Here is a 57,671-nt window from a genome sequence, read left to right as displayed (position 1 = left end):
GATCAGTGTTTCATCCCCTTCATAGTTCAGGAAGCCCTGAGCAGCTGAGCCAAGTGCTAACTCGCCGGTTTGTTCGTCGGGAGGGCAACTACAGGCAGTCCATAGTAAAGCAGCAAATAGCAAGAGTGTACCAAATATTCTATTCATTTAAAGCTAGTTTTTAATCGCTATGCTATTGTATAACGTTCCATGTCTTGAAAAAGGTACAAGTATCCCTCTTTAATTCCTTGAGTAAGAACGGATAATTTGCGTAATACCATTTATTTACTTACCTTTGTGGCGTTCTTACGGAAGAACATCCCAAGAGGGAACCATTACGGTTCCCTCTTTTTATTGTCTGAAGGTACTAAACGTTAATATTTACGTGGAAGAAAAGATCATTGATCTGTTAGAGGAAAAGTTTACGGAGCCCGAGTTTTCCAATTGTTTTTGGTTAGATGTAAAGTTACATGCTGACAAAAAACTAGAGATAATTATCGACTGTGATACGGGAGTTACGTTTACTACTTGCCGACAGATTAGCCGTCATCTTGAGAGTGTTATTGATGAAGAGCAGTGGCTGGGGCCTAAATATACCTTGGAGGTTTCATCACCGGGGACTGATCGTCCTTTGCAGCTCCCACGGCAGTATAAGAAACATCTGGGGCGTAAATTAGAGGTGAAGACAAAAGGGGGCGATGAGTACGAAGGCCGCCTGAGTGAAATAACCGAAGAAGCCATTACCTTGGACTATAAAGTTCGCCGTAAGGAAGGAAAACGCAAAGTGACCGAAGAGGTACAAACTACGATTGCGTTTGATGCAATAGAGAAAGCTAAAGTAAAAATTTCATTCAAGTAGTTATAGTGTATAAAAACACTTGGAGCTACCTAAAATAAACTGTGTGCAATGAATCTAGTAGACGTATTCTCGGAATTCAAAGCCGGGAAAAATATCGACAGACCAACGATGGTTCGCGTACTGGAGGATGTATTCCGCACGCTGATCCGTAAAAAGTATGGATCAGATGAGAACTTTGATGTCATTGTCAATACCCAGAAAGGTGACCTTGAACTATGGCGAGTAAGGGAGATCGTTCCTGATGGTGAGGTGACGGATGATCGTAGTCAGATCTCCATCTCTGAAGCACTTGCTATTGATGAAGATTATGAGATTGGCGAAGAATGTTACGAGCAATTGTTCCTCGAGCATTTTGGACGTCGGGCCATTATGGCTGCTCGTCAGACGTTGATTTCCCGGATTATGGAACTCGAGAAAGACGAAATTTACCGCAAATACACAGAGCGTGTTGGTGAATTGGTACTGGGTGAAGTACACCAGATCCTCAAGCGAGAAATTTTAATCATTGACGATGTTACCGGTACAGAATTGGTGCTGCCTCGACAAGAGACTATTCGTGGTGATTATTTCCGTAAAGGAGATATGGTTCGTGGTGTCATTAAGGAAGTAGAGATGCGGAACAATAACCCTGTTGTTATTGTTTCCAGAACTGCAAACCTATTCCTAGAGAAGTTACTAGAGCAGGAAGTTCCAGAAATTGAAGATGGCCTGATTGTTGTTCGTAACATTGTACGTATTCCTGGTGATCGCGCCAAGGTATCAGTGGAGTCTTATGATGATCGTATCGATCCGGTTGGAGCATGTGTTGGTATGAAAGGATCACGTATCCATGGTATCGTACGGGAGTTGCACAACGAGAATATCGATATTATCAACTTTACCAATAATGTTTCTCTTTATATCCAGCGTGCCCTTACTCCGGCAAGAGTATCGACGATTAATCTGGATATGGACAAACGGCAAGCTAATGTTTTCCTAGAACCAGACCAGGTCTCTTTGGCTATTGGTAAGGGAGGTACTAACATTAAATTAGCCAGCCGCCTGACCGAATTTGAAATCGATGTTTACCGGAACAATGATGAGATTGAAATCGATGATGTTGAACTCGAAGAGTTCACCGATGAAATCGAAGACTGGATCATCGAAGAGTTGAAAGGTATTGGTTGTGATACCGCACGGAGCGTTCTTAACCTTAGTTGGGAAGAGATTGCACGCCGTACAGAATTGGAAGAAGAAACAGCCAAGGAGTTACTCCGTATTCTGGCAGCGGAATTCGAAAAATAAAAGGCAGTTATTCCGATCGGATAATATCCGGTCGGAATGCTTTTTTACATATAAGGGAACAACTTGAATAGCAATTGGTGTTGCTAAACAGGAAGTCGATGAAAAATAAGTGTCAATTTATAGGGACTTATTATCTTTAGAGTTGTTCTCTACGGTTTTTTAAGTTTATCTTTGCATTGGTTTTGCCCAAGCTGGCTTTTGTTTTATCAGCGTGCAGCGTGCAGGGCGTACCTAAAATTTTAGAATGGAGCGACGTTTAGTCAAAATAGCGAAAGAATTAAATGTGGGTTTATCGACGATCGTAGACTTCTTGCAAGCCAAGGGGTTCGATATCGATCCTAAGCCCACTGCGAAGGTTTCGGAGAGCATGTACCAGGAACTACTCAAAGAGTTCCAGAAGTCGATTGCAATCAAGGAAAAGGCGGATCAAATGGTGATCGGTACTCGCCCGATTGCAAAGAAGGAAGAAGAGGTCAAGCAGGAGGAACGGCCAAGCACGACTGTTAAACCAACAGTAGCTGCGCCATCGATCCTAAGATCCAAATTAGCTCCTCCTCCAGCGCCGAAAAGTCAGCCTGCTCCGGTAAAGCCTCCGGTTGAGGAACCTGTTGCAAAGCAAGAACCTACTCCTGCGCCCGTTGTTGAAGCTACTCCTCCTACGCCGGTAGAGCCGCCGAAGGAAGAAAAGAAAGAAGAAAAAACCTCTTCCTCTCCCAAGCTGAAAGTACTCGGGAAAATAGATTTAGATGCTCCACGGAAGCCGGCTAAGTCTAGTGCCCCTAAAGCTCCACCTGCTCCACCTAAGGAAGAGGTTGTGAAGGAAACTCCTGCTCCTGTAGCCGAGAAACCTGTAGCTAAAAAGGACGACGCACCAAAGGTTGAGGAAAAACCGGCTGCTGCTAAAGAAAAACAGCCCGAAGTGAAAGCTTCGGAAAAGCAAAAAGAAAACACTCCTCCCAAAGAAAGCGCCGAACCAACTGGTGAAGCTGCTAACAAGGATAAGGAGGATAAAGGAGCAGCTCCCCAAGCATCAGAAGACGGAATAACCAGAGCGAAAACGCCTGAACTCCGCGGTCTGAAAATCATGGGCAAGATTGATGCCAGCAAATTAGGCTCCGGTCGTGGTCGTGGTAAGAAAGATAATAAGTCTAAAGACGCTGACAAAGCGAAGGACGCCAACAAGAAAAAAACAACTACATCATCTACCGATGATAAGCCAAAACGCCGCCGTACTCGTCGCCGGGTAGGGCCAGGTGAAGGCCGGCCTAGTGGTGGCGGTGGTGGTAACTCCGGCGGACGCGGTGGTAATAACCGTGGAGGTTCTTCTCGAAGAGGACGTGATGAAGTCAAAGAAGTCTCTAAAAAAGAGATTGAAGACAAAATCAAAGCAACCATGGCCCGGATGGCGGGTACTGGTAAAAAGAGACGCCAAAAATTACGCCGGGATAACCGTGAACGTCATCGTGAAAAAGCAGAAGCGCGCGAACAGGAAGCTCACAATGAAAAGCTCCAGGTAACGGAGTTTATCTCTGTACAGGAGCTTGCTAACCTGATGGATGTCGACGCGACAGATGTGATCATGACCTGTATGAATGTTGGAGTGATCGTATCGATCAACCAGCGCCTTGATGCAGAAATCATTGAAATTGTTGCCGAAGAATTCGACCACGAAGTTGAGTTTATCTCTGTTGAAGAGGTAAATGAAGACGAAGAGGAAGAAATCGATGATCCTGCTGACTTGGAGCCACGCGCTCCGGTTGTAACGATCATGGGCCACGTTGACCACGGTAAAACATCGTTACTCGATTATATTCGGGAAGCAAGTGTAGCTGACGGTGAGGCCGGGGGAATTACTCAGCACATTGGTGCATACGAAGTACGTGTTGGTGAAGAGAAGAAACGAATCACCTTCTTGGATACTCCTGGTCACGAAGCCTTTACGGCCATGCGTGCCCGTGGTGCCAAGGTGACAGATATTGCAGTAATCATTATCGCTGCGGATGACAACATCATGCCGCAGACGAAAGAGGCCATCAGCCACGCAGAAGCGGCGGGTGTACCGATGATTTTTGCGATCAACAAGATAGACAAGCCTGGTGCTAGCCCCGAGCGGATCAAGCAGGAGCTGGCTTCGATGAACTACTTGATCGAAGAATGGGGTGGAGCTTATGGTTCTGCTGATATTTCTGCGAAGCAAGGTACCAACATCGACCTATTACTTGAACGTATTCTCCTCGAAGCAGAAATCAAGGAACTAAAAGCCAATCCTAATAAGAGAGCTAGCGGTGCTGTACTGGAAGCTTCTTTGGATAAAGGCCGTGGTTACGTCACGAAAATGCTTGTTCAGGCAGGAACACTTAGAGTTGGAGACCCAATGGTTTCTGGTGAGCATTCTGGTCGCGTAAAAGCGATGTTCAACGAGCGCAACCAGCGTATAAAAGAAGCAGGTCCATCTGCACCGGTACTCGTTTTAGGCTTAGGGGGTGCCCCTCAGGCTGGCGAGCGTATTAAGGTCGTAGAGAATGAACAGGAAGCTCGTGATATAGCCAACCGCAGAGCACAGATATCTCGTGAACAGGCCAACCGAGCTACTAAGCGGATTAGCCTTGATGAAATCGGGCGTCGTCTTGCACTGGGTAACTTTAAGGAATTGAACCTTATTGTGAAAGGTGATGTAGATGGTTCCGTAGAAGCACTAGCTGACTCTCTTATCAAGCTGTCGCAAGAAACTGTTAAGGTGAATGTGATACACCAAGCGGTAGGCCAGATCATTGAATCAGATGTGCTTTTAGCAACCGCTTCGGATGCGATTATCATCGGTTTCCAGGTTCGTCCGTCTTCCGGTGCGCGTAAACTTTCAGAGAGAGAAGGTGTACAGATCAAGACTTACTCAGTCATCTACGAAGCGATCGAAGAGATCAAGCTCGCTATCGAAGGGATGTTGGATACGATCAAAGAAGAGAATATCCTCGGTCAATTGGAAGTTCGTGAAATCTTTAAAATCAGTAAGGTGGGTACCGTTGCCGGTAGTTATGTTACAGAAGGTAAGATTCTGCGCGACAACAATGTACGCCTGATTCGCGATGGTATCGTTGTTTACCCAACCAAAGAAGGTGTGGTAGCTGAGATCAAAGCCCTCAAGCGCTTCAAAGACGATGTGAAAGAAGTTCGCGCCGGTATGGAGTGTGGTGTTTCGATCAAAAATTTCAACGACCTCAAGGTGGGCGACGTTATCGAAGCTTACGAAATCGTAGAAATCAAACAGAAGTTGACCCTGTAATTATTACAGGAAAACATATTACAAAAAGCCGTTCCAAGATTACTCGGAGCGGCTTTTTTATTAATAATTTAGCCTGAAATGAGCATTCAAAAAGAATTAATAGCCCGCAGTGACAACAAGTGTGAGCTGTGTGGTAACTCCGAAAATTTGGATAGTTATACCGTAGCTCCACGGTCTGGTGACCTCGTTGCAGATTATATTTATGCTTGTATTACTTGCCGGACTCAGTTGGAAAACCCCGAGCAGGTAGCGCCTAATCATTGGCGCAGCCTCAATGACAGTATGTGGAGCGAAGTTTCAGCCGTACAGGTTGTTGCTTACCGTATGCTACACCAGCTACGCGCTGAAGGTTGGCCGGCTGAATTACTGGAGATGATGTACTTGGATGAAGAAACCCTGGCTTGGGCAAAAGAAGGAATCGAAGACGAAAATGCAATTAAGCATATCGATAGTAATGGGAATGTACTAGAAGCGGGTGATACTGTTGTGTTGATTCAAGACCTCAAAGTGAAAGGAGCTAATTTTACCGCCAAGCGAGGTACCGCAGTGCGTCGAATTTCTTTGGTACACGATAACCCCGAACACATCGAAGGTAAGGTAGATGGGCAGCATATCGTCATATTGACGAAGTATGTGAAGAAGTCGAAATAGGTTAAGCCTATGCAGAAAGAAATACTTCCCAAGCTTTACGCTGCTTAGTTGTAAGAAATGTCCAAGCAAGGATTCGACTCGTCTTGTTACCCTGAGCCATCGGGATGGTTTTTACTTCTGTGGGGCCTACTTTTTTGAGCGCCTCGTAAAGGAATTTGAGATGGGTTTCTTTTGAGACTAAGCTTGAGAACCAAAAACAAGAAGTAGCGAAAGCTTTGCTCTCTTGAATCAAGGTGTTCAAAAACGCTTTTTCTCCACCAGGATACCAGAGTTCGTTGTTTTGTCCTCCAAAATTCAGGTTGGCCTTTACTTTAGGCGTCCCTTTCAAATTGGTTAATTTACGTTGGTTGGCAGCTTGTGCCTCCTTGGCTGATGTGTGAAAAGGAGGATTGCAGATTACCAATTCAACCCGCTCGTTTTCGTGCAAAATTTCCTTTAATATTTGCTTCGTATCAGTTTGTAAGCGTAAGGTAATCTTGCTTTGCAAGCGTTCATTTTTACTCACAATACGTTGAGCATTGTCAATGGCTGTTTGATCAACGTCGCTGCCAATAAACGACCAACCATATTCACTGCTCCCAATGATGGGGTATACACAATTGGCACCTACGCCAACATCTAAGCATTTTACGTGCTCGTTGTAATAAGCTTTGGTATTGTTACTGGGTTTTTCTGGGGAAAGTAAATCCGCGAGGTAATGGATATAGTCGGCTCTACCAGGAACGGGTGGGCATAGGTACCCCTCAGGGATATCCCAATAATCAATCGCATAATACTGTTTCAGCAAAGCCTTATTCAGCGCTTTTACGGCCTCTGCGTCAAAGAAGTTAATACTGTCATTACCATATTTGTTTGGCTTGACAAATGCAGCCAATTCAGGGGAGGCCTCCCTTAATTTATCGAAATCGTAAGGTCGGAGGTGTTTATTACGAGGATGCAACTGTTGCTTGGAGGCAGAAATCGGACGTTTTTTATCAGACATGATTACTGCTTTTTAGCAATGATGATTAAATCTACAACAGGACTACCTCCTGGATTTGGGGAAGTAACTCGTTGGGTAAAATGGATACGGAAACCATTGTCGACCAAGGCCTTTACGAGATGGCCCTCTTGGTGGTAGTACATATAAAGTTTCTCATCGCCGCCAGAGCTAGGGCCTATCCAACCCGACTTTGAATCCTCTCCCTCCATCGTACTAAGGTAGAAAATACCACCAGTATTCAATAATTCAGCAGCGTCACTGATCAGTTGTACGCTTTCTTGCTTGGATAAGTAGGGCAAGCAAAAGCCACAGAGAATACCATCGTATTTTTCTGGTAGCTCCCCAATCTTCTTGCAATCCATTAACTGAAAAGTGGCTGTAGGATTGTTGGTTTGAGCTAAATCCAGCATTTTTGGAGCAAGATCAATACCTAACATTTTTGCATTGGGATGCTGGTTAAGTACATATTTGGTGATGTTTCCTGGTCCGCAAGCAAGGTCTAAAAGGCGAGGAGGCGTGGGCATTAAAGCGCAAAATAAATCGAGGGAGTCGTGGTATTTGGCCAGATCCATGTACTTAGACTGGTATTCTTCTGCATGACGGTTAAAAATAGAAATTGCAGCCTCGGTTTTATTCATGGTGCGGTCAGCCTTTGTTACTGTAAAGGTATGAAATGGACTATTTTTTTTCCTTCATCAAATTGGCGGCCCATATCATGAAGATATATATTGCTGCTGAAGCATAAAGGCCATAGATAAGTGCTCTTTGGAAGACTTCTATTTTGTTAGGGTTGACACCCAATCCAATAAGGAGAAAAATAAGAAACATTGCAATAAAGGTCCAAATGACAGGCTTTTTAAGAGACCGGTGGTAATTGAGAAACTCTTCCTTCTTAGAGATGGGCGATTTTCGGAGCCAAGCCTTGATGACGCCAATTAAGGCTCCAATTAGAAATAGGAATAGTGGCTTAGAAACTTCGGTCAAAAAATCAGTCATTGCTAGATGTTTTTTGCAAAGGCTAATAAGGAAGCTTCTCCCCAAGCCGGAGCCATCAATTGCATCCCTAATGGTAATTGAGTGCTTTCATGGGTTCCACTAGGAATACTAATAGCAGGTAAACCAGCCATGTTTGCAGCTACGGTGTAGATATCGGAAAGATACATGGCAACCGGATCTTCCAGGCTTTCGCCTAGTGGCCAGGCTGGAGTAGGTGTTGTAGGTAGACAGATGAAATCGTAAGTAGCAAAAATCTCATTGAGTCGATCCAGCAGCAAGCGTCTGACCTTTTGGGCACGGGCGTAGTAGGCATCGTAATAACCAGCACTAAGTACGAAGGTGCCTAACATGATCCGACGTTTTACTTCTTGGCCAAAACCTTCGGTCCGTGATTTTTGGTAGGTCTCCTGTAGATTTTCTGCTTCGGCGCTTCGGTGTCCGTAGCGAATACCATCGTAGCGAGATAGGTTACTGGAGGCTTCGGCGGTTGTGAGAACATAATAAGCGGGGATAATGTAATCCAGTAGATCAAACTCTACCGCTTCAATAGTGTGACCTTTCCCTCGGAGTTGATCGAGAAATGCTTCTGCATTCGCGCGTACTTCCCCATCCAGTCCGGGGTGTTCCAGTGCCGGACGGATATAAGCGATCCGGGATGGTTTGCTTTCATCGAGTACCTTACTGTATGCAGGAACGTCGGTGGTGCTGGCGGTACTGTCAAAATCATCAGCACCGGCCATGATTTCTAGCAGCAAAGCTGTATCTTCTATACTATGGGTAAGGGTGCCGATCTGATCGAAAGAAGAGCCATAAGCCAACAGGCCGTGGCGTGAAATTCGACCATAAGTAGGCTTAAAGCCAATGACGCCACAAAACGCAGCGGGCTGGCGTACTGATCCACCGGTGTCACTACCGAGGGCTGCCAGGCAGGTGTCTGCTTGTACGGCTACCGCAGCGGCGCCCGAAGAACCTCCGGGAATACGAGTGGGGTCGGCCGCATTACGGGTAGGGCCATAGATCGAAGTTTCGTTGGTAGACCCCATCGCGAACTCATCACAGTTGGTGCGGCCAATAATAATAACATCTTCTGCCAAAAGGCGTTCCGTAGCAGTCGCCGAAAATAGCGAAGAAAAGCCTTCTAGTATTTTAGAACCAGCAGTTACTTGGTGGTTCTCATAGCAGATAACGTCCTTGATAGAGATTACCATTCCGGCTAAGCGGCCAAGTTGTTCACCGTTTTTACGGCGTTCATCCTGCTGCTTGGCAATTGCGCGCGCTTCGTCTGCCCAAACTTCTACGTAGATGTTGAGGTCTTGGCTGGCGGCGATTTGCTCCAAATAGTAATCAACGATGTTAACGGTTGTCAGCTCTGCTTGCTCGATGGCTTGTTGAACTTCCGCGAAGGTGGTAAACTTTGGCATTGTGGAGTGGGGTATTCGCCGATGCAGGATTTAAATTAATGAACCATATAAGGAACAGCACGAAAATAAAAAGCGATTTAGCTACGCTGCTACTTCGTGGTCGCTCCGCGTCTACTACGTGGTTGTTTTTTATAATAGTTGAATAAGCGCTTCATTTAAAGCGTTTTAACTATTTGAAAAACTTAGAAAATCTCGCAGAAGCAGCGAAGCTAAATCGCAGCTTATTTTCTGCGCAATAATAAGGTCATCTTTTTTTTAAAAACGTTATTTCAGAGTATCAATGATTTTTTCTATCGACAGCTTTTCCTGTTCGCCGTTTTCCATGTTCTTTATGCTAAGTTCACCGCTCGCCATTTCATTGTCACCAATGAGGATGACGTAAGGCACGTTGCGATCATTAGCATACTTCATTTGCTTTTTCAGCTTGACCGGCTCAGGATAAAGATCTGCATTGATGTTGGCTGCACGCAATTGGTTGAGGCAGCGGAAAGCGTAGCGGTGGCTTTCTTCATCAAAGCCAACCAAAAGCACTTTTAGAGCGGAGGCATCTTCGGCAGGAAATAAATCGAGTTCTTCCAGGACATCATATACACGTTCCGCACCGAAAGAAACGCCAACACCAGGCATATTTTTCATGCCAAAAACGCTGGTCAGGTCTGCGTAGCGTCCACCGCCACCGATACTGCCCATCTTTATGTTAGGGTGTGCTTGGGTATCTACATTTACTTCAAAAATACACCCAGTGTAGTAGTTGAGACCACGAGCCAAGGTGATGTCGAATTGCAAAGTATTTTTGAATTCGTATCCTTCCAAGTAAGCAAAAACCTGTGTGATTTCTTCTACGCCTAAGAGGCCGGTTTCACTTGCTGCCAGCGCTGCTTTTAAGTCAGCTAACTCCTTGATTGCCAAAATTTCTTCAATCTTGGCGACGGCAGCTTCGCCAATGCCTCGCTCGCCCAGTTCTTTACGAACACCTTCGATACCGACCTTGTCCAGCTTGTCGATGGCGACGGTCATATCGATCATTTGATCTGGAATACCAGCTACTTCCGCAATACCGGCCAGTATTTTGCGATTGTTGATGCGGGTAACGGTTTTGATATTCAGTTTCCCAAAGACCTCATCGTAAATCTGAACAAGTTCAGCCTCGTAACTGAGTGAGTCTGATCCTACAACGTCAACATCACACTGGTAAAACTCTTGATAGCGCCCTTTTTGTGGGCGATCAGCCCGCCAAACAGGTTGGATTTGATAGCGCTTGAAAGGGAAAGACAAATCGTTTTGATACATCACCACATAACGGGCAAAAGGCACCGTAAGATCATAGCGTAATCCCCGCTTGGAAATAGAAGGGATAAGTCCTGTAGAGTTGCGTTCTTGAAGCGCTTCTTCGTTAGCTTTTTTCAGGAAATCACCGTTGTTGAGTACCTTGAATAATAGACGGTCACCTTCTTCGCCATATTTTCCTGTTAGGGTACTAAGATTCTCCATGACGGGCGTCTCGATGGCTTGATAGCCATACTTGACGAATACGCTACGAATGGTTTCGAAAATATAATTACGACGGTTTACCTGTTGTGGCAAAAAATCGCGCGTGCCTTTAGGGATACTTGGCTTCATGGAAAATTAGAATAAAAATCAAAAAATAATAAAGGAACAGCACGAAAACAAAATCGCGTTTTATTTTCTGCGCAATACAAAGCGGTCAAGCTGCGTCGCAGTTCAACAAAAAAAGGTATGGCCAAAGATTACTAACTTACAATACGCTAGTAAACTGCTTTAAGAAGCGGACATCGTTTTCAAACATCAGGCGAATATCCGTGATATTGTACAACATCATGGCTTGGCGTTCGATACCCATACCAAATGCGAAGCCGGTGTACTTTTCGGAATCAATGCCACATTCTTCCAAAACATTAGGATCAACCATTCCGCAACCCAGAATTTCTACCCAACCGGTGTACTTACAAATATTACAACCTTCCGCATTACAGATGAAACAGGAAACGTCCATCTCTGCGCTAGGCTCTGTAAATGGGAAGTAAGACGGGCGTAAACGAATCCGCGTGTTTTCTCCATACATCTCGCGAGCGAAATAGAACAAGGTTTGCTGCATATCCGCGAAGGATACCTTCTCGTCGATGTACAAGCCTTCCACCTGGTGAAACTGAGCGTGCGAACGTGCCGAGATCGTTTCATTACGGTATACGCGCCCAGGAGCAATGATGCGGATGGGCGGCTGCGTAGTTTTCATCGTCCGAGCCTGTACCGAAGAGGTGTGCGTCCGCAAAAGTTGGGCGCCAGCACCTGGCTCGTAACCTTTTAGGTAGTAAGTATCCTGCATGTCACGGGCAGGATGATCTTCAGGCGTGTTGAGTGCCGTGAAGTTGTGCCAATCATCTTCGATTTCCGGCCCTTCCGCTACGGCGAAACCAATGCGTTCGAAAATACTTACGATACGGTTCATCGTCGTCGAGATCGGGTGGCGTGAACCTAGTGCGATGGGCTCTCCAGGAGCCGTCAGGTCGAGGTCACTAGCGGCAGATGCTTCCGCAGCTGATTCCAGGCTAGATTTGAGCTCGGCAAACTTGGCTTCCGCTACTTGCTTGGCTTCGTTTACCAACTGACCGTATTCCTTTTTGCGTTCATTGATGACATTGCGAATTTCGCCCATCAATGGCTTCAAGCGGTTCTTACTCCCCAGAAACTGAATCCTGAACTGTTCGAGTTCTTCACTAGAAGTGGGGGCAGCGTCCTTGATGGCGCTGATCATGTCGCGTACTTTATCGAATAGCTGTTCTGCCATGGTGCGTAGTAAATAGTTTGTCAACGAGTGTTGACTTAATTCAACAAGTTCAAAGCGTAAATAATTCCCTGTTAGGAGAAAGCACAAAAACAAATGGACTTTACGCTTCCTTGAGTTCGTAAGTGAAGTTTTCCATGATGACGTTGGCCAATAACTTTTGGCAAGCGGTCTCTACCATCTGGCGAGCTTCTGCTTCGTCGGCTGCGGTCAGCTTCAGGGTCACATGTTTTCCAATACGAACATCTTCTACTCCATCAAGGTGGAGGTTCTTCATATTCTTAGCCACTGTTTTCCCTTGAGGGTCCAGTAATTCCTGGTGGGGCATGATATCTACTTCGGCAATGAAATTCATCTTAGACTCTGTTAGTGGTAAAGTGGCGAACGATGTTAGTAATAATATAAATCAGCACAATGGGTGCGAGCGCCACTTCACGCCATATCAACAAAAATACCAGTGCTGAGGCCGCAAAGATAATCCGCAGGGCGTTGCCTTCCCAGCGCAAGTGCTTAAATTTGAAACTAAACATGGGTATTTCTGCTAATAAAAGCCAGGAGAGGGCAAAAATCAGGGCATATATCACAAATCGTTGTTCGATGATCTCCAAAAAGAAAGGTACTTCAGCTCGATAGAGCATCAATAAGCCCAGTACAAGGATGGTGCAAGCGGGCGTTGCTAGACCAATAAACCCTTCTGTTTGCCGTTCATCCAGGTTGAATCGTGCTAGGCGTAATGCAGAAGCACCAGTAAGAATAAAAGCAGGGAAGGCAAACCAATGGATGCCACCTTGCATAGGATTAGCAAAATCAGGATGAGCACCGATTACAAGTAAGGTGTAAAGGATAGCACCCGGGACTAGTCCAAAAGAAATAAGGTCGGCCAAACTATCGAGCTCTTTGCCCACAGGTGAGCTTACGTTTAGCGCCCGAGCAGCAAGGCCATCGGCAAAATCTGCTAAAGCCGCAGCAGCTAGCCACCCCGCAGTCGCAAAATACCAGCCCTGGAAAAGACTCAGTAGTGCAGCGCAACCACAAAGCAAATTGACCAGCGTAATAAGGTTGGGAATCTGTTTCATCCGTCAAAAGTGATAAATAAAAGTTAAAATCTTACTTTCAGACAGCAACTAACCAGACAAAAGCTTCTTATTTAAAGACCAAGAGCTACGCTTTTGGGGTTTTAAACGTTATAGACTACAACTACTAGACAGACAATCGAGCATACTATGCGCAAAATATACTTCCTGCTGCTTTTTTCAGCGCTTTATTTACCTTCTGCTTGGGCACAACCCGCCAACGACGAATGCGTCGATGCTATCCCGTTAGATGATATCACCCTGTGGTGTTCTGTGCCGGATGCGTATACCACCATCAATGCGACCATCTCACCGGAGGATAGCCCGATGTGTTTTCCTAATAACCAGGATGCCTTCGATGTTTGGTTTTCGTTTACGGCAGTAGCACCTATCGTTAGTATCAGTGTGATTGGTGAGACAGATGTGAATGACGGTGGAACAATCCATGATCCTCAGTTTGCCCTCTACGGAGGTCCTTGTGATGATCTTGGCGATGCTCTTGCTTGTGCATCCGATAACTCCAATGCTGACCAAGTAACCATCTTTGAAGCTGGCTTGACTATTGGTCAGACCTACTACATTCGTGTGAGTGCTCGCTTTAACCAGACGGGAACTTTTCAGTTGTGTGTCAATAACTTCAATGAGGTTCCTCCGCCTGATGGCGATTGTGATTCGGCGGTTATCCTTTGTGATAAATCACCGTTTTCAGTGAGTTTTGTCGTAGGGGTGGGCGATACCCCCAACGAGATTGGTGATGTAAGTTGTAGTAGTGGTACCTGTCCTTTCGATGAATCAAGCAGCACATGGTACAAATGGACTTGCCAGGAGTCGGGGCCGCTGGCTTTTACGCTCACGCCGTTAAATCCGGCTGATGACCTCGATTTTGTTGTGTTTGAGTTACCTAACGGGCTGGATGATTGTACAGGAAAGGAAGATTTGAGATGTATGGCATCTGGCGAAAACGTGGGTGCTGATTTTGATGAGTGGGCACCTTGTACCGGCGAAACAGGCCTGAGTTTGGCCGATCCGGATATCGGAGAAACCTGTGGTTGCCAGGCAGGAGATAACAATTTTGCGCAGGCCGTAGATATGGTAGCAGGCCGTAGTTATGCGCTGGTTGTTAATAACTTTAGTCAATCTGGTGCCGGTTTTTCCATTGAATTCGATCAGAGCCCTGGTACGGGTACCTTTGTTGGGCCACAGGCCAATTTTGTTTTTGAACCGAGTGTTGCTTGTGTAGGAGAGACCATCAGCTTTACGGATGCTTCTTCGTTTATTGGCAATATTGATAGCTACGATTGGGATTTTGGCTCAGGGGCAGAACCGCGTACGGCTACTGGCCAAGGGCCACATCAAGTGGTGTACAACACGCCGGGTATCAAGCCTGTCGTACTGGAAGTTACCTCTGAACGTGGTTGTGTTGTTACTCGTATTGATCTAGCGACCGAAGTTATTTGCTGTGATGACCACTTTACAACCGATGCGAATATTAGTGATGTGGATTGCCCGGATAGCACCGATGGCGCCATTGATTTCTTGGTAAGTAATCCCTACGGGCCTTATGGCTATAGTTGGAGTAACGGTGCTAATAGCGAGGATCTTACAGGTTTAGCTCCCGGCACCTATACGGTAACGGTTGTAGATGAAGCGACCTGTGAGGATACATTTTCATTCGTTGTAGATAGTCCTCCGCCTTTTACTTTTGACACTTTGGTCGTAATGCCTACGTGTAATGGTGGAATCGATGGTGCCGTCACTTTGGTGGTGAATGGAGGTACGCCACCTTACGAATACAACTGGGAAAATACGGGCTTTGGGCCTAACAATACCTTTAGCGGTATTAGTCAGGGCGACTACACGGTTATCGTTCGCGATGACAATGATTGTGAATTCACCCAGATTTTACCCGTAAGGGAATTAGAGTTGCAGCTAGATCCTGCTGTGCAGACGATCACGCAGCCGAGTTGTTTTGGGTTCAGCGATGGTTCTATTGTGATAGCGATCAATAATGGACTGCCTCCTTATGAGTATAACTTTAACGATGGGAATGGATTTACCTCCAGTAATACATTGAACAATATCCCTGCGGGAACCTACTTGGTTGATGTTTTAGATGCTAACCTTTGTAGTGGATTTTTCGAGCTAGTGGTAGAAGATCACCCACCGCTTACGCTTGATTTTGCGATTGATAATGTCAGTTGTTTTGGCGAAAGTGACGGTAGTGTTGAGGCCCTTGTTACGGGCGGTTTTGGCAATTACTTCTATAGTTGGAATAACGGTGCGGTAACAGCGGTGAATGGAAACCTGGTTGCTGGCACTTATAATCTACAGGTAACAGATGAAAATAATTGCCTGATTACAGGCGATGCCATCGTGACCCAGCCCGATAGCCTGGGCTTGGGACTGGTGGAAGTGATCGACAATATTTGTTTCGGCGAAAGCGAAGGAAGTATTACCGTAGAAGCTGTAGGTGGCTCTCCGCCTTATGAGTACAGTACCGACGGTTTTACATTTCAAACAGACCCGATACTCGGCAATTTACCAGCAGGGAATTATGAAGTAACCGTGTTGGATGCCGAAGGTTGTACCGCTACAGTAGACGCTTCGATAACGGAACCCATCGAATTGGTTGTAGACGCTGGTGGTGACCGCTTTATCATCCTGGGTTATGATACCCTGGTACGAGCAGTTTCCAATTATTCCCCCGTGACCTATACCTGGACGCCGATGGATTCCCTGAATTGTCTAAACCCTGATTGTAGCCTGGTTCAGGTTAACCCAACAGCGACGACGACCTATCAGGTGCTGGTCACCAATGAGAATGGCTGTACTGCTACAGATGACGTGACCATTAATTTGATCAAAGATCGGCCGATTTTCATTCCCAACGTCTTTAGCCCGAATAACGATGGGACCAACGATGGCTTCACCATCTTCAGCGGCCCGGGATTGGAACTTATTGAAAAGCTGCAAATCTTCAGCCGCTGGGGCGAACTGGTGTTTGAAGCCAATAATATCTTCCCCAATGATGTAGGCCTCGGTTGGGACGGTAAATTCAATGGCGACCCCGTCAATCCGGGTGTTTTTGTTTATTTGGCGCAGCTACGTTTCGTTGATGAGGAGATTGTAGAGGTGAAGGGAGATGTGACGGTGATAAGGTAAGAGGGGCATTCCCCAAAAAAACTACTATCTTCATCCCTTTAACTAAAGTAACCTATGGGGCTTTTTATTGGGATTGTTGCAGCACTTGCTTTTTCAGCGCTCTTTTCAGGCTCTGAGATGGCTTTTGTATCAGCGAACAAGCTGAAGATCGAACTCAAGAAAAAGAAAGGTTCCTATCGGAGCCTGATCTTGTCTGGGTGGTACGATGGGCCAAATAACTTCATTAGCACGATGCTGGTGGGGAACAATATAGCCCTGGTTATTTTCACCTATCTAATGGGGCAGCTGCTCTCTCCTGTACTGTCTCAGATGTTGGGGATTTCCGAAGAAAGCATATCTCAGGTGTTATTACAAACGGTGCTGATCACGATTGTGGTTTTGCTGTTTGGTGAATTTCTGCCCAAAACACTGTTCCGTTTGTTTGCGGATGATTTTCTTTATCAACTGGCGATCCCATTGCGTTCCCTTCAGTTTTTACTCTTTCCTTTTGCATGGGCAATGACCAAAGCGTCGGACCTAACTTTACGATTGCTCTTTAAAAAGAGAGTAGCACCAACGGAGCAAATACTGACCAGACTGGATTTGGAAAACTTTGTGCGAGAGTCTCGATCTGAGGCTCAGGAGGAAATTGACAAAGACCTTTTTGGAAAAGCACTGAACCTGCGGGAAGTGCGCGTACGGGAGAGTATGGTTCCACGCACCGAAATTGAGAGCATTGATGTAAGTGCCAGTATAGAAGAATTGGTAGAGGTTTTCCAAAAGACCCATTTGTCGCGGCTTTTGGTCATTAATGAAGATGTCGACAATGTTTTGGGCTACGTGCATCATCAGCAACTTTTTGAAGAACCCAAAAGCATTAAGCAACTTGCCTTAGCGATTCCATTCGTACCTGAAACGATGTATGTAACGGAGTTGATGAATAAGCTCATTAAAGAAAAGATGAGCATCGCCTGTGTCTTCGATGAGTTTGGAGGTATTTCAGGCATCATTACTTTGGAAGATATTCTGGAAGAAATTTTTGGAGAAATAGAAGATGAACACGATAAAGGGGACCATATAGAAGAGGAATTTGGTGAAGGCGCCTTTTTGTTTTCCGGGCGCTTGGAAATCGATTATCTTAACGAAAAATATGGCCTCTTTTTACCGGAAGGAGAATACCATACCCTTTCCGGCTATCTGGTAACCACAACGGAAGACATTCCTGAACAAGGACAGATACTGGAGCTTGGCGATTATCGCTTTATCATAGAACTGGTGAGTAATACCCGTATTGAAACGGTGAAGATTGAAACCATTACGAAAGAAGAATAAAAAACACTCATGGAAGAACAGCCAATTATTGAAAATCAGGAACTCAACATCTGGGAAGCGTTAATTCCCGTCATTGTTCTGGTTATCCTACTTAGTTTCAACGTGAGTGTTTTTGGGGACGATGCCCTCAGTGGCTCTAACCAGTTTATCTTGCTCATAGGTGGCGCGGTTGCTGCCATTGTTGGGTTTATGAACAAGGTTTCCTACAGCAAAATGATTGATGAAGTCGCCAACAACATCAAATCGACGACGGAAGCCATTCTTATCTTATTATTTGTGGGTGCATTGGCTGGAACCTGGCTCATCAGCGGCGTCATTCCATCTATGATTTTTTATGGTTTAAAAATATTGAACCCAACGATATTTCTACCTGCTACGGTGGTCATTTGTGCCATTATTTCTATTGCTACGGGTAGTTCCTGGACGACTTCAGCCACGGTAGGTATTGCCTTGATAGGGATTGGCCAAGCGATTGGTATTCCTTTGGGCATGGTCGCAGGAGCGGTATTGTCTGGAGCGTACTTCGGTGATAAAATGTCGCCATTGTCAGATACTACCAACCTGGCACCGGCTATGGCTGGTGGCGAATTGTTCACGCACATCCGCTATATGGCTTACACCACTGTTCCTACCATTATCGTTACCATCATCGTATTTATAATAATTGGCCTGACGATAGAGCCTACAGGTGTCGCCGATACCAAAGCATTGCTTGGTGCGATGGAGCAGCAATTTTATATTAGCCCAGTCCTGTTTTTGGTACCCATAGCGGTTATTCTTTTGATTATCCGAAAAACGAAACCCTTAATCGCCTTGTTGGCGGGTACGTTGCTGGGCGGTTTTTTTGCGGTAGGTTTTCAGCCAGGCGTTGTGGCGGCTATAGCCGAAACAGATTCGCTTAGCTTCACCAGCGCTTACGTTGGGGTGATGAAAGCCATGACGGTGGATGTAGCTGTGGAGACAGACAATGCTCTACTTAATGACCTCTTCTCTTCCGGAGGAATGTCTGGAATGTTGGGTACGATTTGGTTGATCTTATGTGCGATGGTTTTTGGTGGAATCATGGATGCCATCGGAGCACTTGCACGCATCAGTCGTTCACTGCTCAATATGGCAGAAAGTACTTTTAGCTTGTTTGCGAGCACCGTGGCCAGCTGTTTGGCCCTCAATGTCACGGCATCTGATCAATACTTGGCAATCGTTGTGCCTGGTAAGATGTTTTCTAAAGCCTATGAGGAACGCGGCCTTGCGCCTGAAAACCTAAGTCGTACGCTGGAAGATTCAGGAACAGTTACTTCGGTATTGGTGCCTTGGAATACCTGTGGCGCTTATCAGTCTGGGGTACTTGGCGTATCCGTCGTCGATTATTTCATCTACGCGATCTTCAATTACCTAAGTCCGTTTATGACCTTGCTGTTTGCTGCCTTCCGGATTAAGATTCGCCAGTTGAACGGAGAGTTTTTAGCGAAGTAATTATTTGAGAGTTTTCAAAATCGCCACGAGCTGGTCGGGAGACCAGCGGGATATATCCTTGTAGTCTGGGGACTACAAGGAGCAGAGTTACTTAAAAAGGCGACAAAGTGCTAAATGGCATTTTGTCGCCTTTCTCATTACTGAATGAGTGGGATACGCCTTATGCGCTTTGTAATCCTTACGAACGTTGAATAGTCGGGGCGCTTTTTTTTGATCGAATGGTAGTTACAATGAAAAATAGTAAAAAGCCTATAGACAGGTAAACAAAACTATCCTGAATGATGGAGTATAATGTAGTAACACCTTTAGCAGGCAGTTGTGCATACATGATTTTTTTATTTCCATCAAAACTGCTCATTTGTGAAGCCATTTCACCGTATGGTGTGATTGCTGCGGAAAGCCCAAAACGCGTTGAACGCAGCACCGAGTGACCTTGCTCAACTGCTCTAAAGGCAGCCATTTCTGTATGCACAGGGTCAATGCCTCTCCAGTCACTTGACGGAAGAATAACCATATCGGCTCCTAATTCACCATACTCTTTTGCCAGGTATGGAAAATCATAATCATAGCAAATAGCAGCTCCGATTTTTGTTCCTGTTACATCAATCACCTTTAAAGGTGATGTTCCCTGCACGGCTGGCTCTCCTGGTACGGGTTGATGCTTGAGGTAGGAATGCGTGATGTTCCCTGACGAATCAATAAATTGGTACTTGTTCTCATACCTAAAGGGCGTTTGTGAAATGGGTGTCACATAAGAAGCTACCAAAGTGATATTGAGTTCAATGGCTAGTTCTTTTATGGATTTAATCCATTCCTGCTCCTCTTCAGGCATTATAAATAAGGCAGCTTCGTTCCATGCTATTATTTTAGCACCACCATCTGCTGCTGTTCTGGTTCGCTCAAATAATGCCGTTTTATTCTGTTCATTACTTTTCTTAGAAGGTAATGGTAGACCACTCACCTCGGAATCTGTTCCAACTGCTGCAACAGTTACGGTGTCAACGCCATTGGATTTACTCAAGTCGTAACGAATAGAGCCAAAAACAATTAAAAGGAACAACATAATTACCGGAAGCTGAAATGTTGAAATAGCGGTTTTCCTTTTGAGTATGATAGTAGCAATTGAGACATTAACCCAGTAAATCAGAAAGCTGAGCCCAGCCAAGCCAAACAAGGACACTGTTTGAATAAGTGATACATTATCGTGCATGGTATATGCTGCTACTCCCCAACTGGCAAGAGGAGTAAAAGTGTATTGAATCCATTCCATAATGATCATGATAACAGGAAATAGAAACAGCGCGTATTTTTGATTTTTAAATCTACTCCAGGCTAGGTAAGCGGGCAGGTGGAATAAACTAATTGGGATCGAGTAGAGGAAGGTTAGCACTAGGGGTATTGGCTCGCTAATAATCTTCGCTACCACCAAAGTCCAAGCTAAAACGAAAGCCAGAAAAAAGGTTAATCTTGACTTCCAGCCTTGTGTGAGACTTAGATAAATTAAAAAAGGAACACTTGAAACCCAAGCCATAACTTCAATACTAAAGGTCATGTGAGATAGCGTAATGGTAGCTACTCCGATTGCGAGATACCAAAGTGGATTAATTTTATTTACATTAAATCCTTGCGGGGAGGGACTTGAGGAAGTTTTCATCTTTCTTTGTTTTTAATTCTCCACAAAGATTGATGCTTCTGATTTCAAATCCATTAACATTTGTTAAAGGATGATATTTTACGCCATAAGTCCTTTACGGAGTCTACTTAGGGAAATATTTGTAATTCCGAGATAGGAGGCAATGTCAATATGTGAGATTAGATTTTCCAGGAAGTGATATTTTTCTCTGAAAAGAAGGAGTCTTTCTTTAGCATTCAGCGAAGCGAGGCCAATTTCTTTCTCAACTTTTGCAAGGAGTTCATTTTGTAAAACCATATTTCCAAACTCACGTATGTCAATGTGATTTATCATGAGCTGCTCAAACTTGTCAGCGTTTAAACTGGCAACGGTTAGCTTGGTAAGCGCTTGAAAGTTGAGGTGAGATATTTGATTGGCCGTTCTCGTTTTATTTGGAGAAAGTACACCGCCTTCAAGAAAGAAGGAGATGGTTACTTCTTCACCTTCCGGGCTTAGTAGAAAGCTCCGGCAAACACCTTCGTAAACAAAGTACTCCTTGTTATTTCTTTTTCCTCTATCTATAAAAAGATCTCCTTTTTCATAAACTTCAATTACGATCAAGTCATTCACCAGGTCTAACGACCCCTCCGATATAGGTGACACCTTGTTGATTAAGGGCCTTGTTTTTTCTTTAATCTGTTCGGAATTCATGACTATTATTTATTTGTGCGCAACTATCGAATAAGTGTAACATCTCCTTTGAATATCTCGATTCGACCATCCGCAAACTCTACTTCGGCAAAATAGACGAATACCGCAGGGTTCATTGTTACACCCGCTTTGGTGCCATCCCATCCGTAGCGAGGATCATTGGGCGCAAAATTATCAACGGTGTAAATAGCGTTCCCCCAGCGATCAAAAATGTCGAATTGATGTATTTGGGTGACACTGCCCAATTCGGCAAATGGATAAAATACATCATTGTCGCCATCACCATTGGGCGAGAAAATATTAGGGAAATACACCGGGAAATCCCGGTTGACGAAAACCCTGACCAAGGCTTTGTCGCTACAGCCATTTTCTGAAATTACACTGATCTGATAAAGGCTTGTTTCGGTAGGCTGTGCGTAAGGGGCCAGGCAATCGCCACAACTAAGCGTCGATGCGTCTTCCCAATTGATTTGTGCCAGTGATGCTTCCGGGTAGTTGGTTTGCGCAATCAGTCTTATACTGTCTCCGTAATCGATCTCTAATTCGGGCTGGGTGACCAGCACGTAGAGCGAATCGGGTTGAATGATTTCAATCGTTTCTTCATAGGTACAGCCATTGCTATCTTCAATTAATGTCTGATAAACACCTGCGGGGATGTTCGTAAAAAGTGTTTGCGACTGCAAGCTGTTTCCATTATTGATACTGTAAAGATAAGGAGGGGTGCCACCTTGAATGCTGCTGAAGTTGATCAAGCCAACGTCGCCAAAACAGAGTGGTTGTACTGCCTCCAATGTAGCGACAGGGATGTTTTCGGTAACGGTCACAAGGTCCATTGCGGTACAACCATTGTCGGTATTCGTCACAAGGATTTGATAGTCTCCGGGGGCATTGATAGTTGGGGATAGTGTGTTCTCGTTGAAAATGGTCGCCCCATTAACTGATGTCCAGAGGTAGGTGAAGTTACTGCCCTGGGAAGAGTTGGAGCCATTTAGGTTATCCTGCTCATCGGTACAATCCAGTACGAAATCGTTGCCCGCAGAAGCGAGGGGTGGTGTAATGTCTTGTTCCACGATGACATTGGCAGTGTTGCTACAATCGTTGCTGGTATCTTCAATCATAAGAATATAGGTGCCGGGTGCGCCTACTTGTGGGTTGAGTCCGTCGGCACCAGAGAGGATGACCCCACCTGTTGTCGTCCAGCTGTAGAGTAAATCCGCCCCCATGCTAGAGGCTGTTGCATCTAATGGTGTGTTTAGTACATTGCAATTGAGTTCCGCCGGCGTAGCAAAGATGATAACAGGTACATCGTCATCTTGTAATACTTCAATACTGGCACTATCGGAACAGGTATTTTCTGTATTCACAATCTCCAGGGTATAGATACCTGGCTGACTAATTTCCGGCAATAAACCATCTGCTCCGTCGTCTATTTGACCGTTGGTTGTCGACCAGGTGATGGTCAGATCAGGCCCGCTGCTCGATGCGCCAGCGTCTAGTATTAAGCTTGGTGTTCCACAATCTAAAATACCCGCCATATCAATCATGGCTACTGGCTGAAGCGTATCTTGAAAGACCGTTGTACCTAAGCTATCGGTACATCCGTTGGTGAGGTTGGTGACTAAAAGACCATAGCTTCCCGGTGTATTTACCGTAATGTTGGCTTCGTCAGCAGGACTGATGATATTCCCGTCAGGGCTTTCCCACAGGTAGGATAAGCTACTTGTTCCGGTGCTGTTTTCTCCCAGGATATTTAAAGAAAGTATCGTACAGTTGAGCGTGTCGACAGGGGCAATTTGGACAATAGGATCATCCAGGTCTTCTCGGACTAAAATCGTACGGCTACCTACGCAGCCATTGTCGGTATTGGTAACCATCAGTGTATAGTTGCCTGCTTGGTCGACGGTTGGTGTAAGGGTGTTAGCATCTTGCAGAATATTACCATCGGCAGTGGTCCAGCTGTATACGGGCGCATTACCTACATTACTGGCGGTGTTACCTTGCAATTGGATGCTAGGGTTGTTACAGTCTACCGTTATTGGTGTTGTAATGGCTACTAGTGGTGTATCGGTATCTTCTTCTACGAAGATGTTGGCAGAAGCGGTACAGCCGTTGTCGTTATCCGTTAAAAGTAACTCGTAGCTACCAGATAAACCGACCGTAGGTGTGGATGTTGAGCTGTTGGTGATCGTATTGCCATCTGCATTTGACCACGCGAAGGAAAGCATGTTTCCGGTACTCCCCGTTGCGTCGAGCCCTACCGAAAGGGTGACACAATCCAAGGTGTCAGGTACTGCAATCATTGGCACCGGAGGTGTCAGGTTATTAAGTACGGAGACGGTCGCTGTTTGGCTACAGCCATTGTTTGTATTGGTAAGAAGGAGCTGGTAATCTCCAGCTTGTGTAATTGTAGCTATAGCTTGATCTTCATTCGTAATGGGTAGACTGGTGGTATTGCTCCAGCTGTAAATTGGGTTGCTACCTGCGAGGCTCGCTCCCGCATCGAGGGTAGCGGTGGTGTCAGCGCAAGTTAAAATGGCTGGTGGTAAAATTTGGATAACAGGGCTGATGGTATCCAGTGTCACGGTTACTTGGTCGGTGGCCAAGCACTCGTTGGTGGTGTTTGTTATTTCCAGAAGGTAGGTGCCTGCTGCGTCAATCATAGGAGTAGCAGTGTTCGCTCCATTTTGAATGTTGCCATTCATCGTGCTCCATGCGTAGGTTACACCAGCCCCTTGTGCATCGGCAGTACCTGATAATTGCAGCTGTGTCCGGGCACAATTCAGGAGTGTGTCCAGCCCTGCATCAACAATAGGTGGGGTGTTGTCTAGCAGCACCTGAATTTCGGCCTGCGCCCGGCAGTTATTGTTAGTGTCTTCGACGGTGAGGGTGTACGTGCCAGGACTATCTACCAAAGGTTGTAGCGTACTAGCGTCTTGCACAATATTTCCATCAGCGGTTGTCCAGGTGAAGGCGGTATTGCCACTGTTACTATTGGCTGTACCAGCTAAGTTGACGCTCAGTCGTCCACAGGTGAGCGACAAAGGCATTACTATACTGGCCTGTGGGAAGTTGTCGTCTTGAGTAACGACAGTAAAGGTAGTGTCCATACAACCGTTGATGGTGTTGGTAACGATCAATTGATAGTCACCGGCCTGTCCGGCATTTATTTGATTCGCGCTTGGGTTGCCGACGAGGCTACCGTTCAAGGTAGACCAAGCGTAGAGCAATGCGGAGGTGCCGACAGAGCCACTACCATCCAAGAGAGAAAGACTATCGGTACAGGTCAATTGAGGAGGCAATGCGACCATAGCCGTAGGGAGTTGTATGTCTTGGGTCACGAGCACGGTGTCTATTGCAAAGCAACCATTATTCTCGTCCAAAACTTCGAGAATATACATACCGGGATCGCTAACGGCTAAGGTTGCAATACTATCAAGTGAAGGGAGTGTTGCATTGGGACTAGACCAAGTGTAGTTGATACTGTTGCCGGTGCTACTATTCCCGCCAAGGGTGTGAGTAGTTATATTACAATCCAGGTTTTGATCTGTTCCTGCGGATGCGGCTGGCGATACGGTGTTTTCTGTTAGCTGAATGCTGCTGGAATCGGTACATTGATTAGCAGGGTTCAGTACCGTTACGTTGTAGGTTCCGATGCTGGTTGCTAAAATTTGAGCGGTACTGTCGCTACCTGAGATTGTTCCGTCCAAAGTGTTCCACTGGAAATCAGGATTGGGGAATGAAGTGCCCAGGCTCGCAGTGATGGTCATATCACTTTGTACACAATTCAGCTCGCTAATTGGCAGTATAGATAAGTCGGGTAGCACTATATCTTCTGTTACCGTTACAGTAGTGGTGGAGGTACACCCATTGTTGGTGTTTTCAACCAATAGCTGGTAGTCACCAGGAGCGTTGATACTCGCCAGGAGCGTATCGCTGGCCGAGGTGATTTGTCCGTTGCTAGTAGACCACAGGTATTGGAAGTTTCCTCCTTGGCTACTGCCGGAGCCGTTTAATACCTGATCGGTAACTTGGCAGTTAAGCTCAACGGGCGGCATAATCGTTGCAACAGGCATGAGCGTATCCTGTAAGACAGTGACCGAAGCGCTACTGCTGCAACCATTGGTCGTGTCGGTGATTTCAAGGGTGTATACGCCGGACTGGTCTACTACTGGCAGAAGGCCGTTGGTACCACTTACAAATTGGCCGCCAGAGGTTGACCAAACGAGGTTGTAGTCCATTCCGCTAGTGGACCCGGAAGCGTCTAATACCAAGGTGTTTGTAAGGCAATCCAAGGTGTCGTTTAATATTATTTGTACAACAGGAGTGTCATCATCCCCTACAACAATCACCTGGTCTGTGGCGGTACAGCCGTTGACGGTGCTGGTGACTTCGAGGACATAGGTGCCTGCTGATCCTACAAAAGGGTCCAGGGTGGTAGCTCCGCTGATGATGGTACCGTTGGCGGTGCTCCAGAGGTAGGAGGCATTGGTGTCAGAAGAGCCATTGCCGTTGAGTTGCAGGTTGGAGTCTCCACAACTGAAAGGGGGAGCCGTTCCTGCTTCTGCGGCAGGTGGTGTTGTGTTTTCATTTACGGTAACTGTGGCCATATTGCTACAGCCAGTGTCTATTTCAGTGACAACTAAAGTATAATCTCCAGGAGCGGTAGCGGTAGCAGTTTCTTGATCTGTAGGGCCGACGAGTGTCCCATTTGTAGTCGTCCAACTATAGGTGACGCCGGTAAATGGAATACTCGAAGTACCATCCAACACCACACTGGTAGTGAGGCACGTAAGTGTTGGAGGAGCAGTGATGTCAACAATGACAGGGTTGTTTCCTCCCTGTACGGTTACGGTTGTTTGGTCTGTACAGCCATTGTCTGTATCTGTGACTACGAGCGTATAGTCGCCTGGTTGATCAACCTCTGGAGAAAAGTCTGTTGCGCCACTTACAATATTGCCATTGGAGGTTGTCCATTGGTAAGTGAATTCATCTCCAAAGGAGGATAGACTACCGTCGATCACCAGGCTTGAATTTGCACAGCCCACCTCTCCATCAACAATGGCGATCGCATCGGGGATATCCTGATCTGCCGTCACATAAATATCGTATTCATCAGTGCATCCGGAGATGCTGTTCGTTACAGTTAAGGTGTAGAAGCCCTCAGCACCTACCAGCGGGAAAAGCGTATTGCCTCCGGCTAAAATAACACCATCGTTGGTTGTCCATTCGTAATCAAAGACACTGCTTTCTGACGAACCTGTTCCATCTAATTCTACGCTGGGTGGGTCGCAGGTCAGGATCTCATCGAGTGCAAATGCTACAGGGACATCCGGGTTGTCTTCGACAATTACACTGGTTTCTTCCATACAAAAGCCACCTTGGCCATCGTCATAGATAACGGTTAGGGTGTATTCTCCGGGTTCATCGACAGTAGCTTGATTGCCATTGGTGTCTGTGAAGTTTCCGTCGCTGGTTGTCCAGTCGTACGAGATATCGTTGCCCGAGGTAGAGTTGCTGCCGTCGAGGGTTACCTCTCCGGTGATACAATCCAGATAAGGCGGAATGTCAATTTCAGCTTCCAATTGATTGATGACAACGATAACGTCGTCCATGCTTTCACAGAAAGTGAGATTGTTGTAAACCGTAAGGGTATAAGTTCCTGCGGCATCTACAACAGGCATATCTGTAAATTCTCCAGAAACAATATTTCCGTTGCTGGTTGTCCATTCATATTCAAATTCAGGGCCGGAATCAGATCCGCTTCCATCAAGGGAAGCCAAAGCGCCAACGCAAGGGATGGTTACCATGGTTCCTGCATCAGCGACTACTTCTGCGGGGAGCCCAGGGCATACGGTATGTACATTAGTTGCCCCACCCGTAGAAGAAGTGTACCCCCAAAAGGCCATATCAGATCCACCAAAACAATTGTTGATGATGTCAAAAATACCGGATAGAATCAGATTACCGTCAAAGTAGACTTCGTAAGTATTGGTCGCGGGGTCCCAAGTGAAGGTAACATCGTAGTCGTTACCATCTTCAATATTACCGAGATCATAAGGACCATTAATAGTTGTTGTAAAATCACCATTGATATTAATGGCAGCATGGTCATTAACGGGGTCGCCTAAGGCAGTGTTCTGGTAGGTGTCGAACTCTACGATAAAGGAATTAGGAATACCCTGTGCTCCGATACCTTCACCACTGATTCCGCAGGTAGAGGAAGTATTGCTCTGGTAGACTAAGCAGATGCCATCCGCGCCAGCATTGCTGGTGCCAAAATTGAGGGTCATGGTATGAGAGAAAGGCTGGGAAAAGTCTGTTTCTTCATTAAACCAGGCACAACCTTGTTGCCCATTTGCATTGGAGGTTAGTTGGATGCACTCTCCCATTAAGGTGGCACTTCCTGTTAGGAGAAATTCATCGTCGCATGTTAGCTGGGCGGACAGCGGTAATGAAAATAGTAAGTAGAGGAAAGAAAGTATTTGAATTCTCATAGTGGTTGTTCCTTTATCAATGACCCAAATTACCGGCTGCTGCAACTGGAGGGGTGAGTCCAGGGCCGTACAATTCTTTTACTTAGCAAAATAGCCAAGTAAAGCAAAAAATTTGGTTGTATTGAGGTTGGCTTTAAGCCTTGGTTTCAAAAAGGAAAAGGGGCAACTAGTGTAATAATGATGAAAACTAGTTGGCTTGTAGAGGCTAAAATAATGACTTTGTTGAGTTTAGTTGGTCATTTTAACCAAAAGGTCTTCAAGATGATGTCTTTCGATGCCAAACTGAGACTTTAGGTCTTTGATTTCTTCCAGTGCTTCAGGTCTTGGTTGGCTTTTAATGGCCGTAATCATTACATTTTTGGGAGTATGCTCGGTGCCGATAAATTCAAACACTTTGGTTTTGTAGCCATTCGCTTCTAATAGTAAACTACGAATAGCATCGGTCAGCATTTCTGCTTGGCGTTCTAAAAGAATACCATGCTGTAACATCGGTTGCAGTGTTACAGGAGGCTGCATTGCTTTGCGCACTTGTTTGTGGCAGCAAGGAGCTACGATAATAAGTTCGGCTTGTGCTCGTATACCTTTGGCTATTGCTTCGTCGGTGGCGGTATCGCAAGCGTGGAGGGCGATGAGCATATCAATACCGCCATCTGGTTGGTACTGATGGATATCACCTGCGATAAATTCTAAGCCTTGAAACTTGTTTTGCTCAGCAATGGTGTTGCAAATCTTCACTAGATCGGGACGAAGCTCAACCCCTGTCATTTTAATAGGCAGTTGGGTTTCATTGACGAGATAGTCATACAAGCCAAAGGTGAGGTAACCCTTGCCGGAACCCATATCTACGATGCGGGCACCTTTGGATAATGGTTGTTCCCGTAAAAGGTGGCTGATAAGTTCGATGTACTTATTGATTTGTCGAAACTTACGACGGCCATTTTGTAGAATTTGGCCATCCTGCCCAGCAATGCCCAGCGAGGTAAGGTAGGGCCTTGGCCGTTCTGTCAGTGGGCGTTGCTTTTGTTGATTGTGTTTCAATGAAACGGGTTCGCGGGTAGCGATAGCACGGGAGCGTAATAAGCCCTTACCTTTCTTACTTATCATCAAGCTGGTCTGTTCGGAAACCGTAAATAACTCGGCTTGGCGAAAATCTTCGGTGAGCCATTTGTTTATGGCAGCGGTAGCTTGTGTAAGGTGGAAATTTTTGGTCTCATCTCGCGTAGCAAAACGCAGCGTGCAGGAAAGGTGTGGCTCTTCCTTGATTAATACCAGGCGTGCATAGACATTCTTTAAATCGGATTGAGCACTACGGTTTTTACTTAGCGTTAATTTACTCAACTGTTGGCTGGTGAGTGCCTGAGAAAGATGATCCAAAAAGGTTTCTATTGCTTCCATCGCACAAAGATACAGATTCGTAGGATGAAATCAGGGAGCGATAACTGGGAGGGCTAATCGTACCATTGCGATGGTGCGATTGCCGTATTTACGGGGTACTGAACCCTTTTTCTGGATTGCCCTGGTTGACCTTGCTAAAATTTTAATGCTTTTGCTTGCTTCACGTGTGCCAAATGGTGCCGACAATGCCATTGGTAATTATCCAAGCCTAATAATAAACTAAAGGGAGCGCCATGCTCTGGATGAAAAAAAGAACATTGGTATTGATCCTCTTTCATTCCGTTTAATAGCGCTACCCAACGGGTATGTATTCCTTCTAGAATGGCCAGGGAGATCTCGATAGGAAGATGGTAGTCTGCCATTTCTGCCCAAGCAGCCTCATTGTAAGGCTTAATGGAGGGCTTGTCCTCGGTGAGGGCCAACTTGAAACGAATAAAAGCATTCATATGGCTGTCTGCACAGTGGTGAACGACCTGGCGAATCGTCCAGCCTCCGGGGCGATAGTGATAGGCTAATTCTTGGGAGGATAAGCCACTGGTTGCTGTGCGTAGCTGGTTGGGGAAATCGGCTATTATTTGCTGCCAATCAGCAATAATATTGGCAGAAGGGGAAGGGATAGCCGCAAATGTTCCGATGGGATAACTGAGTTCGTGTTGTGATTTCATAAGGTCTATTCAATCGTTATTTTCTCACCCAAGTATTTTGGGGCTTTACCAAATATTAAATCAAGCTGCATCTTCATACGGGCAAGGTATTCTCGGATAAGTACCGTATAACCATAGGCCAAGCTTACTTCTTGAGCCACATATCCGCTAACTTCTAATCCATGTTGCTGTCCGATGTATATGGCTCGAGCTACGTGAAAGGGTTGCGAAATGCAAATAAAGGATTTTTGCCCGAAAATCTCCTTAGCTCGTACGACAGAGTCGAGGGTACGAAAGCCTGCATAGTCCAGGTAAATACGATCTGCCGGAATACCGAGCGCTACCAAATCTTCTTTCATTTGCGCCGGCTCGTTGTATTCTTTGGTGCCATTATCACCGCTAAGCAACAGAAATTGGACCTTGCCAGCTTCAAAAAGTTGCTGCGCTGCTGTAATTCTGTAGTGGTAATAAAGGTTGATCTGCCCACCGGCTAAATACTTGGACGTGCCAAGCACAAGGCCGACTTTCTGAGGCGGGATGGCACTGGTGTTTGTAAATAAAGAGGTAGCGGTTTGTCGTTTTACATAGTGATAATTAAGTATCGTGACGATAACAACGAGCAGTATAAGGAAGGCTGAAATTTTGAGCCATTTTTTCATGATACAAAATTGATGGTTTTAGGGGGGGGTATAAAACAACCAGACAATATACAGCTGAGAAAAATATAAGATGGAGATTGGATGGGTTAAATTCACGAATTTAACTCGCCCCATTAACGACCCTCAACCACTAGAACAGCAATAGCCGCGCAGGCCGTGAGGCCGAAGCGCGGGGCCCGGATGAGGAAACTGCGGCTCAGGGGCAGCGGATTTCCTTTTATAGTCCCCAACCCAAGATTTGTGAATTCTGTCTTGCTATTTTTTCGCCTCGCTGCGTTGAAAATACTCGCTGCAACTACGGTTATGCCTGTGTTTTTCGCCTTGAGGGTCAAAAAAAATAGGGTCGTCATATTTTCACAAATCCTGACTTGGAGGACTATAATTGGCCTTTGGTCATTTCATGTAAATGCATGAATGTATTTATACAAATGGCGGAACTCCGAGCGCACGGAGGTGTAACCTCCTCCGAAGAGGGTATAAACGCTGTCAAAATTCTAAGTAAGAGGCTGATCCTTCCCTCAATTCTCTGAATTGGTTCCTGTTGTGGTGTGCCCCCAACTCTGCGAGTTGACCCCGCCAGCGGGACACATGGACGGGGACAGGCCCGTAAGTAAGTGCAACAGCAGTGCGTAAGGCGGAGCCTGAAGCAAGGCGGACGGAGGAGCAGGGCGAAGGATGGAAAGGAGTGGCAGCGACTGGACAGCCTGGTGCCGTAGGGGTGTTTGCAAAGCAACGCACCTACCGGCATGACCCCAAAAAGATAGAATATTTAATGCGTCTGATCAAAATCTTCGACGATTTTCAGTACCAGCATGATATCGAAATAGAATTCTCGGATGAGGTCGAAGTTGATATTGGACGTAAAGATGCTGGGCTCTAGCAAATCACGCTCTTCACTGATGGCGGCAAAAATATTGCGGTCTATAAAGGAGAGGTAAATGTCTTTTCCGGTAATCTCCACGTAACGCGAGAGGGCATCTTGCATAGGCTCCGACAGGATACCCTGTACGTGGGTGTCTTCGGTGGCGTAGACCAGGAATTGTTCATGAAAAAAGGGGTCGTTGATTTCGTGATCTACGTTTACACCGCCCTGGAAATTGAATTCTTTGATACTGCGGGTCAGGTAGTGCTTGCGGCGGCGGGGCCAAACCACGATAGTGCCTTCGGTATCCTCTTCGGCAAAGATGGCGTGTAGAAAAACGCCTTCAAATACATCTTGCAGCTTGTTGGTCATGCTAGACATGTCGCGCACAACCAGCTCGGAAAGCGCGAAGGGCATTTCACCTACCATGCCTTTGATGAAGTCTTCGCCCTGGTAATATTGGGCAGGAGTCGCAAAAATATTGCTCTGCTGAAATAGCAGCTTGGGGATCATCTGGCGCGGATCGTAGCTCAGGTTGGTGAAATTGAGCTGCTCATTCATAAAATCGAGGATTAGTCCTACTATCCGCGGTTTAAAGGTTTGCCGAAATTTCTGAATCTGATACGCTAGGTAAAAGATGTAGAAGGTAATGGGCATAATGAGAAACAACGAGATCAAAACCACCCCCAGATAGGCCGAGATAGTTAGGATGAGGAAGATAATGAGCGCCGAAAGAAAAATAAGGGTAAGCAGTCGCTTACGCAGGCGCTCGGTGCGCTGCAGCTCTGGAAAAATGTGCGTATTGTAATAGCGCCGAAACGAATCCAAGTTGATCAACTCCATAAGAGTGGCAAAATAAGAAATAATTAGCTGGACTTTAGCTTAAAGGTTAAAGTTGTAGAGAGATGCGGGGCCCCTTGGGTAGCGTGTAGAAAGACGTTGCCCAAAATCTAGCGAGCCCTTCTTACTGAAATTTGCGATATTGGCAGCAAATCTGCCCTTTCTATGTCCTCTACGCTTCATTATCAGTCGGATGTTATTATTGTTGGTGCCGGTATTGCCGGGATCATTGCAGCTATCGAATTGCTTGACGCCGGTAAGCGAGTGCTGATGCTGGACCGAGATGTGGAGCATGAGCTGGGAGGGCTCGCCAAATGGGCCTTTGGAGGCATGTTTTTCGTAGACACCAAACACCAGCGCCGCAATGGCATCAAAGACAGTATTGAGTTAGCTAAGCAAGATTGGTACAATTTTGCTGATTTTGCGGCAGATGAATACTGGGGCAAGCAATGGGCCGATCAGTACCTGCACCTGTGCACCGATCACGGTTATCACTGGTTGAGAAAAAACGGTATTGACTTTTTCCGGGTACTCAACTGGGTAGAACGCGGCCTGAACGATGATGGCAACTCTGTTCCCCGCTTTCATATGGTATGGGGCACGGGTTGGGAGCTCGTACAGGTTTTTAAGCGCAAGCTTTTGGGGCATAGTAACAACAAGCTTTTGAGCATCCATTACGAGCATCGCGTGCTGGAACTCTTGGGTAACAGCGAAGGCGTACAGGGCGTACATGGCCAACTCGAGGGCAAAGACACGGAGTTTGCCGCTGTAGCGGAAACGGTGATTGTGGCAACCGGCGGCATCAACGGCAACATCGAAAAAATAAAACAAAACTGGTACCCTACCTGGGGCAAACCACCGGAGGTTATCCTCAATGGTGCTCACAAATACGCCCTTGGCGACTTGCATGATGCTACTGCGGCTATTGATGGCAATGTCGTGAACCTGGATAAGCAGTGGAATTATGCAGCGGGTATTCGGCATTATGCGCCTCGCAAAAAAGATCACGGTCTCAGCCTTGTCCCCTGCAAAACGGCCCTTTGGCTCAACTATCGGGGCGAGCGTATGGGGCCAGAGCCGCTGGTGACCGCCTACGATACTCGCTACCTCGTAGAACGTATTTGCGAGGAAGAAGAAAAATACTCGTGGCAGGTGCTCAACTACGGGATCATGCTGAAGGAGTTTGCCATTTCGGGCTCGGAGCACAATCCGGCCTTTAGGAATAAAAAATTCCTCAAAGTCATCAAGACCGTTTTGCTGGGCAACAAGGAACTCGTCGATAAGATGATCACCGACTGTGAGGATGTACTCGTTGCCGACACCTTGGAAGAGCTTGTAGATAAAATGAATGCCCTGCAAGGCACGGATGCAGTACAGCTACAGGATGTAAAAGCCGCTGTAGCTGCCTATGACGGTAGTATTGACCAAGGACCGCCTTACCGCGACAAGCAGCAGCAACGTATTCAGCATGCCCGGCAGTGGCGCGGTGACAAGGCCCGCACCAGCAATATGGCCAAAATTGGCGACCCTAAAAAAGGGCCTTTTGTGGCTATCAGGGAGTTTATTCTTTCTCGGAAAAGTCTTGGCGGTATCCAAACGGATCTGAGTGGCCGAGTGCTACAGAAGCCTGATGGCGCTGGTCAGCAAGCACCCATTCCGGGGTTGTATGCTATTGGCGAAGCGGCAGGATTTGGCGGTGGCGGGATGCATGGGCACCGTTCGCTGGAGGGCACCTTTCTGGGAGGTTGTGTGGTTACGGCACGGGTGACGGCACAGGCGATTTTGGGGAAGACGTTGTGAGAAGATTCGCTACTAAGTAGGGCATTGCCTCTCGCGAAAAGCATCCATCCAAGTCGAGTTTTCGATAACGATAGAGCGTATTGCTTTTGTGAGGTCCTCTATTTTTGATGCGTTTGCCCTAATTCAAAATTCTCTGCCTACTTTTGTGAATTAGTTGGGATTATTTAAAAAATCCTCTTTAAAGCTCCGTGTCTCTGTGCCTCTGTGGCTAGAAAAACAAGCTTAACAAAACCAATCACTTTGTCCTCATTTCCACTGCTTCCCAATGTAAGTCAAGATCGGCTGGCTATCCGGCTCAAGCCTGCGGCGGAACGGATGGTGCGCAAGCAGCATCCTTGGGTGTTTGAAGCCTCAATTACCAAGCAAAACAAGGAAGGCAAAGCTGGTGACCTTGCCATCATTTTTGACCAGAAGAAGAATAAATTTCTAGCGTTGGGACTGTATGATCCTTTTTCTCCCATTCGGATCAAGGTGCTTCAATATATGCAATCGGCCAATATTGATCGAACATGGTTGGAAGAAAAAATTGACGACGCATATACCAAGCGTGCCCCACTTTTGGCGACGGACACCAACAGTTATCGCCTCATCTATGGCGAAAACGACGGCCTCCCCAGTTTGATTGCCGATGTATACGACCATGTGCTGGTGGTGAAACTGTACAGCCTCATTTGGCTGCCTTACCTGCAAGACCTTTTTGAGCTTTTATTGGCAAAAAGCAAGACCAAAACGCTGGTGCTGCGACTGAGCAGGAATGTTCAGAAACAACAGGCAGCATTGCAAGGACTGCACGATGGGCAAGTGATTTATGGCGAATTGCCCAATCCAGAGATCATCTTCCGTGAACATGGTATTCGGTTCAGTGCCAACGTGATTGCAGGGCACAAAACCGGCTATTTTCTGGATCATCGTCACAATCGGAAGCGGATTGGAGAACTGGCCGAAGGAAAGAGTGTTTTAGACGTCTTTTCTTACGCTGGCGGTTTTTCTGTACACGCTTTGGCTGGTGGCGCACGCGAAGTAACCAGCCTGGACATCAGCGCCCAAGCTTTGGAAATGGCAAAAAAGAATGCACTTCTCAATCTTGAAGACCCGCCGCTTCGCACATTGGCCCAAGATGCATTTAAGGCTTTGGAAGAACTTCGGAACGCCGGTGAAAAATTTGAATTGATGATCGTCGATCCGCCTTCGTTTGCAAAGAAAGCCAGTGAGATCGAAGGCGCTTTGCACAGTTACGCGCGCCTGGCCAAGTTGGCTATACCGCTTGTTGCGAAAGGTGGAATACTGGTACTGGCCTCTTGCTCCAGCCGAGTGAATGCCGAAGAGTTCTTCGAGCTGATGACCCAAGAGGTGCGGGCTTCCAGCCAGCCTTTCACAGAACTCGAGCGCAGCTTTCATGATGTGGATCACCCGATTGGATTTCCGGAAGGAGCGTACTTGAAGTGTATTTATTTTCGGATGGGGTAGCTCCTTAGAGATACTGCCCCAGTTGAGTTAAGCGCGGTGGCTTTAATACAAGGCTAATTCAAGCTTCCTTTCTGCCACTTTTGAGAAATGGCTGGTCGGCTGGCTAGCACGAGCATCTGCAAGATGATCGCGATACAAATGAGTATGACCATTTCAAAACTAGTAACGATATAGGAACCTTTAGCGATACGTTGAGACTGATCATTGAGCATTTTGCCCTCCTTGATCTGAATAAGGGAAAGCTGCCGGAGGTTGGCAGAAGCCAGATCAAAATGCTCATTGAGCAAGTTGAGAACAGCAGTGTATTCGGCCTCCTCGGAAGAGAGTTGTAAGTATTGATCCTCAAGCCCCTCCAAGGCGGCAACATTAGCTTTGAACCCCAAAAAACAAGCTTCTTCTTCTTCCGTGAGTAGTGTTTTCTCATAGGATAACAGCAACTGACTAATAGCCGTATTGTGATCGCCAATTTCTGAGCGGAGGTCGGAATCAGCTAATTCAGCGCAATGGTCAATCGTCAACTTCTTTTGGTATAAGTGGTCAGAGATCAGGTATATATAGCTCTCGACGACCAAGCGATCTTTATATACAGAAGAAAATGAATCGCTCAGCTTATCCATCTGCCATCTACCCAACAGGTTGGTAACGAGTACGATGACACAAACGATAGCGAGTAATACCGCCGCTTTTATTTTTTGCTGAATACTATATGCCCATTTCATAATCCGAACGTTTAGTTACTGTAACACACACAACTACCTTCCAATCAATATTTTGCTCATCTAAAGATACGAGAAATAAACTCATTTAAATGAAACACCATCGGGCATATCGTCAAGACACTAGCTACGCGCCATGCTCCTTCATTGCATAGCGAGTAGTTAAGAGCCTGTTTTTTTAATGTAAAACAATGAATAGTTCTGATTGATAGATCTGGTCTCCTTTCAGCGTCATCATGTAAGAACCATTAGGAATGGAAGAAACATCAAGATCAACGTCTAATCCTGAACCTGTAATGCTTTTATCCATGATTTTTCGACCATTCATATCGTAGATAGATATCAAATCAATACCGTTCATATTTTTCAAATGCAATATGTCTTTAGCAGGAACGGGGTAGATTAAAGGTTTGTTGGCAAGTTCAATTTCGTCAGTAGAAACTATTTCGCTACCATAAAATTCAATTTCACCAACGGCACTCCATACGCTTGTTCTGGTATCTCCATCACTATTAAATCTGCCATAACCTATTAATTTCACATAACGCGCCTCTGCTGTACTGACTTCATATTGATTGAAATCGGTTGTATTGGTTGCTGTTAATATCAAATCTCCTGAAGTTGGTAGGATTAGTGAGAAATCTGAAGCATCTGTCCCTGTAGTCGACACCAAAATTTGAAACCCAAAAGCGTCTGATTTATTGGTGGTCGTAAACTGAATAAAATCAATGTAATGACTACTGCTTAAATCATAAATAATATATTCTCCATCACCCTTGTAGTCTCCTGCTACAATAGCATCATCATCGGCAGCCCAAACGGTGCTATTGTCTTTATCTAAAGTGTTTTTTGCATAATTAAATTTATCAACGCCGTTTACTTCTTCTTTTGAAAAAGAATGCACGGTAACCTTATCGCCAGGTGCCCCTGTACCTATATTGATAAGGTCATACAGGTCTGTTATATCTACACCTTCTTGGGTAACCGTTAGCGTTCTTACAATATCGTTACCTCCTGCATCTTGTGTAAATGTCACTGTACCCACTCTGCTACTTGTTTCTGTATTTTCAGTAACCATAACTGAAACGGTTGCATTACCCGTACCAGAATCAGTATCAATGGTTATCCAGGCATCGTTGGCAGTAGCAGTCCAGCTTACATTAGCATTAACAACAACATCTTCGCTGGATGCAGCAGCAGTAAAGGTTGGCAAACTGCTAATAGTCAATAACTCACCTACAATAATCGTACAATCTCCATCAGTTATATTGGCGCCTAAATTATCTAAAAAACAAGCTCCAATGCCGTAACCAACCATATCATCAGTTGTTGGTGTATAAGCACCCATGTCAGCACCTTTTCCTTCAGATCCCGTTCCTGAAAAAGTAAAAATCTCACCATTTGCAGTAGCCGTAATTCCCGCCTCTAAAGAAAAGCCAGCGTTCGTTTCCCCTAAATCATTTCCAGTATAAACGTTTCCGGTGTAAGTCAGTGATGTACCAAGATCAGCATAAGAAGTAGGCGTATCACCCGTAATAACGTCGGATATATTTGGGTCACCAGCAGCAAAATAAATTAAGTTATTTGAAACGGTTCCTGTTGGATCGGTTGATCCTTTGTCTGTATTATAAAATAACGGCGCATTGGTATTTACAATCGAGTTGTTAGAAAGGTTAATGTTTTCAGATTGCTGATAGCCGTTTGAAACATCTGTAGAAGTACAAGCAACGGCAGCGTCATCGCCACCTCCTAAAAATGTTACACCATTATTCCATTTAGCTTGGCTGATGACGGTAATACAATCTTGAATATAATTATTAGTAATGGTGTGGTCACTGTCTGTAATTCTAATACCGCCAGTACCATCTACATCTTCGCCCAAAAAGTAATTTCCATCAACAGTAGCATTAGAACCATGACGTAGTACCAAAGACCCTCTACATCTTCTAAAAGTGTTATTCGTATAGATGTTACCTTTACTCTTATTCGTGATGATTTCATTTTCACCGTCAGCTTCAACAAAATAATTGTTACTAACGGTTACATTACTATTGACATTTTGATACTCACTTGTACCTATCCGTATCGTTTCACTATCGCCAGCATTACTTAGGGATGCATCAATTTTTTCATAGTTATAGAAATAATTATTAGTAATAGTATGGCCAACAGTTGCACAAGCATCTTCTTCAGCATTGTATGCATATTCTGCTAAAATTAAAGCTCCTGCACTTGCCTTATTCATGAAGGAGCAGTTGATAACGGTGTTATAGGTTCCGTACAATACAATCCACCTGTGTTTTGTAATCGAATTATTCTCCATATCATCCGCCACATCATCTGGGTGTATTGCTAGACCATCAATAGCACAATTTTGGATGGTACTATAATTAGCATAATCAGTACCATTTCTAAATTGGATAAAATTGCTTGCGCCATAACCACCTTGCCAATGAAAGCCATCTACAACAACATAATCTCCGCCGATATTCATTTGCAAGCCACCGGTAAACTTAACCCCTCCTGGGCTTTCGGCTCTGAAAACAATAGGATTGTCTGCTGTTCCATTACCAATAAAGTCTATACGCTCATCCGTATCGTAAATACCATTTGCTAATATAATTTCATCTCCAGCTACGTAAGTCTGATCCTCTAGTGCCTCTGGGTCCGTAATGTTATAGGTGGTTTGAGAGAATATAGGAACAGAAAACAGCAATAACATCAATGTTGTAAAAAACATCTGAGTCTTTAAAGCGTAGGCGTTTTTCATTTTTTTTCAAAATTTATATTTGATCTGTTAAGAATTAACTTGAAGTCAAGACTAGTGCACCAGATTGGTTGACCAGATATAAATATAAAAAAATAATTGCCTTAAAGTAAATTAAAGGGTACTGATTAGCAGGTTTACTTATTTGTTGGCCAGGTAGTTAGTGGGAGTTAGTTGCCAACTGCTATCCGTTCCTCAATCGCTTCTACAATCGGAAATACATCCTGGCGAATGATGCCCAGGCCGCCACCAGGGGCGTAGTTGTTGTAGCCCAGAAAATACAAGCCTGCATAAGGCCCACTTCCGACGGGCTTGCGGGGTAGTTGCCGCTGATCGAAATGTTCATTGTCCAGATGCAGCCATTCATTGAGGGAGGCGCGGAAGCCGGTGGCCAAAATGACAGTATCAAAACGCTGTTCTTCACCATTGGAGAACACAATGCTATTGATGGTGTACTCTTCGATTCCTGGCAGTACTTTGAGTTCTCCAGAGCGGATATAATCCAGTGTTCCCAGGTCGATTACTGGTGTTTGGCCGGTTTCTCTGAGTTGTTTGGCTGGGGAAATTGCGGGGAGTTCAATGCCGTATTTAGGCAAGTCGCCCACGGTAAATTTACGTACCAACAGGCCCAGCGCATCGCCTAACCAATGAGGTAGTTTGCCTATCTTCAGAGCAGTCACCTGTGTAGGATTTCCTAAAACCTCCCGAGGTACAATGTTTACCGGGCCACGAACACTAATAGCAGTTTCTACCCCGTGTTCACAGAGATCTAGCGCTATCTCGGCACCGCTGTTACCCATGCCTACGACCAATACCCGCTTGCCTTGGTAAGGCGCAGGGTTTTGATAATCGTGGCTGTGGAGAATTTCTCCCGTAAAGTCTTCCTCGTTTTGATAATGAGGCCTAAAAGGAACCCGATTCATTCCTGCACTGATAATCACGGCAGGTGCTTCGTAGCTGCTGCCATCTTCGCACACCACCTGCCACAGCTCGCCTGTTTTTTCAATATCTACGACCGTCTTGTCAAACAGCGGCTTGATGTCTCTTTTTGCGGCATACTCCTCGTAATAACGCACGAGGTCGGTCTTATGAACGTAGCGGTCATAATCGTCGGAAAAATCCTCGCCCGGCAAGTGAGACAACTCCTTCACAGTATGCAGGTGCAACCGGTCGTAGTGGTCACGCCAAGACTGGGCGACTCCCTGGCCTTTTTCCAGAATAATAAAAGAAATTCCTTTCTCCCGAAGCTGGCCTGCCGATGCCAATCCGGCGGGCCCGGCGCCAATAATGATGACCGATGGTGATGTCATTGCTGAAGTCTGATTTTTACCTTTGAAAGGTAGGGATTTTTTTGAATTCCTGCGCGACGGATGAGCTGCGACACCGTGCTTTTTAGTAATTCGGCCAATTGGGTATAAAAAACTCAATTTCGTCGGACGATGGGCTAAACAACGTTAATATCCTTGCACATTAGCCTTTCACCCCTTAATTTTGTCGCAACAAGAAGCAATACTATAACGTTTTTTGTATCCAACTATCAACGAGCAGAGGGGACCGATTTATGTACATACCACCGGATCATCAGCAACTATTTGAAGAAGCAGAACGCTACTGGAAACTGGGCGACGTATACCACGCCGTCAAGCTACACAAGCGTATCATCAAGCTGGTACCCGATTGGCATCCTCCTTATCTGGCTTTGGCGCGCATCTATCACCAACGCCGTGAATGGAAGCCCTCCTTTTACTATTTTAAAAAAACCATCGCTTTTCTTCCTGATTTGCGAGAAGGCTGGTGGTGCTTGGGTATTGCGGCTACGGCGCTTAAAAAAACGCGTATCGCCCGCAATGTCTGGTCAAAATTTGGGTTGAGTGAACTCCCCAACACACCAGAAGGATTACGCCTGACCTACGATGGTACCTTTGAAATCTTGTGGATGTCGGCGATTGATCCGGCACGAGCCAAGATTCTCAGCATCCCTCATCCTGCTTCAGGTTTTCGCTTTCGCGATGAAGTACTGTACGAACGCAAACCCATCGGTCACCATATCGTAGCGCGCAAGCGCGTGCCCGTTTACGCCGAAATGGGTGTTTTCAAAACATCTCACTACCGCACTTATTCTTGTTTGATTCACGATGCTTCGGCCAAGCAAATCCAGCAATTGGAACGCTTGTGTTATGATGCTCGGTTGGGATTCGAAATCTGGTCCAATGCCGCCCGAGGTATGGTTATTGATAATCCGCAGGCTTTCCCGGAATATTATGGTCGCTCTATCCTGCCTCATGAACAAGAAGACACTCCACGCGATCACGCATTGATAGCTATTGCTTCCCAAAACCAAGCCGAAGTACTACATGTCCTGGACGCCTGGGAGGTTATTGCGCTGGGGCAGTATTCGGATTTGCGAGGGTATTAGACAGCTTAGTTCCGCGCCAAGCGGAAACCAATATAAACCGTCTTTTCTTCCGGACGCCGATATTGGCGAGTAGTCACCCGGCAATCATTAGCAGACTGTAACCAGGCACCACCGCGAATGATCCTATGCGACCCGGTATCTGGGCCAATGGGGCCTCTCTGCTGGCTACTTGGATAGCCGCCATACCAATCGTAACACCATTCCCATACATTGCCACTCATATCGTACATGCCTGCATTGTTGGGTTGTAATTGCCCTACAGGTTGGGTTTGGTTTTTGCTATTGGCTTCATACCAGCCTACTTCTTCCAGATTATTACTGCCGGCATAGCGTTCACTTTTATCACCCATGATACCACCACGGGCAGCGTATTCCCATTCGGCTTCGGTAGGTAGCCGATAGCCATCGGGTGTACCGCCTCTAGTACTGCGAATAGTAACCCTTCCTCCTTTCTGCTGCTCAATGTTATAAACAGGCGAATAGCCGTGTTGCTCACTGAGCCAGTTGCAATAAGCGGCAGCATCCACCCAGCTGATGTTAATAACTGGTCGTTGTCCTCGGCCCCAACCTTCGTCATCAGGCTTAATCCTTACTGTGAGGTCACAGAAAAGATCGTATTCGGCGAAAGTAACCTCACGCGTACCAAGGTAATAGTTGCCAACAATCACTTCGTGGGCCGGGCGCTCGTCTTCATACGCTCCTTTTTCTCCGTTGCCCATTTCGAAGCCGCCACCGCTGACGAGTTCCATACGGGGACGGGCGATGTTCTTTTCTAAGAGGATGGGCGCTAACTGAAGCGGATTGGTTTTTAGTAATTCATCACCAGATTGGAAGGTCTTGTTATACGTTTTATAGCCATCAACTTTAACCTCCAGGATAAAGGTACTAGCTGTACGCTCTAAATCTCCTCGTAGGATAAACTCGCCGTAGAAGTCTGTTTCCCCGTTGAAGGTAAGTAACCTTTGGCTCGCCAAATTCGGTTGTTCTTTTAGCTCTATAGGCTTACCAGCAATCGGTTCCTGTGTTGTGGCATCCAATAGTTGTCCGCGCAATTCAAAGCGTTTTGCTTTTGGCGCTGGCGGTTGTTGAGGTGCTCTTTGCTGCTGTGGTGGCGCCTGCCAATCGTGAGTATAAGCTTCTTCTTTCTTATCAATGATCGTCGTTTCTTTTATGCGACGCATCTGTAAGCGCAGGCTACTCATCTTACCCGGCGAAGACGAAGGAGGTTCCAGTCGGAAAATAAGCGAACCGGATCCTGGACTAATTGCCTGCGTTTGTGCCGACGGCTGGTTGCCTTCTCCAAGAGGCTCCAGAACAATTTCGGCCTCCCGATCAACGCTACGATCTAAATAATACTCGACGTTTACCTGCAAAACCTCATTTCTAAGGTCAGTGAATTTAACGGCTACTATCCTCGATCGTTCCCTCCCCAATAAAGTTTCCAAACTGGGGGTATATCCAATGTTTGAAAAGTAATCCAACGAATCAAGTAAACGATAATAATACAAACTCGAATCCTCAGGGCTACCAGCATAATAATGCACCACACCGCGTGCATGCCACACATCAAGAGCGACACTGTCGCTGACATACGCTTTATCCAACAAAGCCAAAGAACGAGGTAGCACTGCCTGCCCCAGGCTGTCTTGTAAATAGGCATTCAAGTTGGCTGCTGCCGCATTGAAATACAAGCGTCCCAAATTTGCATTGGCAAGAGAATAAGACACTGTTTGGCCATTAAACGTCTCTCCATTGCCGTGAATGAGGTTGTTTGCAGCGTCTAGCGCCTGCTCAAAATAGGTTGCTGCAAGGGTATCTCTATCTTCTCCAATCTGCGCTTGTTCAACGCCTTGATTATTGTAAATAATTGCACTATCTATGACGGCTGTTTCTTTGACCAAGATGTAGTTGCGTAAGGGTTTTCCTGATCGCTGGGCACGTTGCTCTGGCTTTTCGGCGAAAGCCAGCTGGTAGAGGGTGTCTGTAGCACCAAACTTCCAACCCAATAACAATAACACCACATACGCTGCAGTGAGCCACAGCGCACGTTTCAAATCTTTACGATCTGCTGGTTTCTCAGGAGTGGCTGCATCCAGTTCATAATCAACATCTTCTTCCAACCAATCACGAACCGACTTAGCCTGAGGCGCCATTTTAGTAGCGACTTTACTCATCGGTTGTTGAGCAGCTTCCGTTTCGCGCTTTGCTACTCGATCCAAATCAGCCTCCTGCGCTGGTGTGAGCAAATTACGTCGCAGCAAAAAGCGCAGGGTTTCGCGATGATCGTCGTCGTCAGGCGCCAGGGCGAAATCCTGAATCGCGAGGGCGGTCTCCAAATCTCGATGTGCATGAGACCCTTCGCTGATGGCTTTTACTGCCGATAATTCCGCTTGTACTGCTGCGCGAGCACGCTGCTCATCGGTTTCGTTCAGTTCCTTCATCAACTCCCTGCGTAATCGTTCATCGAAGCGATCACTTTGTAATACAGGAATGCGGGCCAATTGCAACAGCTTATCGTAGGTAACGTCGATGCCTAAAGCCTTTCCAATAGCAATGGTCATCTCCCAACTGGGAATTGGGAATACCGCCAAAGCCTTGAACCATCTTACCAGCTCATCATCATAAGCTCCGAGGTATGCTTTGATAAACCGCCAGCGTCGCCAATTGCGGTGTTCAGTATCTGCATCTTTGCGCTGATCTTGTTGCCGGTTTTGCCAACGGTCAAAAGCAGCACCATTAGGCAGCAGCTCTTCATCGTTTTCAATATGCTGTGCTGCTGCTGAGAGGCCTGCGTCATCTGCTGCGAATACATTAAAAATACGAGCCAATAGTTTTTCGCGATAACTCCAGCTGACCGGCGGTACTGGCGTGAGCAACAGGCGCAAAGGCCACTGTCGCAATACGCTTGCTGCTGCCAACCTTAGGCGAGGTTGCCCCGAAGCATGTGGGTCAATAAGTTCATGCAAATCGCCGAATACCAGCAAGCGATGGTTGGGATAAGCCCGTTGTAATTGGTCCAGTGTCCGTCCTTTCGGGAAATAGGCATTCCAAAACTGACTGAGGTGTTTACGGTAATAGTAAACCTCAAGGTGTACATCTTGTGCCCCGAGGTTATGCGCCAGGTATTTGAACAATTCGCCCAGGTGGCTAGCCCTGCTTTGCTCATCAATCAGGCACAAATATTCACTGGGCTGGGTCGCAAAGCGAAAGCGCACCTCTGGGAAACCTCCACGATCAATCGTCGCTTGCAGGGTTCTGGTCACATCAATCTCTTTACGCAAACCTTCTTGCCTCAGGCGCAACGCATCCGCCAGACGTAATAGCACTGGCGAGAAGGTAATCGTCGAAGATTGATTGCGTAAAGGAATAAAATAAGGAGCTTTATCGCTATGAGCGAAACGTGCCAAAAAGGCCTCGTCGCGAGCATCTTCCTGCTGTTTGGGCGTAAGTGGCTTCTTGCGGCGAATCAACCAACGCAACCAATAATAGAGTAGGCTTATGCCCAACAAAGCCAGGATGACATAGAAACCCCAACCCCAAGTTGCCAGCACTGACAGCTTGTCTTTGCGCAATTCAAACAAGGGTAAAAACGCCTGATCTTTACCCACTTTTACCTCTAATGATTGGCTGGTAACACAAAAGCCTTTCGCTGTTGTATCTCTCACCGTCAGGCGCACTCGGTATTGTCCATTCTGGGCATACTCATGTTGCATCATATAAGTGCCCTCTTCTTGGGTGCCATCACCAAACTCCCAGGTAAACACCCAGTTTAATGCTTGGCCAGTAAGGCCTTCGTCGCCATCCGTAGTAGAAATAATATTTGTCGCGCCTTCCTCAAAAAGAGCGCGAAAATCGACTTGTTGACCAACTTCCAACTGCTGTGGCCCTGAAATGCCCGTAACAGCAGGCGTCTCCGGGCAAAGCACCGTAAAGGGCAAAGCTGCCTGATAAGCAGTATCCTCTGCGGGATGGTAAACGTCTAGGCGAATTTCCCTGAGGTAAGAGCCACTGTCTAAGGTAGGCACAATCAGGGGCCAATCAAACTGATTGGTATCAAAAGCTTCTTCCTGTTGAGTTGCTAAATTTACGTAGCTCCATCGCCAACTCAAGGCACTGCTATCTCCGGAATAACGACTTAAGTTTTTAAGCAATATCGTATCCCCTGGCACACCAAAATCAGGGCCGTCAATGTATACCGACAATTTCTCATGGCCAGGTTTCTGCTGCGTGAGTGCATAATAAGCATACCATAGTCCTCCCAAAAGTGGAAGAATCAGCAACCAACGCCACCAGTCATTTTCGCGAACGGGTACCTCTTCCAGCTCCAGTGGTGCGGAAACTTCCCGATAGTACTGATCGAAAATTTCGTAAAACTTCAACTGTTCTGCTTCACTACGTACCAAAACGGGAGCAAGCAATGCTTTAAGTTGTTCTGGTTTACGGAGGTAAGCTTTGCCAGGGCCTCCCAAAACACGCAAAGCACGCAGGCGATCACCCGGACTCAGGTGAAACCCCGCCAGTGTCAGACGCTGGAAGAGATGCTCCAGCGGAAAGGTGTCAATATGCGCTTTGAGGTCGGCCATTAAGCTCTAAAAGATGCCTTGCATGGCATCCAGGTCTTCTTTGGTTTTTACCAAAACAGAAAGGTGATCGCGAAGGAATTCATTCTGCTCACCGGAGGGTTTGCTCATGATGTCACGCATCTCCAAAATACGCAACCAAGCTACGAGTTCGGCCGTAGCCGGTGGTTTACGGACCGCTTGCTGACGCACTTGCCGGAATTTTTCGATCAAACTCTTGAGTAAATCATCGGTAAATTTGGTGGCTTCGCCCAATTGGGTTTTAGCGATAGCCAACAGGGTTGCCTGATCAGGGAAGGGAATATGGTAGAAAACACAACGCCGTAGGAAAGCATCCGGCAGGTTTTTCTCTGAATTACTTGTCATGATCACCACCACTCGTTGCTTCCCAGCACGGCGAACTGAATAATTGTCCTGCTCCTTGATCTGAAATTCATATCGCTCAATCTCTGCCAAAATATCATTTGGGAAATCGCGCGGCGCTTTGTCTATTTCATCTATCAGTACAACACTGCTGCGGGCCTCATCGCCAAGATCGGCACGAAAACGCCCATCGGTTTGGCCATCCGGGTTAGTGAGTGCTATCGCGCGGCCCAGTGCCTGAAGTTCTATAAACTCGGAAGTGTTGATGCCGCCTTTTTTATCAATGTTGGCCGCCTGAAAATGGGCCAAGGCGTCATAAGTGTAAAAAAGATCACGAGCAGTGGAGGTCGTCTTGGTATTAAAAATAAGTGGCTTTCCCATAAATTTAAAATCACTCTTCTGGCTAGCCAGATCAGCAGCGACTTTAAAAGCCAGGCGCGTTTTACCTGTGCCCGGCTCACCGGTAAGCAGCAGCGGCTGTTCCAGCGCGATGGCTACTTCTACGGCGTTGCGCAGGGCATCACTCATGATGTATTTTTCGGCCGAAGGTTGGCTGACCGCGGAGGTATGAATGCGAATGCTCATTGCACGATGTTATTATTATACTGATCAATGATCTTTTTCAATTCCAGTTCTACATCTTCCATGTAGTGTTCTCGGCTATTGCCAAAAACAGTTTTCATCAGTTCTTTTCGGGTACGTGAATTCGGCGAAACTTGCTTGTAATGTTCCAGCCAGCGACCAATGTCGCGCTGGGCAACCATGTCTAACTCGGGTAATGGCTGTAACCGCTCTGCCATTTCCAGTGCGGCGAGAATCTCAGATTTCAAGTCGGCATCTTCTTCGTCATATTCGATGGCAAGAAAAAAGAGGATTGTTACGGGGGTATTGACTTTTCCTTCCTGGCAGAACTCTTTGATAAACCAACTAGCAGCAGCAGGGGTGAGGTCGGGGTCCCAGTCGTATTGACTAATGTGCAAAAATACACACACGTAATCGGTTGGTTTCAGATTTTGCAGGCGCGGGCTACGCTCTAGGGCATACGTCAGGTCTTTCTCCAGCAATGGCTCATGCTCGTTGGGAGGCAGGCCCAGCATAGAGAAGAAACTTCGCAGAATATTTTGCTTATAGTGCTCCAGTTGACGACTAAACTCAAACGTCATCTCTAGTTGTAGCGACTGGATATTGGTTTTTAATTCCGGGTTGAGATAATCCTGTAATCGCCCTTCCAGGTCGTAGGAAATACGCCGAAAAAGCCCTTCGTGAGATTGCAGATCACCTCCGTAAAGAAAATAAAACTGTACAGGCTGTTTCTGCTCACCAAACAACTGACGAAAGGTATCGCTATGGGCTACTCGGTCGCAAGTGTAGGCATGGTACTCGTGCAGGGCAGCCCCTCCGGCATCAGTCGTACTGGCCCCTACACTCTTCTTACACTCATCCAGCAGGTAAAGGATACCGCTATTGATCTGAAGAAGATTCGTCTGGTAGTCAGACATGGTCATAAGGCCTTGCTGGAAATTCTGGACAACGAGATTTACCCTAGACATCTGTAGCTCGATGTCATTAACCATCTCAGGCAACTGTTCTCTTGCCCAAGCAAGGAGTTGTTCCAGCGCCGGCAGTGGTTTGCTTTCCACTAGTAATTGACCGACTTGTTGGAGTGCTTGCATAGTTAATTTAAGGATACCAGAAGGCTCAAGATACGATTTTACATTTTGAAGCTGCCTAAACCTGATAGACACTATTTTTCATTTAGCTTTTTTGTAAACGGCTTTAGCTATCAGTATATTTAGGAATTATTCATTTTTTTAAACCCATATTTATGAACGTTTCTCAGCAAATCAATCACGTCAACGACAACAGTTATGATGATGATATTACTGTGACCGATGTGCCTAAGGGCCATTTCTTAGCAGTGACCAGTATTAGCCTCCCTGAGGGCAGTAATACCCGAGAAATCACGGTCGATATCTTGCCTTTAGAACAAGCTCCCGGAGGCACACGAACGACCAACACAGGCCTTTTTATCCGTAAAGCCGATGAGACCCAAATAAAAGTTACTGTCCAACAAGATGGTAATACGCTTGCGGAGAATACAACTAGTTATTCATAGAGCAGCCAGAAACAGAGATGCTCACAGAGGTCAGGATGGTGCTCCTGATCTCTGTTCTTTTTTTCGCCTATTGGCGAATTTTACTTTTACCAAATGAAATTTTATAACATGCATTTTCTTGTATAAGAAATAGACTGCGGAGTGTAAAAAAAACAATAATAATCTTTCGGCTTTGGGTACGTAGCTGCTGAAAATCAAAAAATTAGCAGCGCCAAATAAAATTTTCCCGTAACTTTGCGCTTGTTAATCCCAACACACCCGGACACGTTACTTAACTATTCAATATTTTTTTGCTAACTCCCTTAATTGAATAATTCACTTTTGCCATTGGAGCATCTGCCAACAACACCGCTTAACAAAAGCAGGATTGTCTTTATCGATGTCTTGCGAGCCTATGCCATCCTGATGATGTTGCAAGGACACTTTGTGGATACGCTATTAGCAGAGTCCTACCGGAGTGCCGATTCTACGCTGTTTACCTTGTGGTCGTTTATGCGTGGAATGACTGCCCCCATTTTCTTTACTGTTACAGGCTTGGTGTTTACGTACCTTCTTTTAAAAGACGGCCGACCACTAAAAGGAAACAAAAGGGTCAAAAAAGGATTACGACGGGGCTTATTCCTCTTGGGGATCGGCTACCTACTGAAGGTGAATTTCCCTGGCCTCCTCTTTGGCTACTTCAGCCCCTGGATTTTGGCGGTAGATGTGCTACACATCATTGGCTTAGCCTTGATCGCCCTCATTGCGGTATGTGGCATACGCGAACTATTAGGAGGTTCACTAGCAACTTGGATGATTGTCTTTGGTGTGGGTACTTTCCTTATTGATCCCTTCTTTACCGAAAATACTTGGGATCATTTACCTGTCGTATTTGCCCATTACTTTACCAGAGACTTGGGTTCCAACTTTACGATGGTTCCCTGGCTGGGCTTTGCCTTTTTTGGTGGCGCACTAGGATATGCTTTGAGCAAAAAATCACAATGGGCGTTTACGCACTGGTTTCCTGCCTTGCTCATGGCCTTTGGTGTTACTCTCACATTGGGCTCATGGCAAATGCTGGTAAACCTCTACGAGCTTACCGGCTGGCATTATCTACCCGTGTTATTTAACAACAACTACCTTTTTTGGCGGTTAGGTCACGTATTTATTGCCATGTCACTGTTCATGTGGGCCATCCCAAGGATCGGTGCCATTCCTCGTTTGATAACCAAAATAGGGAGCGAAACCTTAACCATCTATGGCGCCCACTACGTTATCCTTTACGGAACGTGGCTGGGAGTAGGGATATCACAAATGGTCGGCTACCGTAGCCTTGATCCAATGACTTGTATCGTAGGTGCTGCTGTTTTCGTCTATGCACACATCAAATTCATTCAGCACATTGAGGTCATCCGCCATTTTGTTTACGAACAAATTCCTACTTGGATCACCCGACAATATCGCCTGTCGCTCGTTTGGCACAAAAGAAATTGGCCAAGGCTCCGTGAGCAAATCGCTGACCGATGGGAAGACCGCCTGGAAACCAGCCCTAGCTGGTTGCTTCCCTTGGTAAAAGTACTGGCAGGAAGAACAAAAGAGTAGTTTCCGACAACGTCACCTCCCGACAAAACTCAGCTAATTTTACATGAAGAATAACCGCTCACCGTTGGTTACCATTTTTTTGACGGTGTTTATCGATATGTTGGGGGTAGGGATCATTATCCCGGTATTACCCGCTTTATTTTTTGATCCCGAAACGAGCATTGTTTCCAATGCTTTTAGTGCCGACCAACGCTCGTTGTTATACGGAGCACTGCTCGCTGTTTTCCCTCTTTTACAATTTTTTGGTGCGCCAATGCTCGGCAGTTTATCAGATCGGTACGGGCGAAAACCCGTCTTGTTGGTTTCCCAAACGGGAACCATGATTGGTTACATCCTACTGGCACTGGCCATTTATTGGCAAAACCTGCCGTTACTGTTTTTCTCGCGGATGCTTCCAGGTTTTACCGGAGGAAATATTGCGGTCATCCTGTCCAGTATCGCAGATTTAAGCGACAACAGCAGCAAGGCCAAGAACTTTGGTTTAGTAGGTATGGCTTTTGGATTGGGTTTTATCCTCGGCCCTACTATTGGAGGGATTCTAGCGGACGACACCGTCGTTTCCTGGTTTTCTGCTGCCACGCCCTTTTGGTTTACGGCAGTCCTCACCTTACTCAACGTCATCTTTGTGATCGTCGCCTTCCCTGAGACGCTCAAGAAACGGCGAGAGACAAAAATTAATCTACTCACCGGTTTTCGCAACCTGGCGCTTTCGTTTGGCAGCCCCAACCTACGGCGGATTTTCACCGTCGTGCTACTTTTATCATTGGGCTTCACCTTTTTTACACAGTTTTTTGCCGTTTACCTGATCCAGGACTTTGCGTATTCCGAAAAAAGCATTGGCCTGCTCTTTGGCTGGGTAGGTGTCTGGTTAGCCATTACACAGGGCGTTGTTGTTCCCAGACTCAGCAAGCGTTACCCTCCGCAGCAAATCCTGACCTATTCCATTCTGGGCCTCAGTGCCTCCTTGATCCTAATTTTAATCCCTAATAACGACTTGTTACTATATGCCCTCAATCCTTTCGTAGCACTGGCCCAAGGGATCACTTCACCTAATCTGACAGCGACTATTTCTATGCAAGCCAATGAAGACCAGCAAGGCGAAATCTTGGGTATCAACCAGTCGATGCAGTCGCTAGGCCAGCTTATTCCACCACTTATCGGGGGCTACCTCATCACCATCAATACGTCGATGCCTATCTGGGTCGGGAGTGGATTAATCTTCTTAGGATGGGTGGTATTTGTGGTGTTTTTCGGGCCAAAGAAGCAGCAAAGAGCTTCAGAAGGGAATAAGTAAAATATTTCGGGCAGCTGGCTACGCCTATCGGCTGGCCATCGCGCTATTCGCTATTACCTCCCGCTGGTCGGTACCGCTGCTATCACTGCTGCTGCTTCTCCGTGCGCCGTGCTTCGCTATTCGCTACGCACCTTTACATGGGCTTTGGCATAGTCGTTTTCCCGAATAGGAATCCACACTTCTTCTTCTGAATCGGAGGCGTTATTCTTATATTTTTCACCTAGCAATTCAAAGTGAGGACGATGATCGAGTTCATAACCAGACGAAGGCAGCCACTGCCCGAAAATATACCCAAGCGTCTGAGGAAAACTTGCCGGGTGGCCTCGGTGAAGAAACACTGCATAAAGGCCACTGGATAACACAAACGACTCCATGCTTTCTGGAAGGTCATCGAAATTAGCGACTTCTGCCAAAGCGTATTTGGTGAAAACCGTCGTTGGCTGAAAATTTTGGAGATCAAGCGGTGGATCGTAAACCACCAAATTGCAAAGGTCTGTTCCTGGAATTTGCCGGATTGTTTTCCTCTCCTTCATAAATAACTGCCAAAGCTCTTGGGTCCGATCCTCCGCTAAAGACATCTGGATGAACTTGCCAATAAACTTTTTTTCTGGGAGAAGTGCTGTTCTGAGATACATGAAAGGAGAGTGTTTTGACAATGGCCCACAAAATACGTAATATCGTACCTTTAGGCACGACTACCTCAAGGTCGGTATTATGACGCAAGAAGCTTTACTACAATTATTCTACGGTTACGGACAAATCAGCGTCTGCACTTTCGCGGGCGTAGCCCTCTTGGCGATCTGGCACCATATCACCAGAGGCAACGATTTACTCGAGCGAGACCCCGGCCTTTTGTGGCTGTCGATATCGGTGTTGGTATGGGGTTTATCCGGTTGGGTAGAGGTAGCACAAGCGCACACCATTGCCGGAAGTGCGACCGACCATCTGCGTTTTGAAGGCTGGAAAAGCATGTTGTCGATCTTCAACAGTGCTTTTATTTTACTGGCCCTCCCTCGTTTTCGGCACTTGCCCCGACTGATAAAACCCGTCGTACAGTCAGATTCATGGCGGATATTGGTGGGTGTCAGTTTCACCTTTGCCAGCATACTTACCCTCCTGATGCTGGCAGGCTGGATCATACCGGTCAAGACCCAGTTCATCTACGCCATCGACCTTGCCTTTGCGGTATTTACCCTTTTCTTTCTCGGCCTCACCTTCTGGAATTCTTTTGAGAAACGCGGCTTGCGGCTATTGGCCTACTTGGCAGTGTTTTCCATCGCCTTCACCTTGCTAGCGCAGGTTTTCAAACTGACGGATGCTCCCTTTTACAAGATGCTCCTCAACGGGACTTTCAAAAGCATTCTGATCACCTTGTTTTTTGCGTTAGCGCTAAGCTGGGTCGAGGAATTGGCCAAAACGACGGTAAAACAAGCCAGTACTGCTGGTTTTCTGTTGTTTAACCAAAGAAAGGAAGGAGGCAAGTGGATGCACGAAATCATCCTTCACCTACCGCCATATTTGCATGGTCAACGATTATCGCTCACCGAAAAAAACTATGCCCTCTTACAAGCTTTCGCCGAAAGTAAATTAGCGAAACCCAATGCGGGATGGTTAGAAATTCAGCCCAAATCCAGCAATGGCAAAAATTACGACATCAAAGATTACAACGAAATCAATCGCCTCTTGGGAAACATTCTACAGGCCATCCCCGACGCGAACGACGAGCATAAACAATGGCTAAAAGATCGCTTGTTTGAATACGGCAAGCAGCGCCATATTCGATTGAGGTTGGGGGGGGAGGAGATTGGGGTTACGACGTAGTTTTTTTGAACCACCAAGGGCACCAAGGTTTTTTGATTTTTATCACATAGGCACATAGTTGGATTATTGGGTACGCATAATTGGAAGTACTTTCTCTGTGGCTATGTGTTGAAAAGGGGAGCGTTTCGGTTTAACACATAGGCACATAGTTTTTTCGGGCTACTACCGTTTTTGAACCACCAAAGGCACTTAATTTTTTTTGATTTTCTACTAGGCAAGAAGATTACTACGTTTTCTTTCGAACCACTTATTTTTTTTTTGCGTCAATTCAAATACTCTTCGACGAATGTTTTGAGTTCTTCCCCTCGTAGTTTCTTCGATAGAATATTCTTTTCTCTATCAATGACGTAAATAGTTGGGATGAAATAAATTTCGTAATTCAAAAAAAGTGGTGATTGCCAACCGCTTGCCGAAAGCAATTGTAGCCATTCCATCTCTAATTCATCCAATTTATCTTCCCATTCATTTTGATCTTGATCTATGGAGACACTAACGATCGTAAGGCCTTGATCGGAATACATTTCATGCAGCGGTATCAAAGTCGATTGAATTTCCTCGATACAAGGGATACACCACGATGCCCAAAAATCCAGTAAGATTAACTCTCCCTCTGATTCGTAAAACGATACTTCTTCTCCTTCTCTATTTGGTAGAGTGAAATCAAAAGCAATATCTCTAGGGAAAGAGCTGTAGTGACTAAAAGTCCACGCTACTTCATTTTCATCAATGAACGCTAACAATCCACGATCTAAGGAATAAACAAAGACAACCTGTGTGTCCTTGTTACGAGCTAAAAATACATCATTGAATGACTTATTGTTTAAGGTAATATCTTGGTAATGAATCGTCCAAGGTCCTCGGTCTGTAATCAAATCACTCGTTTCATAATCTTCCGAAATTTTGATCTGGAATTCACTGTAATCGCCAAGGCTAATATAGATAGATAGAATTTGATCGAATTTTTCGGGGGAGGAGTAATCGAAGTTTTCATCTTTTAATTTGGCAAAAAAGTTTACGTTGAAACCAATCGACCGATTACCGATAGAGGCATTGTAGTAGACACCGTAATTCTCTTGCTGGTATTGAAGATTTATTCTATCTACTCCGTTACAATATTTAGACTCATTTTTATCTATCGTTCCGATAAAAACGGATGGAGTGGGGTCATCGGAAAATGGGGTCATATAAAAACCTAGCGTATCTCCCTCTGCATTTTCAAAAATCAACTGTTCATGCAGCGTGTTCTCGTAAAGGAAAACTTCTCGATCATCAGGAAGGTAGCTTTGAAACCCTAAGTTATCCGATTCCGGACAAACAATGGGCTTTGTTTCTTCTTTGGAGCAACCGTAAACAAGTGAAAGTAAAAAGAGAAGAGCAAGTGATATTTTATTCATTTTGAGAGCTATTTGCTTTCAAAACGCTAGCCTAGTCTAGGCAATTATAAATAGTAAAATATTAACTTTAAAAACGACTTCTGACACCTACTGACAACCCCCAAATTCTTTCTGACATCTCCCCCGATCATTTCTGAGAAAGCCCATTTTTCCTCGCTGGCTGCGGGATATTGCCAGCAAAAAAAATGGACTTACAACAACTCAAAGAAATGCTGGATGCGGTTTTGCAGCCGGTAATGATTACCATGTTATTGGGTACGGGCCTGTGGCTTACGATTAGATTGGGGCTCATTCAGTTTCGGCGCTTTTTTCATGGGGTGGCGGTCGCCAGTGGCAAGTATGACGATCCGGATGATCCCGGGGACGTCAGTCATTTTCAGGCGCTCACGACGGCTTTGTCGGCTACGGTGGGGATTGGGAACATTGCCGGGGTAGCTATTGCGATCCACTGGGGCGGGCCAGGCGCGTTATTCTGGATGTGGGTAACCGCCGTGCTGGGCATGGCCACCAAATACGGCGAAGTAACCCTGGCCCAGCACTTTCGTGAAGTCGATGCGAAGGGCAATATCGCGGGCGGCCCTATGTACTACATCGAAAAAGGCCTGGGCCCACGCTGGAAACCCGTGGCCATACTGGTCGCTGGCGCCTTGATGCTGACAGCCTTTCTTTCGGGCAATGCCATTCAGGCTAATTCTATTGCGGATTTGGCACAGACGGAACTGGGTGTCGCTCCGGCCTGGACGGGCCTACTCAGTAGCCTTCTCGTGGGTGTGGTTATCCTGGGGGGCATCCAGCGGATTGGTAAGGTTACGAGTATCATTGCCCCGGTGATGGCGCTGCTTTATGTGGGTGGTGGCCTGGCGGTGCTTTTTATCCATGCAGACAGTGTGCTCCCCGCCTTCCAGCTGATCTTTACAGAGGCATTTAACCCTACCGCTGGTGTGGCCGGTACGGGTGTAGGTGTGTTTTTACAAACCATGATGTGGGGCATCCGGCGAGGGCTGTTCTCCAATGAGGCGGGGCAGGGATCGGCACCCATTGCACACTCTGCCGCCCGCGCCAAGGAACCCGCTTCGGAGGGAGTAGTTGCCCTGATTGAGCCTTTTATTGATACGCTCGTCATTTGTACGATCACGGGCTTGGTGATTATTTCCACTGGGGTGTGGTCAGCCACAACGCCCACCACCCTCGCATTGAGTGGCGGCGATATGAGTATTGTAAATACGGAAGGCCTTGCCTTATCGGCAGAAGAACAGATGGCCTTTGTAGAGCTGTCTTACGAAAATGGCGTCCCCAAAGAGGAACAAGCTCACCAACTGGCCTGGCACGAAGTAGCGGTAGCACAACTCTACGTAGATGCCGAACAGCAAATTCCCTTTACGGGTACCATCTCTCCGACAGACGGAGTAGCTTATTTAACTAATGGAGAAACAAAGACGGCGCTCTACGGGCAAGCTGTGGAAAATGGTGCGCCCCTCACCCGTCTGGCCTACGTTTCGGTATTGGGAACCACAGGGAGCGTGATTGTAGGCCTCTGTGTCTTCCTTTTCGGTATCTCGACGTCGATTTCGTGGAGTTATTACGGCGACCGCTGTGTCCATTATCTTTTTGGGGAGCGGGGGATTATGCCCTACAAGGTGGTTTATGTGCTGATGCATTTTGTGGGCGCGATCACGGCACTTAACGTCATTTGGGGCTTGGGGGACTTGGTGCTGGCCTTTGTGACGATCCCCAATGTTTTGGCACTGGTATTACTGTCAGGGACAATCAAAAAATTAACGGATCGGTATTTTGAGAGTAGGTAGGTTTTTATTTATCACATAGCCACATAGTTTGAATTTTCCGAATCTCGATTATTCTAAAAATCCTATATGTCTATGTGATAAAATGGGTGTAGATTAATTTCATCACATAGTCATATAGCTTGGTTTTCTACACCTGAAACGGTTCTAAAAAAACCTAATATGTCTATGTGATAAAAAAAGTCAAGTATCAGTTATAAAACAACGATCCCGAAGATGACAGTTGCCTTCCTCGGGATCGTTTTATACCTAATACAAAGTACCCAGTACCTCGTACCAAATTTTCTTACAACATTGGTGCAATAACCAAAGCTACTACTGACATCAACTTCAGCAGGATATTTAGAGAAGGACCGGAAGTGTCCTTGAATGGATCACCTACGGTATCACCTACTACGGTTGCTTTGTGTGCATCAGAACCTTTGTAGTGCATTTCGCCATTGATTTCTACACCTTCTTCAAACATCTTCTTGGCGTTGTCCCAAGCTCCACCAGCGTTTGACTGGAAGATGGCCATCAGTACACCGGTAACGGTTACACCCGCTAGCAAACCACCAAGCATTTCTGCTCCCATGGCGCTACCCAAACCAATGAGGCCAGGCGTAAGACCTACTACCACTGGGGCAAGTACAGCCAACAGACCTGGACGTACCATTTCGCGAATAGACGCAGCGGTAGAAATCTCTACACACTTGTCGTATTCCGCTTTGCCATCAGCAGCATCGAAAGTATCTTGATCAGCTTTGTTCCAATCCTTGTATTCCTTGCCGTCATTATTTCTCATTACAGCAAGTGCTGCCTTCAACTCAGGGATATCGGCAAATTGGCGACGTACTTCCTGGATCATATCCATTGCAGCACGACCAACAGCTCCCATTGAAAGGGCAGAGAACAAGAATGGCAACATGCCCCCTACAAACAAGGCAGCCATAACGTAAGGGCTGGTCAGGTTGATACCCGTAAGTTGCTCCGTAGGGTGGCTTAGGTTATAAGCAGTAATGAAGGCCGCAAACAGTGCCAGTGCCGTAAGGGCAGCAGAACCAATCGCAAAACCTTTACCAAT

40 protein-coding genes (1 of these 40 running past the window's edge) are annotated in these 57,671 nt (G+C 46.1%); 15 read left to right on the top strand and 25 right to left on the bottom strand.

What is annotated here, in order from left to right; all coding sequences use genetic code 11:
* Positions 1–147: the 5' end (the start) of a hypothetical protein gene (locus tag ACRBG0_RS06585; RefSeq protein WP_431486108.1), read on the bottom strand. It extends 501 nt beyond the left edge of the window; the window shows 147 of its 648 coding nt (coding positions 1–147); it begins with the start codon at positions 145–147; its stop codon lies beyond the left edge, outside the window.
* A 217-nt stretch (positions 148–364) separates the two neighbouring features.
* Between ACRBG0_RS06585 and rimP the strand changes: the two genes are divergently transcribed.
* The 4 genes from rimP to ACRBG0_RS06565 all read left to right on the top strand — a co-directional run bounded on the left by rimP (position 365) and on the right by ACRBG0_RS06565 (position 6,053).
* Positions 365–838, top strand: coding sequence for a ribosome assembly cofactor RimP (rimP, locus tag ACRBG0_RS06580; RefSeq protein ID WP_431486107.1), 474 nt, complete (start codon positions 365–367; stop codon positions 836–838).
* Positions 839–886: 48 nt separating this feature from the next.
* On the top strand, positions 887–2,122 hold the full coding sequence (gene nusA, locus ACRBG0_RS06575) for a transcription termination factor NusA (protein ID WP_431486106.1): 1,236 nt from the start codon (positions 887–889) through the stop codon (positions 2,120–2,122).
* Positions 2,123–2,366: 244 nt separating this feature from the next.
* On the top strand, positions 2,367–5,402 hold the full coding sequence (gene infB, locus ACRBG0_RS06570) for a translation initiation factor IF-2 (RefSeq protein ID WP_431486105.1): 3,036 nt from the start codon (positions 2,367–2,369) through the stop codon (positions 5,400–5,402).
* 78 nt (positions 5,403–5,480) lie between these two features.
* On the top strand, positions 5,481–6,053 hold the full coding sequence (locus tag ACRBG0_RS06565; protein ID WP_431486104.1) for a PhnA domain-containing protein: 573 nt from the start codon (positions 5,481–5,483) through the stop codon (positions 6,051–6,053).
* A 7-nt stretch (positions 6,054–6,060) separates the two neighbouring features.
* On the opposite strand, the gene rlmF is transcribed toward ACRBG0_RS06565, so the two are convergent.
* The 8 genes from rlmF to ACRBG0_RS06525 all read right to left on the bottom strand — a co-directional run bounded on the left by rlmF (position 6,061) and on the right by ACRBG0_RS06525 (position 13,331).
* Complete coding sequence (rlmF, locus tag ACRBG0_RS06560) at positions 6,061–7,035, bottom strand: 23S rRNA (adenine(1618)-N(6))-methyltransferase RlmF (RefSeq protein WP_431486103.1); 975 nt, start codon at positions 7,033–7,035, stop codon at positions 6,061–6,063.
* 2 nt (positions 7,036–7,037) lie between these two features.
* Positions 7,038–7,673 carry a class I SAM-dependent DNA methyltransferase gene (locus tag ACRBG0_RS06555; protein WP_431486102.1) on the bottom strand — a complete coding sequence of 212 codons (636 nt, stop codon included), beginning with the start codon at positions 7,671–7,673 and terminating at the stop codon, positions 7,038–7,040.
* Positions 7,674–7,713: 40 nt separating this feature from the next.
* Positions 7,714–8,031 (bottom strand): hypothetical protein, encoded by a 318-nt coding sequence (locus tag ACRBG0_RS06550; protein ID WP_431486101.1) that lies wholly within the window; start codon positions 8,029–8,031, stop codon positions 7,714–7,716.
* Between the two features lie 2 nt (positions 8,032–8,033).
* Positions 8,034–9,452, bottom strand: coding sequence for an Asp-tRNA(Asn)/Glu-tRNA(Gln) amidotransferase subunit GatA (gene gatA, locus ACRBG0_RS06545; protein ID WP_431486100.1), 1,419 nt, complete (start codon positions 9,450–9,452; stop codon positions 8,034–8,036).
* 264 nt (positions 9,453–9,716) lie between these two features.
* Entirely contained in the window at positions 9,717–11,072 is a 1,356-nt protein-coding gene (gene hisS, locus ACRBG0_RS06540) for a histidine--tRNA ligase (protein WP_431486099.1), read from the bottom strand.
* 136 nt (positions 11,073–11,208) lie between these two features.
* Complete coding sequence (gene pheS, locus ACRBG0_RS06535) at positions 11,209–12,258, bottom strand: phenylalanine--tRNA ligase subunit alpha (RefSeq protein ID WP_020536804.1); 1,050 nt, start codon at positions 12,256–12,258, stop codon at positions 11,209–11,211.
* Between the two features lie 100 nt (positions 12,259–12,358).
* Positions 12,359–12,610 carry a phosphoribosylformylglycinamidine synthase subunit PurS gene (gene purS / locus ACRBG0_RS06530; RefSeq protein WP_431486098.1) on the bottom strand — a complete coding sequence of 84 codons (252 nt, stop codon included), beginning with the start codon at positions 12,608–12,610 and terminating at the stop codon, positions 12,359–12,361.
* A 1-nt stretch (position 12,611) separates the two neighbouring features.
* The gene (locus ACRBG0_RS06525; protein WP_431486097.1) at positions 12,612–13,331 is read right to left on the bottom strand and encodes a CDP-alcohol phosphatidyltransferase family protein; all 720 of its coding nucleotides are present in this window, start codon (positions 13,329–13,331) and stop codon (positions 12,612–12,614) included.
* A gap of 147 nt (positions 13,332–13,478) precedes the next feature.
* On the opposite strand from ACRBG0_RS06525, the gene ACRBG0_RS06520 reads away from it, so the two are divergent.
* The 3 genes from ACRBG0_RS06520 to nhaC are packed head-to-tail and all read left to right on the top strand — an operon-like array spanning position 13,479 to position 19,274.
* Positions 13,479–16,490, top strand: a complete 3,012-nt coding sequence (locus ACRBG0_RS06520; RefSeq protein WP_431486096.1) for a gliding motility-associated C-terminal domain-containing protein — start codon at positions 13,479–13,481, stop codon at positions 16,488–16,490.
* 54 nt (positions 16,491–16,544) lie between these two features.
* Positions 16,545–17,801, top strand: a complete 1,257-nt coding sequence (locus ACRBG0_RS06515; RefSeq protein WP_431486095.1) for a hemolysin family protein — start codon at positions 16,545–16,547, stop codon at positions 17,799–17,801.
* 9 nt (positions 17,802–17,810) lie between these two features.
* Entirely contained in the window at positions 17,811–19,274 is a 1,464-nt protein-coding gene (gene nhaC, locus ACRBG0_RS06510; RefSeq protein WP_431486094.1) for a Na+/H+ antiporter NhaC, read from the top strand.
* Between the two features lie 178 nt (positions 19,275–19,452).
* Here the strand turns inward: nhaC and ACRBG0_RS06505 are convergent, their stop codons facing one another.
* The 7 genes from ACRBG0_RS06505 to ACRBG0_RS06475 form a co-directional block, all read right to left on the bottom strand.
* Positions 19,453–20,928, bottom strand: coding sequence for a nitrilase-related carbon-nitrogen hydrolase (locus ACRBG0_RS06505; protein WP_431486093.1), 1,476 nt, complete (start codon positions 20,926–20,928; stop codon positions 19,453–19,455).
* Positions 20,929–21,006: 78 nt separating this feature from the next.
* Positions 21,007–21,516, bottom strand: coding sequence for a Crp/Fnr family transcriptional regulator (locus ACRBG0_RS06500; protein ID WP_431486120.1), 510 nt, complete (start codon positions 21,514–21,516; stop codon positions 21,007–21,009).
* A gap of 104 nt (positions 21,517–21,620) precedes the next feature.
* On the bottom strand, positions 21,621–28,091 hold the full coding sequence (locus ACRBG0_RS06495) for a lectin-like domain-containing protein (RefSeq protein WP_431486092.1): 6,471 nt from the start codon (positions 28,089–28,091) through the stop codon (positions 21,621–21,623).
* Positions 28,092–28,319: 228 nt separating this feature from the next.
* On the bottom strand, positions 28,320–29,486 hold the full coding sequence (locus ACRBG0_RS06490; RefSeq protein WP_431486091.1) for a class I SAM-dependent methyltransferase: 1,167 nt from the start codon (positions 29,484–29,486) through the stop codon (positions 28,320–28,322).
* 134 nt (positions 29,487–29,620) lie between these two features.
* The gene (locus ACRBG0_RS06485) at positions 29,621–30,151 is read right to left on the bottom strand and encodes a YfiT family bacillithiol transferase (RefSeq protein WP_431486090.1); all 531 of its coding nucleotides are present in this window, start codon (positions 30,149–30,151) and stop codon (positions 29,621–29,623) included.
* A 5-nt stretch (positions 30,152–30,156) separates the two neighbouring features.
* Positions 30,157–30,789, bottom strand: a complete 633-nt coding sequence (locus ACRBG0_RS06480) for a SanA/YdcF family protein (RefSeq protein ID WP_431486089.1) — start codon at positions 30,787–30,789, stop codon at positions 30,157–30,159.
* Positions 30,790–31,558: 769 nt separating this feature from the next.
* Entirely contained in the window at positions 31,559–32,494 is a 936-nt protein-coding gene (locus ACRBG0_RS06475; RefSeq protein ID WP_431486088.1) for a DUF3137 domain-containing protein, read from the bottom strand.
* Between the two features lie 162 nt (positions 32,495–32,656).
* Here ACRBG0_RS06475 and ACRBG0_RS06470 point away from each other — a divergent pair, with 162 nt between their 5' ends.
* On the top strand, positions 32,657–34,291 hold the full coding sequence (locus ACRBG0_RS06470) for an FAD-binding dehydrogenase (protein ID WP_431486087.1): 1,635 nt from the start codon (positions 32,657–32,659) through the stop codon (positions 34,289–34,291).
* Between the two features lie 240 nt (positions 34,292–34,531).
* Positions 34,532–35,758 carry a class I SAM-dependent rRNA methyltransferase gene (locus ACRBG0_RS06465; protein ID WP_431486086.1) on the top strand — a complete coding sequence of 409 codons (1,227 nt, stop codon included), beginning with the start codon at positions 34,532–34,534 and terminating at the stop codon, positions 35,756–35,758.
* 53 nt (positions 35,759–35,811) lie between these two features.
* Here the strand turns inward: ACRBG0_RS06465 and ACRBG0_RS06460 are convergent, their stop codons facing one another.
* The 3 genes from ACRBG0_RS06460 to ACRBG0_RS06450 all read right to left on the bottom strand — a co-directional run bounded on the left by ACRBG0_RS06460 (position 35,812) and on the right by ACRBG0_RS06450 (position 40,551).
* On the bottom strand, positions 35,812–36,477 hold the full coding sequence (locus ACRBG0_RS06460; protein ID WP_431486085.1) for an MCP four helix bundle domain-containing protein: 666 nt from the start codon (positions 36,475–36,477) through the stop codon (positions 35,812–35,814).
* Between the two features lie 175 nt (positions 36,478–36,652).
* Entirely contained in the window at positions 36,653–39,244 is a 2,592-nt protein-coding gene (locus ACRBG0_RS06455) for a chondroitinase-B domain-containing protein (RefSeq protein ID WP_431486084.1), read from the bottom strand.
* Positions 39,245–39,411: 167 nt separating this feature from the next.
* Entirely contained in the window at positions 39,412–40,551 is a 1,140-nt protein-coding gene (locus ACRBG0_RS06450; protein ID WP_431486083.1) for a flavin-containing monooxygenase, read from the bottom strand.
* Positions 40,552–40,802: 251 nt separating this feature from the next.
* Here ACRBG0_RS06450 and ACRBG0_RS06445 point away from each other — a divergent pair, with 251 nt between their 5' ends.
* Positions 40,803–41,657 (top strand): tetratricopeptide repeat protein, encoded by an 855-nt coding sequence (locus ACRBG0_RS06445; RefSeq protein WP_431486082.1) that lies wholly within the window; start codon positions 40,803–40,805, stop codon positions 41,655–41,657.
* 5 nt (positions 41,658–41,662) lie between these two features.
* Here the strand turns inward: ACRBG0_RS06445 and ACRBG0_RS06440 are convergent, their stop codons facing one another.
* From ACRBG0_RS06440 to ACRBG0_RS06430, 3 genes are read right to left on the bottom strand one after another with little or no spacing between them, the layout of a single operon-like run.
* Positions 41,663–46,240, bottom strand: coding sequence for an SUMF1/EgtB/PvdO family nonheme iron enzyme (locus ACRBG0_RS06440; RefSeq protein WP_431486081.1), 4,578 nt, complete (start codon positions 46,238–46,240; stop codon positions 41,663–41,665).
* A 6-nt stretch (positions 46,241–46,246) separates the two neighbouring features.
* A complete protein-coding gene (locus tag ACRBG0_RS06435) occupies positions 46,247–47,185 on the bottom strand; it encodes an AAA family ATPase (protein WP_431486080.1) in 939 nt (312 codons plus the stop codon).
* The gene (locus ACRBG0_RS06430) at positions 47,182–48,273 is read right to left on the bottom strand and encodes a hypothetical protein (protein WP_431486079.1); all 1,092 of its coding nucleotides are present in this window, start codon (positions 48,271–48,273) and stop codon (positions 47,182–47,184) included. Before ACRBG0_RS06430 ends, ACRBG0_RS06435 begins: the two co-directional genes overlap by 4 nt.
* A 152-nt stretch (positions 48,274–48,425) precedes the next feature.
* On the opposite strand from ACRBG0_RS06430, the gene ACRBG0_RS06425 reads away from it, so the two are divergent.
* The 3 genes from ACRBG0_RS06425 (at position 48,426) to ACRBG0_RS06415 (ending at position 51,591) form a co-directional block, all read left to right on the top strand.
* Positions 48,426–48,716, top strand: coding sequence for a hypothetical protein (locus ACRBG0_RS06425; RefSeq protein WP_431486078.1), 291 nt, complete (start codon positions 48,426–48,428; stop codon positions 48,714–48,716).
* 306 nt (positions 48,717–49,022) lie between these two features.
* Positions 49,023–50,297 (top strand): heparan-alpha-glucosaminide N-acetyltransferase domain-containing protein, encoded by a 1,275-nt coding sequence (locus tag ACRBG0_RS06420; protein WP_431486077.1) that lies wholly within the window; start codon positions 49,023–49,025, stop codon positions 50,295–50,297.
* Positions 50,298–50,340: 43 nt separating this feature from the next.
* Complete coding sequence (locus ACRBG0_RS06415) at positions 50,341–51,591, top strand: MFS transporter (RefSeq protein ID WP_431486076.1); 1,251 nt, start codon at positions 50,341–50,343, stop codon at positions 51,589–51,591.
* 116 nt (positions 51,592–51,707) lie between these two features.
* Here ACRBG0_RS06415 and ACRBG0_RS06410 read toward each other — a convergent pair whose 3' ends face one another.
* Positions 51,708–52,226: a GyrI-like domain-containing protein gene (locus ACRBG0_RS06410; protein WP_431486075.1), complete on the bottom strand. Its 519-nt coding sequence runs from the start codon at positions 52,224–52,226 to the stop codon at positions 51,708–51,710.
* A 79-nt stretch (positions 52,227–52,305) separates the two neighbouring features.
* Between ACRBG0_RS06410 and ACRBG0_RS06405 the strand changes: the two genes are divergently transcribed.
* Entirely contained in the window at positions 52,306–53,412 is a 1,107-nt protein-coding gene (locus ACRBG0_RS06405; RefSeq protein ID WP_431486074.1) for a hypothetical protein, read from the top strand.
* A 263-nt stretch (positions 53,413–53,675) separates the two neighbouring features.
* On the opposite strand, the gene ACRBG0_RS06400 is transcribed toward ACRBG0_RS06405, so the two are convergent.
* A complete protein-coding gene (locus ACRBG0_RS06400) occupies positions 53,676–54,806 on the bottom strand; it encodes a TlpA family protein disulfide reductase (RefSeq protein ID WP_431486073.1) in 1,131 nt (376 codons plus the stop codon).
* A gap of 185 nt (positions 54,807–54,991) precedes the next feature.
* On the opposite strand from ACRBG0_RS06400, the gene ACRBG0_RS06395 reads away from it, so the two are divergent.
* Positions 54,992–56,611 (top strand): alanine/glycine:cation symporter family protein, encoded by a 1,620-nt coding sequence (locus tag ACRBG0_RS06395; protein ID WP_431486072.1) that lies wholly within the window; start codon positions 54,992–54,994, stop codon positions 56,609–56,611.
* 283 nt (positions 56,612–56,894) lie between these two features.
* Here the strand turns inward: ACRBG0_RS06395 and ACRBG0_RS06390 are convergent.
* Positions 56,895–57,671 (bottom strand): sodium/proton-translocating pyrophosphatase (locus ACRBG0_RS06390; RefSeq protein WP_431486071.1); only part of this gene is annotated, 777 nt, incomplete at its 5' end.

The sequence above is a fragment of the Lewinella sp. genome, from assembly GCF_050633125.1.
GTDB lineage: Bacteria > Bacteroidota > Bacteroidia > Chitinophagales > Saprospiraceae > Lewinella.
Note: the sequence above shows the minus strand (reverse complement) of the source record. Positions and strands in the feature narration are given on the sequence as shown.

Coding starts and splice junctions, on each gene's coding strand:
- nusA (WP_431486106.1), top strand. CDS start 887: ATGAATCTAGTAGACGTATTCTCGGAATTCAAAGCCGGGAAAAATATC.
- infB (WP_431486105.1), top strand. CDS start 2,367: ATGGAGCGACGTTTAGTCAAAATAGCGAAAGAATTAAATGTGGGTTTA.
- ACRBG0_RS06565 (WP_431486104.1), top strand. CDS start 5,481: ATGAGCATTCAAAAAGAATTAATAGCCCGCAGTGACAACAAGTGTGAG.
- rlmF (WP_431486103.1), bottom strand. CDS start 7,035: ATGTCTGATAAAAAACGTCCGATTTCTGCCTCCAAGCAACAGTTGCAT.
- ACRBG0_RS06555 (WP_431486102.1), bottom strand. CDS start 7,673: ATGAATAAAACCGAGGCTGCAATTTCTATTTTTAACCGTCATGCAGAA.
- ACRBG0_RS06550 (WP_431486101.1), bottom strand. CDS start 8,031: ATGACTGATTTTTTGACCGAAGTTTCTAAGCCACTATTCCTATTTCTA.
- gatA (WP_431486100.1), bottom strand. CDS start 9,452: ATGCCAAAGTTTACCACCTTCGCGGAAGTTCAACAAGCCATCGAGCAA.
- hisS (WP_431486099.1), bottom strand. CDS start 11,072: ATGAAGCCAAGTATCCCTAAAGGCACGCGCGATTTTTTGCCACAACAG.
- pheS (WP_020536804.1), bottom strand. CDS start 12,258: ATGGCAGAACAGCTATTCGATAAAGTACGCGACATGATCAGCGCCATC.
- purS (WP_431486098.1), bottom strand. CDS start 12,610: ATGAATTTCATTGCCGAAGTAGATATCATGCCCCACCAGGAATTACTG.
- ACRBG0_RS06525 (WP_431486097.1), bottom strand. CDS start 13,331: ATGAAACAGATTCCCAACCTTATTACGCTGGTCAATTTGCTTTGTGGT.
- ACRBG0_RS06520 (WP_431486096.1), top strand. CDS start 13,479: ATGCGCAAAATATACTTCCTGCTGCTTTTTTCAGCGCTTTATTTACCT.
- ACRBG0_RS06515 (WP_431486095.1), top strand. CDS start 16,545: ATGGGGCTTTTTATTGGGATTGTTGCAGCACTTGCTTTTTCAGCGCTC.
- nhaC (WP_431486094.1), top strand. CDS start 17,811: ATGGAAGAACAGCCAATTATTGAAAATCAGGAACTCAACATCTGGGAA.
- ACRBG0_RS06505 (WP_431486093.1), bottom strand. CDS start 20,928: ATGAAAACTTCCTCAAGTCCCTCCCCGCAAGGATTTAATGTAAATAAA.
- ACRBG0_RS06495 (WP_431486092.1), bottom strand. CDS start 28,091: ATGAGAATTCAAATACTTTCTTTCCTCTACTTACTATTTTCATTACCG.
- ACRBG0_RS06490 (WP_431486091.1), bottom strand. CDS start 29,486: ATGGAAGCAATAGAAACCTTTTTGGATCATCTTTCTCAGGCACTCACC.
- ACRBG0_RS06485 (WP_431486090.1), bottom strand. CDS start 30,151: ATGAAATCACAACACGAACTCAGTTATCCCATCGGAACATTTGCGGCT.
- ACRBG0_RS06480 (WP_431486089.1), bottom strand. CDS start 30,789: ATGAAAAAATGGCTCAAAATTTCAGCCTTCCTTATACTGCTCGTTGTT.
- ACRBG0_RS06475 (WP_431486088.1), bottom strand. CDS start 32,494: ATGGAGTTGATCAACTTGGATTCGTTTCGGCGCTATTACAATACGCAC.
- ACRBG0_RS06470 (WP_431486087.1), top strand. CDS start 32,657: ATGTCCTCTACGCTTCATTATCAGTCGGATGTTATTATTGTTGGTGCC.
- ACRBG0_RS06460 (WP_431486085.1), bottom strand. CDS start 36,477: ATGAAATGGGCATATAGTATTCAGCAAAAAATAAAAGCGGCGGTATTA.
- ACRBG0_RS06455 (WP_431486084.1), bottom strand. CDS start 39,244: ATGAAAAACGCCTACGCTTTAAAGACTCAGATGTTTTTTACAACATTG.
- ACRBG0_RS06450 (WP_431486083.1), bottom strand. CDS start 40,551: ATGACATCACCATCGGTCATCATTATTGGCGCCGGGCCCGCCGGATTG.
- ACRBG0_RS06445 (WP_431486082.1), top strand. CDS start 40,803: ATGTACATACCACCGGATCATCAGCAACTATTTGAAGAAGCAGAACGC.
- ACRBG0_RS06440 (WP_431486081.1), bottom strand. CDS start 46,240: ATGGCCGACCTCAAAGCGCATATTGACACCTTTCCGCTGGAGCATCTC.
- ACRBG0_RS06435 (WP_431486080.1), bottom strand. CDS start 47,185: ATGAGCATTCGCATTCATACCTCCGCGGTCAGCCAACCTTCGGCCGAA.
- ACRBG0_RS06430 (WP_431486079.1), bottom strand. CDS start 48,273: ATGCAAGCACTCCAACAAGTCGGTCAATTACTAGTGGAAAGCAAACCA.
- ACRBG0_RS06425 (WP_431486078.1), top strand. CDS start 48,426: ATGAACGTTTCTCAGCAAATCAATCACGTCAACGACAACAGTTATGAT.
- ACRBG0_RS06415 (WP_431486076.1), top strand. CDS start 50,341: ATGAAGAATAACCGCTCACCGTTGGTTACCATTTTTTTGACGGTGTTT.
- ACRBG0_RS06410 (WP_431486075.1), bottom strand. CDS start 52,226: ATGTATCTCAGAACAGCACTTCTCCCAGAAAAAAAGTTTATTGGCAAG.
- ACRBG0_RS06405 (WP_431486074.1), top strand. CDS start 52,306: ATGACGCAAGAAGCTTTACTACAATTATTCTACGGTTACGGACAAATC.
- ACRBG0_RS06400 (WP_431486073.1), bottom strand. CDS start 54,806: ATGAATAAAATATCACTTGCTCTTCTCTTTTTACTTTCACTTGTTTAC.
- ACRBG0_RS06395 (WP_431486072.1), top strand. CDS start 54,992: ATGGACTTACAACAACTCAAAGAAATGCTGGATGCGGTTTTGCAGCCG.